We start from the raw sequence: 57,671 nt of genomic DNA, 5'->3' as shown, positions 1-57,671 counted from the left end.
TAAACCATTATTGGACGCAGGGCCACGACCGCTCGACCAAGTTTCTTCGGCAAGACCGAAAGCTGAATAACTTGCCGCAGTGCCCGTGCCCGCCCCATTGGAAGAACCCGAAGCAAAGGGTGCAGTAAGATAATCAGCATTGTATGGACTTTCGGCGCGGCCATAGTGACCACGCTGCATGCCGCCATTAGCCATAGGTGGCATATTGGTTTTGCCTAGGCAAATGGCACCCGCGGCGCGTAGGCGCTCGACGGCAAAGGCATCGTACTGGGCCACTAAATCTTTAAAGGCTGGGCTGCCAGACGCCGCCGTCAGTCCCTTCACCAAATAGCTATCCTTAGCGGTGTAAGGAATACCATCGAGCGGGCTTAAGGTTTCACCTCGAGCGCGGCGCGCATCTGAGGCTTCAGCTTCTTTCAGCGCATCGGGATTGTGCACCACTAACGCATTGAGCTTAGTTTTTGTCGCAGGGCCGTCATAGGCCTCAACCCGCGCGAGATACGATTTCACCAACTCCACTGCGGTAGTACGGCCAGATTCGAGCGCTGCACGCAGCTCGGCAATGGAAACTTCAGTCACTTCAAACATCTTACGCCCTCCAGCAGAAAACCAATTGTGGTGCAATAACAGTGACATCAAGCGTCATTCTGTTCTCCTTGGTGTACTTACTTTCCAGAAGGGATCTGCTGGGTAATACAGTGGATATTGCCGCCACCTAATAAAATCTCCCGCGCGGGCACACCCACAATCTTGTGCTCAGGGAAAATGTCCTGCAGTTTTTGCGCGGCGATATCATCGGTTGCTGGGTCAAGCAGCGGGAATACGATGCGATGATTGGTGATTAAAAAGTTCACGTAAGAACCCGCTAAACGCTCACCTGCCGTACGTGGCACACCAGTGCCTTCAGTAACACCTTTTGATTCTTCTTCGCTGCAATACAGCGGCCCTGGTTGTGGCAACAGATGGATTTTTAACTTACGACCTTGGGCATCCACGGTATTTTGCAGCACTTCGAGCGCGGCTTTTGAACGTGGATATTGTGGATCCGATTCATCATCAGTCCAGTGCAGAATAACCTCACCAGGACGGGCAAAACAGCACATATTGTCGATATGGCCATCGGTCTCATCCATATAAACGCCATCTTGTAACCAGATAAACTGCTTAACATTCAAATAGTCACGCAGTAAGGCTTCAATCTGTTCTTTTGTCAGTTCAGGGTTACGATTGGCGTTGAGTAAACATTCGGCACTCGTCATACAGGTGCCTTCACCATCGACATGGATGGAGCCACCTTCAAGGATCAGCGGCGCGCGATAACGGGCAAAGCCATGCTGTGCAAGCATTTGCTGCGCGACTTGCTCGTCCTTATCCCATGGAAAGTACAAACCACCGTTATGGCCGCCCCAAGCATTAAAGCCCCAGTCAACACCGCGGCATTCGCCCTCGGCATTAACGACCACAGTAGGTCCTGTATCGCGAGCCCAGCAATCGTTACTGTCCATTTCAACCAAGGTGACGTGGGATGGCATAACCGTTTTGGCTTGTGCTAAAAAGGCTTCAGGGACACCCATATACACTGGCGTTGCCGCGCCAATCGCATCGGCCACCTTAGCGAAAGTCGCCTGAGCATACGCACCCGCAGCGCGCCAGTTATCAGGACGATAGGGCCAAATCATCCACACAGCTTGCTGCGCCGCCCATTCGGCGGGCATATAAAAACCATCTTGTGATGGCTTAGTCGTTAACGGCGTGACATCCACATTCACGTTTGTCATGAGTTTTGTCTCCAGTAATGCTGAAATCGATAAGGGTGTACGCCCCTAAAATAGGACGACAGAATACAGTTATATCAGCCCCACAACGATGCGAGGGCCATTGGCAGCGGTTAATAAAATCTCTTACATACTTTGGCAGTACGTGTTTGGCGCTTCATAAAGATGAGCCTAGTCGGGTTTAAACACCCCAATGACAGCGCCCGTGGCTTTTTCGGTCACTTTGATATCGGTTTGCTGCTCACGATAATCACAGTCAGTACATTCTACGGTTTCGATACCGTTTTCTTTAAACAGCAAAATGCTGTCTTTCGCGCCGCACTTAGGGCATTTTGCGCCAGCAACAAAGCGTTTTTTTATTTTAGTGGTCATGATACAAACCTATAAATGGCTACGCGCCCAGCGATAAGCGAATCATCGGCGTTAAGGCGAAAATGTGGCGCTATTTTGCCATACTGCCCAGCTATTGCCAGTCCTTGAATAAACTTGTGCTGCCATACTCCCTGACCACGCGGTAGATCGCTATCGCACTAGGCCATAAAAAGTCGAAGAAATACGCAGCAACTCGGCCTAAGTTGTGGTTTGCCATGAGCTTGTACGTTATCATCACAACCCTTACTCATTCATGATATGACCAAGTTGTAGTTAATGATCAGCATCAACCAAGCACAATTAATCCGTGGTAGCAAAACCCTGCTCGACGAAGCCTCTCTGACCATTTATCCCGGCCATAAGGTCGGCCTAGTGGGCGCCAACGGCACGGGTAAATCCTCACTGCTCGCATTAATTATGGGTCACCTGAGCTTAGATAAAGGCGAGTTTAGTATGCCTTCGGGTTGGCAGATTGCCAGCGTCGCCCAGGAAACCCCTGCACTCGAAATGTCTGCACTTGAATATGTGCTTGATGGCGATAAAGAATATCGCCAGCTTGAGGCTGATCTGCACATTGCACAGGAACATAATGATGGCCATGCCATTGCGACCTTGCACGGTAAAATCGATGCCATTGGCGGTTATGCTATTCGCGCCCGCGCCGGAGCCCTGCTTGCAGGTTTAGGCTTTAGCGAAGCAGAGCAAAATAACCCAGTGAAAAGCTTTTCGGGCGGTTGGCGGATGCGCTTAAACCTTGCCCAAGCACTGCTATGCCGCTCGGACTTACTGCTGCTCGACGAACCGACCAACCACTTAGACTTAGATACCATGTATTGGCTCGAAGGTTGGATTAAGTCCTATCAAGGCACGCTGATTTTAATCAGCCACGATAGGGATTTTATCGATGAAATCGTTGATGAAATCGTTCATGTCGAAAATCAAAAACTCAACTTCTACAAAGGCAACTACAGTGCCTTTGAACGCATCCGTGCTGAACGTATGGCACAGCAACAGGTCGCCTTTGAACGCCAACAAAAAGAACGGGCGCATATGCAGTCTTTTGTTGACCGCTTCCGCTACAAGGCCAGTAAAGCCAAGCAAGCGCAGAGCCGCTTAAAGGCGCTAGAGCGGATGACTGAGCTGTTACCATCTCAAGCAGATAGCCCGTTTTATATGGAGTTTCGCCCACCAGAAGCCCTGCCCAATCCATTGATAAAAATGGAGCAAGTGGCGGTGGGTTATGGCGATAAGCAAATCCTCAGCAAAGTGCATTTAAACTTAGTGCCCGGTGCGCGCATTGGGTTGCTCGGCCGTAACGGTGCGGGTAAATCAACCCTAATCAAGCTGTTATCGGGCCAGTTATCACCGATGACCGGATTGTATGAGCCCAATCCCGGCCTGAATATCGGTTACTTTGCCCAGCATCAAATTGAATTTTTACGCTTAGACGATACGCCGCTGCAACATTTAGTGCGCCTTGCGCCTAATGCCCGCGAGCAGGAATTGCGTAACTTCCTCGGTGGTTTTGGCTTTAATGGCGATATGGCACTCTCGCCAGTGCGCCCCTTCTCTGGTGGCGAAAAAGCCCGTTTAGTGTTGGCATTATTGGTATGGCAACGGCCCAATCTGTTGCTGCTTGACGAACCAACCAACCATTTAGATTTAGAGATGCGCCATGCGCTCACTATGGCATTGCAAACCTTTGAAGGTGCTATGGTGATTGTATCGCACGACCGCCATTTATTGCGCTTAACCTGTAGCGACTACTATTTGGTTGACCAAGGTGAAGTACAAGCCTTTGATGGCGATCTTGACGATTACCACCAATGGTTGCTCGACGCCGCGAAAGCAGCCAATGCCAACCAAGCAGCCAACAGCGATGACACCAAACCCGCTGTCGATAAGAAGCAGCAAAAGCGCTTAGAGGCTGAGCTACGCCAAAAAGTGTCGCCCCTTAAACGGAAACAAGCCAAGTTAGAAATTGATCAACAAAAACTCAGTGAGCGCCTTGCCGAGTTAGAACACCTGCTCGCCGATGGCGAGTTATATGATCAAGACAATAAAGCCAAGCTCACCTCGGTACTGAATGAGCGCACCAGCTTGACACAGACGCTAGAAGAAAGTGAAATGCAATGGCTTGAGCTACAAGAAGAAATTGATGCAATGGAACTTGAGTTAATGGGCCAATAATCGGTCTGCTGTCGCCTAATAGACAAGGAAGCCGTATGTCGGATGTAACCCCGCTAGACTGCCAAATTTGGCATTGGTGTGATATGAGCTATGGGCAAAACAAAGTGCTTTGCCTTGAGCTTCAAGATAATTGTCAGGTAAATGTGAATCTATTACTGCTAGCGCAGTATTTAGATCTCACCAGTGATGTGGCGGGACCTCGGGAATATTCAACCGAGCAATGGCAACAACTCGTCAATGCAGTATGGGAATGGGATGAAAAGTTTCTCCCCCCCTATCGCCGTCTGCGTCGTCTCGCCAAAGCCAGCCTGAATGCAGCAGAATATCAGCAAATGCTCGATGTTGAGTTGATGATGGAACGCAAGGCGCAGCGCACCATTTTACATGCCATCAATGATTTATCGCCTAGCGGTCAACAAACTAATCTCGTGAGTTACCTCGCGCTATTTGGTTTATCCGCTGCGGATGTTACTGCGCTAGATCTTATCGCACCTTAACTGGCCTCACGCACAGCCTACTTAGTGCGAGCTTGAGGATAACGCTGGCAGTTATCCTCAATGTTAAGCCAGCTCAACTGCTGCTCAGTATAAATATGGTAATTAGGCTGCACTGAATTTGGATCATCTAAGCTGGCGATCGTTAGGGTGAGATAGTTGGGATACTTAGTGTGCCTAAAGGTCAGTGAGCAGCCACATTGGGCGCAAAATCCGCGTCTTACATATTCTGATGAGGCAAACTCAGTGATGTTGCCCTTAAGCCATGTCACCTGCGACACGTTAAAATCCATCCAAGCACCAAAGGCTGCCCCAATACTCTTTTGGCACATGCGGCAGTGACAATAATCCGCATCGAAGGGCTTGCCCTCAATCCGATAACGAATCGCTCCGCATAAACAACCGCCCTCTTGCAAGATCTTAGACATATCCATTAACCCTCATCAAACAGAGCAAAAACCTAATACATTAAGTTACCTTGATTATCTTGTATAACAGGCCAGTCAAGACAGCTCATTACGCATCAATTTCTTGCTGCAATTTTTCCAGCTCATCCAAAATATGCAGAAATTTTTGACCAAACTCCGTCACTTGATATTCGACCCGCGGCGGTAATTCGTTATAGATAATTTTATCTAAGATGCCAAATTCAATGTTCTTTTTTAAACATTGATTCAATACCTTAGTGGAGAGTCCCTCAACCGAACGCACCATTTCTCCAGGCCTTTGGATCCCATTGGCCAACAACTGATAAACCGTTAATGACCATTTACAGCCATAAATCGTCTCCACCATTCGGGCTGAACGCTCAGGCGGCGATTTACGTGAAATTATTTTTTCATTGTTATTCATAAAGATGTACCAAAAAGTACCTGCCTAACCAATTTGTACTTACTGTTCATATAGTTATTGAATCCCTAAGATTACCACCTTGATAATACTTAGGAGTAGCAAATGCAATTTAATACCTCAAATCTGGCCATTATTATTGGCGGTAGCAGCGGCATCGGTTTTGAAACCGCTAAACAACTGGTCAAGCAAGGTGTATCAGTGCTTATCGTGGGTAATCAACAAGAAAAACTCACCGCCGCCGTCGCTGCGCTCAAACAGGAAAATACAACCCCCGAGTTACAGGTCGAGGGGTTTCAAGCCAACCTTTACCAAGCAGCGGATCTTAATCGACTCACTACACACATCAACCAACTCGAGCATAAGGTCGGCTATCTCGTCAATGCGGCGGGGTATTTCAATCCCAAATCCTTTATTGACCACACTGAAGCCGATTACGAACTGTATATGGGGTTAAATAAAGCGCTGTTCAGGATTACCCAAGCCGTGACCCAGAAGATGATCGATGCTGGCGGTGGTAGTATAGTGAACATAGGGTCGATGTGGGCAAAACAAGCGGTTAAAGCCACGCCTTCGTCGGCGTATTCGATGGCCAAAGCCGGGTTACACGCATTAACCCAACACTTAGCGATGGAACTGGCGGACAAGCATATTCGCGTCAATGCGGTTTCACCAGCGGTGGTCAATACGCCAATCTATAACGCTTTTATTCCAAAGGAAGAGCGAGACCAAGTGCTTGCAAGCTTTGATGCTTTTCATCCAATTGGACGAGTCGGCACTCCTGCCGATGTGGCAAATAGCGTGTGCTTTTTGTTATCCAATGACACCAGCTGGGTAACAGGTGCAATTTGGGATATTGATGGCGGCGTGATGGCAGGACGCAACTAAATTCGCGAGTTAATGCACTGCGAGCGACACATAACTAATCATTAGAAAAGGTTAAATCAGGTCTAACACTATGCTTAATATGAACTTTAGTGAACGTATCGTTATTGATACTGAGCAGCAACCTTGGTTGCCAAGCCCTGCTCAAGGGGTGTGGCGTAAACCACTGGAGCGGGAGGCTAAGGAATCAGGGCACACCACCAGCATAGTGAAATATGACGCGGGCTCGCAGTTTACGACCCACCAGCATCCGCAGGGCGAAGAAATCCTTGTGCTCGAAGGGGTATTTTCCGATGAAAACGGTGATTATCCCGCGGGCAGTTATCTTCGCCATCCCCCCGGGAGCCAACATGCTCCTTTTAGCCAAACAGGTTGCGTGATTTTCGTAAAACTTAACCAATTCGATCCGCGAGATCTCGAACTGATCAGAATGAATACTCAGCAGACACCATGGTTACCGGGTATTGGTGGCTTACAAGTCATGCCGTTACACGAGTTCGAGCACCAACAGACCGCATTAGTGAAATGGCCTAAGGGAGAAAAATTTCAACCCCATCGGCATTTTGGTGGCGAAGAAATCTTAGTGTTATCGGGCAAGTTTCAAGATGAGCTAGGTGAATATCCGCGCCACACATGGATACGCAGCCCCCATATGAGCGGCCATTTTCCTTTTGTCGAAGAGGAAACCATTATCTTAGTAAAAACTGGCCATTTACCCATTAGCGCCATGTAACGCTAGCAGACGACTCATTAGGCTTAGACCGCATAAGTGTTAGCGACTGACTTATGCGGCCGAGGAAATATCAGCCTTTGCCATCGGTGAGCTTTTGCGTCAGCGCGGTGGCATTGCGCGCGGTAATACCATAAATCGACAACTGTGGGTTTGCACCTAAGCTAGTCGGGAAGATAGAACCGTCCATCACCGACAGATTATCCAAATAATGTGACTGCCCATAGCTATTGACCATAGAGAGCTTTTCATCTTCGCCGAATGGACAGCCACCCATCACATGGGCCGAGGCCACTACCGTCTTTAGCGGCGCTAAGTCCATTTGGGCTATGCTCTCTTTCGCCTCCTTCCATGACGACAAATAGGGCATACCATCGCTTATAGGCAGCACTTTTAATGCACCTGCCGAAAATTGCAATTCGGCCATGCTGGCGTAGGCTCGCCGCGCTGCCCGCCAAAAAGCGTCGGTTAATGGATAATCTAACGTAAAGCCTGTTGGGGTTAAATGCACTTGCCCGCCTTGACTGTCGGGATGATAACCGTCGCGAACCAAGGCGATAGTCACCTGCAACTGATTAAACTGCGCCATCAACTCAGCATGGCTTAATCCATAACCTATGGTCTTAGAGGCGATCAAAATCGGATGCACTGGCGGCACTTCGAGCTTGTAACCTAACTCGCCATCTGCGCCATTTTTCCAAACAAACTCATCGGAATAGATAGATTGAGGTGCGCCGCTGTGGGCATTAATCGCATCGGCAAATACGCCGCCAGAAAGCACAGTGGGATGTAAAAAGGTTCGTTTGCCCAATAACTGGTAGGGATCGGGCACCTCAGAGCGCATCATTAAGGTCGGCGTGTGGATAGCGCCAGCGCTCAAAATATAGTGTTTGGCTTTAAACAGCAGCTCAACCGCAGTCGGCCTTAAATTAACGTCGAGCGCCTGTGCCTTGAGGGCAAAGACTTGGCCATTATGATGTTCAATCTTAACGACTTTGGCACGGCTAATCAGCTGTGCGCCTTTCTCTAATGCACTCGGAATTGTCGTGACTAGCATCGACTGTTTGGCATTGACTGGGCAGCCCATCCCGCAATAGCCAGTATTCCAGCAGCCCGCCACATTGCGTTTAATGACGGTGTAATCCCAACCTAGATTGATACAGCCTTGCTTGAGTGCACCGTTATTACGGTTAGGCTCATAATTCCATTCGTGGATATTGAGCCGCTGCTCCATCTGCTCGAACCAAGGCGCGAGGGTTTCAGGATCGAGTCCGGCTACCGATTTATGCTGTGCCCAAAAGGCTAAGGCTTCCTTTGGTGTACGAATGGAGGTGGTCCAATTGATGGTCGTCGAGCCGCCCACGGCGCGACCTTGGAAAATACCAATCGCTTTATCGGCGGTTTTCATCGCCGCCGCCTGTTGATACAAATTCGGATACGCGACCCGCTCCTCCATATTAAAATCGCTGGAGGATTTAAGCGGCCCCGCTTCTATCATAATCACACTTAGCCCAGCTTGGGTGAGGATCTCCGCCGCAACGCCGCCACCTGCGCCCGTGCCCACAATCACCACATCGGCTTCAAATTGTTGGTTTTCTTGCAGCTGACTGGCATCGGTATGTAACCAACCGGAATTTAAGCCTGTCACTATGGGATCTATGATTGCCACTTGGAATACTCCATCTTCACATTATTGTTATTATTAGAAATTAGGCCTATTTGAACAACTCAGGCTTGGCGTAGTGGAGTCGGCTCCAATGCTCAGGACAAGCGTAATAACTGGCCATCACTAATTCTCGCAGGCCTAAATAAGCCGTTTGCAATAACGCAAAGTAGCTGTGACGCCAAGTCTCGAGCATTTGGGTCAACTCGGCGGGAGAGCGCATTAACAGTGGCGTCATGCTTGAGGTCAGTAGCAATAATCCAAGGCGATTCTCGAGCATATCGAGTAGTTCAAATAACTCGGACTGCTGTTCATCTGGCAACACAGCAATCGATTGTTTAATGGCATCTAAGGTGCGATTTTGCGCCGCCACCTTATGGGTTGCCACATCAGGCAAAGCCCCATCAAGCATCACAGGCAACAGCACACTGAATAATAAGCGGTAGTCTTTCCCCTCGCCTTCATCGGGTAGACTAAATTCGGGAGAATAAAGATTCACCCCTAGGGCTATCGCCGCTGTACCAGCAAACGCACCCAGTAAAAAGGTTCGTCTATTCATCAATGTCTCCCCAAGACGCTTAGTGTTAAATTACTGTGCTACAATGACCGCGAACCTAAATTAAACACACGTTTTAATTTTCAGCAATAGTTGATGCCAAGATAAGATCCCATGCCAAACGCTTTTACACCGCCTTGGTGGGCCAAAAGTCCCCATGTACAAACCATTTTGCCCGTATTCACTAAAGTGGCCAAACCTGTGCTTAAGCGACAGCGACTCGAACTTCCCGATGGCGATTTTATCGATTTAGATTGGCAAGCTAGGCCAGAAATCGGTAAACCCATTGTGATTATCATTCATGGATTAGAGGGCAGCGCCCAGTCCCATTATGCCAGACGCATTCTGCAAGCCTGTAAAGAACAAGAGTTAGCCGCCGTGGTTCACCATCATAGAAGCTGCTCAGGTGAAGCCAATCGTCTCGCCCGCAGTTACCACAGTGGCGATACCGACGATTTGCAGTTTAGCCTAAGCCAGCTGCAACAAACCTATCCGCAATCACCTTTATTGGCCGTAGGTTACAGCTTAGGCGGCAACGTGTTGACCAAATATCAAGGCGAATATCAAGAGCACAGCCTGTTGAGTCGCGCTGTAGTCGTGTCGGCGCCGCTGCAATTATCGGCCTGTGCAAAACGCTTAGAAAATGGCTTTTCAAAGGTGTATCAAAGCCATTTAATCAAACAGTTACAGCATAAAGTCAATCAAAAGCTTGCTGACCCCGATCTGGCGGGTGCGATGGCATTGAGCCCAATGCAAGTTGCTAATCTCAATACTTTTTATGACTTTGACGATAAAGTCACCGCCCCGCTCCATGGATTTTTAGGTGTAGAAGATTACTATACCCGCGCCAGCGGCTTACCCTTTGTTAGCCGAATCACTAAGCCTACGCTAATTATGCATGCCAAGGACGATCCCTTTATGACGGATGAGGTCATCCCGCATCCCAGCCAGCTTTCCGAACATGTGGAATATGAGTTACATGCCCATGGCGGCCATGTTGGTTTTATCGAAGGCGGCACGCCATGGAAGCCACGCTATTATTTAGAGCGGCGCATTTTAGACTTTTTACTCGCCAATGATGCGTCATCGGCACCTTAAGGAACCCGAATGCTTATCCCCTACAATGCCTTACTCCAACTCCCCAAAGAGACCTTAGTCAATTTGATCCGCGAATATTTGTTAGGGCAAGTGGAAGATGGAAGTTTTACTAGCCTAGATGAGCAAGAACTATCAAGCGCAATAGTGCAATGCCAACAAGCACTTAAACAAGGTAAACTTGTCTTAGAATACAGTGAAGAGGATGAGTCCTTTGCCATTCGTCACGCTGACCAAGTGGCCAAACGGCAAGATTGACCATTAGTATCCCTGTGCCGTATAAATAGCTTATACGGTTTATCGCTCCCACTGAGCGGCTCTTTATGGTGCCTAGGTAGAAAAAATGTCAGCAAAACATCCAATTATTGCAGTTACAGGCTCATCTGGGGCAGGAACCACCACAACCACCACCGCCTTTAGTCATATTTTTCGCCAACTTGGAATCAATGCCGCCTTTGTAGAAGGGGATAGTTTTCATCACTATACCCGCGCAGAGATGGAAGTGATGATCCGTAAATCCCAAGCCGAGAATCGTAACCTGAGCTATTTTGGCCCCGAGGCCAATAACTTTGCCCGCCTAGAACAATGCTTTCGCGATTATGGCGCCACGGGCCAAGGTGAAACCCGCAGCTACTTACACACCTTTGACGAAGCCGTACCCTTTAACCAAATGCCTGGCACCTTCACCCAATGGCGTCCACTGCCCGAAAACACCGATATGTTGTATTACGAAGGCTTACATGGTGGCGTAGTCACGGGCGATGCCAATGTGGCCCAGCATGTGGATTTGCTGATCGGCATGGTGCCTATCGTCAACTTAGAGTGGATCCAAAAGATCATTCGCGATACATCGGAGCGTGGCCATAGCCGCGAAAAAGTCATGGGCTCAATCGTCCGCAGCATGGACGATTATATTAAGCATATGACGCCGCAATTTTCGCGCACCCATATCAACTTCCAACGGGTGCCGACGGTAGATACCTCTAACCCCTTTAGCGCCAAAGATATTCCAAGCCTAGATGAAAGCTTTGTGGTGATCCGTTTTCGCGGCATCAACAACGTCGACTTCCCCTATTATTTGAGCATGATCCAAGGCTCCTTTATGTCACGGGTTAACACCTTGGTGGTGCCGGGTGGCAAAATGTCGCTCGCAATGGAGCTGATCCTTACACCGCTGATTAAAGATTTGATGGAAAAACGCCAACAGCTTAATAGTCCGCAGGCGAACTGAGATAGCGTTAACGTTTGACTAAAGGCTAATGAAATAAAGCCTTTTTGAGCAATAGATTAAGTTTGATTTAAGCCATTGAAGTTAATCTTATTGGCATCGGGATTTCAGGCGAAAGAACGATAGTTGGCATACTCTTGGGAGTTAATTCCCCCATCTTGATCTGTTGATTCCCTTGAGTATGTCAGCAACCCCATTCAGCGTTAAGTCTTAGCTGTTAATTCCACATCCATGCTTGATCTGTTGATTCCCTTGAGTATGTCAGCAACCCCATTCAGCGTTAAGTCTTAGCTGTTAATTCCACATCCATGCTTGATCTGTTGATTCCTTTGAGTATGTCAGCAACCCCTTCAAAGCTTTTAGTTGTAGCAGTTAATTCCACTTCAATGCTTGAACTGTTGATTCCCTTGAGTATGTCAGCACCGCTGAACCAAATAGGTTCTAGGTTCTAGGTTCTAGGTTCTAGGTTCTAGGTTCTAGGTTCTAGGTTCTAGGTTCTAGCAGCCAAGCGCTCTCGCAGTTGCGAAGCAACGCCCTAGATTCTAGCAGCAGCGTTTTTTTGCTGCACCCTAGCAAGCCAGATTTTTATACATCACCATACATTCCAAGGCGATACCGCGGGGTGAGCAATAGATAGACTCTTCCTCAAAACCTTCACCACCGAAACCGCAGTGGCGATAAAATTCGACCGCATTTAAAGTAGATTCTAATCGTAATTGAGCGATGCCTAAGTTAAAGGCTTTTGTTTCAATAAATTGCAGTAACGACTTGCCGACACCTAAGCCCATCGCCTCGGGAGCAACGAACAGCGCCTCGACCTGAGCATAGGGTTCATCCAGCATAATGGTACCAACCAAAGTGCCTTCTTGAGTCTCATCATCAAGGATTTCAGCCACATAAAAATGCGCGCCCACCATACGACGAAAAGATTCGGTCAATTCGCCCTGCATCCAAATCTGCAAGTCATCTTGAGCATAAAATCCGGCGCAGCCTTTATTAATCGCCGCATTGCGAATGTCCCAGCAAGCCTTAGCATCTAATTGCGTTGCTTTACGTATCCTTAGCATAGTCATCCCGATAAATAGCCCTAGCCCTAGCTGTGGCCATAACCATAGCCAACCGCTAATACGCTGAATCATAAAATAAACATATAAAGACTCATACTGCCCACGCTTTAATTTTATGCAATAAAAAACCGCCCGAAGGCGGTTTTAATACAATAAGAAGCTTTACTTGCAAGCTTAGCCGCAAAAGCAAACTCAGTCGCGAAAGCAAACTTAGCCTTTAATCAGCTCGCTGATGGTCAGCACGCCGTGGGTGGTCGCGCCAGCGCCCCATAGTGCAGAAGCAGAATCTTCGAAGGCGGCCGCTAAATCCACGTGTAACCACTTGGCTTCTGGCGAAACGAAACGCCACAGGAAGCCGGCCGCATTCGAGGCACCGCCAGCACCACCGCCCTTCACTGGGCGGCTGTTTGCCGTGTCAGCATAAGCCGATGGACACATGTCTTTATGCCAAGGATCCAATGGCAATGGCCATACACGCTCGGCTACTGTCGAGGCTTTTTGTTGCGCCAGTTGTAACACTTCAGTCTGTGGCGAGAAAATCGCGTTGTAGTTAGAGCCCACCGCCATTACCGCCGCACCAGTTAAGGTTGCCGCATCGATAATAAAAGGAGCACCCGTCGCAGAAGCCGCTTGCAGACCATCGGCCAGCACTAAACGCCCTTCGGCATCGGTGTTAACCACTTCAACTGTGACGCCATTTTTGTAGGTGAGGATATCACCCAGCTTATAGGCACGGCCGCTGATCAGGTTTTCAGCGCAGCAGAGGAATAACTTAACGCGTTTGTTCAGGCCCGATTTAATCGCCAAACCTAAAGCGGCAGTAACAGTGGCGGCGCCGCCCATATCACACTTCATGCCCAGCATGCCTTCAGAAGCTTTAATGCTGTAACCGCCGGAGTCGAAGGTAATCCCTTTACCGACCAAGGCAACAGATACTGGAGCATCGGCTGACAGCGGGTTAAAGTCTAGCTCTAACATCGCAGGTGGACGCTCACTGCCGCGACCTACAGCATGAATACCAATCCATTGCTCTGCTAATAATGCTTCACCTTCAATAATACGGTAACTGACCTTGGCACCACCGAGTTCGGCTAACCATTTGGCCGCTTGCTGCGCCAATTTCACTGGCGACAGATTTTCAGGAGTATCGTTGATCAGTTGACGGGCAAATGTCGCGACTTCTAAGCGACATTGTAACTCGGCTTGCACAACTTCATCGCCGCACCATTGGATCTTGTAACCGGGTTTGGCTGTGGCAAAACCTTGGGCGAAGACCCATTGGCTATTTAGATCCCAAAGAGAACCCACCAATGCGACGGTATTAATCCCTTGATTACGTAATTTACGCGCCGCCATTTGAATTTGGCGTAACTCATCGCCGCCACCTAAGTGGACTAATGCGCCTTCGCCATTGAAGGTCACATCGGCTTTGCCCCAATGGGCTGCTGGGGTATCTTTGGTTAACTCAACTCTCATCACTTCAGTCACTTTACGTTCACTCATGAGGGGTCCTTATTTTAATTTGTTCTTGCTCTTATACCCATGCAAGTTGAGGTGAGACGTCCTGCATCCTCAGGCTTTTGGGGTACACACAATACAACGGGGTTGGCGGCAGTTTACTGCTAGCAGGCAAGGACTGAAAGCCATCGGCCTAAGTTACCGAGGTAAAATCTGTAAACATTTGCGAAATTTGTTAGTCTTTGGCGCCAGAATCAACTAGCTACAGGGATCACATGCACTTTACTCCAGCACTGAAATCGGGAAAGCTACTTAAGCGCTACAAACGCTTTCTCGCCGATATTCAACTCGAAGACGGCAGTGAAATCACCCTGCATTGCCCCAATACTGGCTCAATGCGCAACTGCCTATTCCCCGGTGAAACAGTGTGGTTTTCTACCTCCAGCAACCCTAAGCGCAAATATGCCAACACATGGGAGTTAATGACTACACCAACAGGTGGCCTTATTGGTATTCATTCGGGCAATGCCAACGCCCTAGTCGAGGAGGCACTTAATAAAGGTATTATCACTGAACTTAAAGGTTACGACAGCTTAAGTCGCGAAGTGAAGTACGGAGATGAAAATAGCCGTATCGATATCTTGCTGGAAGCTGCTCAAAAACCCGCCTGCTATATAGAAGTCAAAAGTTGTACTTTGCTTGAGGATGGACAAGGTTATTTCCCCGATGCAGTGAGTCTTCGCGGCCAAAAACATCTGCGGGAATTAATGCACATGGCGAGCCTTGGGCATAGAGCCGTCTTGCTATTTGTGGTGCAACATACTGACATTATGAGTGTTGCACCAGCGGCACACATTGACCCTGAGTATTCTAACCTATTGAAAAAAGCTATTTTATCAGGTGTAGAAGTACTAGCGTATCGCTGCGAAATATCCCCCGATGAGATACATCTGGCCCAATCATGCCCAGTCCGAGTATGATGTTAAGATTGAGTAAAATACTTTTTCATTTCAATTAGCGAAGGCAGTCAAAAAATTCTGTCAAGGTGAAACGAAAAATTTGCCTCGTTGTAAAGATTCTGATATAGATAGCGGCCGTTCTTAAGGACGCCCTACAAACGCAAATGATGACAGGAGATGCGTTATGCCTGAAGGCACCAAAAAACTTGGCGTACTCGCTATCGCAGGTGTAAGTCCCTACCAGGAAAAACCCGGTGAGGAGTATATGAACGCTAAGCAACTGGGTCACTTCAAGATCATTCTTGAAGCTTGGCGCAATCAGTTGCGTGAGGAGGTCGACCGTACTCTGAGTCATATGCAGGATGAAGCAGCAAACTTTCCCGATCCTGTGGACCGTGCAGCGCAGGAAGAAGAGTTCAGTCTCGAATTACGTGCGCGTGACAGAGAACGTAAACTGATCAAGAAGATCGAAAAAACTCTCCAGAAAATCGAAGAAGACGATTTTGGCTTCTGCGATTCTTGCGGTATCGAAATCGGCATTCGCCGTCTCGAAGCGCGTCCAACAGCCGATCAGTGTATCGACTGTAAAACGCTTGCAGAGATCAAAGAGAAGCAAATGGCGGGTTAATCGGCCATCCTAGGCGGGGAGTTCCCCGCCTACTTGTTTGTGCATCTTGCATAAACATCCTCTCGTTTCACTTCGCTTTTTTTGTTAGTATCCCCCTAAAATACAGCCACTTTGACTGGTTATTCCTGCAAATTCCTATGATGGCGACTCACTCTTGCAACACTTCCGCTTTACATCCTTATGTTGGCCGTTTTGCGCCTTCGCCCTCAGGAGCATTGCATTTTGGCTCGCTAGTCGCCGCCCTTGGTAGTTATCTGCGGGCGCGCTCAGAGGGAGGAAAGTGGTTAATACGCGTTGAGGATATTGATCCACCTAGGGAAGTTGCTGGCGCCGCCGATGATATTTTACGCACCTTAGAGGCTTATGGTTTCGAATGGGACGATGCGGTGCTGTACCAGAGTGCGCGCACCGAGGCCTATCAGGCCAAACTCGATGAGTTACTCGCTGAGGATAACGCCTACTTCTGCCAATGCAGCCGCAAACAAATTCAAGCCATGGGTGGAATTTATGATGGCCGCTGCCATCGGTTAGCCACGCCACATCACAGTGGTGCGATTCGGCTAGTTAATCGCGCTCAAGTGGCCGAGTTTACCGATAACCTGATGGGAAAAGTGATTGTAGATCGAGCCTTTGCTGCTGAAGATTTTATTATCAAACGTAGTGATGGACTTTATGCCTATCAACTCGCCGTAGTGCTGGATGACGCCTACCAAGGCATTACCGAGGTGGTGCGGGGCTACGATTTAATCGAAGCCAGTTGTCGCCAATTAAGCCTATATCAAACCTTTGGTCTAACCGCGCCGCAGTGGTTGCACTTACCGCTCGCCAGTTTAAGTCCGGGTTTTAAGCTGTCAAAACAAAATCACGCGCAGGCTATCGATAAACAGCATCCGCAAGCGAGTCTCAATGCAGCCCTCGCCTTTTTGGGTCAAGCACCAGTAGAGCTCACAACTGCGCCGCAAATGCTGGCCCAGGCAGTGGCCCAGTTTGAACTGACGGCAATCCCTAAACAGCGGGAAATCCTGATCGCCCCTTAAAGCCTGACGGGCAAGTTCTCGACCTAAAAGCATCATGTTATCAGCGCTAAGTCGTGGCATAGCTCAAAAATCGCGATATACCCATCGGGACGCAATTGGTATATCATAGCCGCCAGATTTTTAATCACATAACAGATACATTCCGAGGTGTCCCATTTTTCGCCGTATTAGCCAATTCTGCAAGCAGCTATTTGAAGACGCGCCTAAAACGACCGCTCCAACTCCAGCTCAGATTGAACCCCAAACGCCCGAACTCACATCTGGCGGCTTAAGCTTGGCGATCGTGCCTCGGGATGCGCACACCATTTCCCGAAAGCAAATCAGTGAAAATGCGCTTAAGGTACTATATCGACTGAATAAAGCTGATTTCCAAGCCTATTTAGTCGGTGGGGGTGTACGGGATTTGCTCCTTGGGCTTGAACCGAAAGATTTTGACGTAGTTACCAATGCAACGCCGGAAGAAATCAAAAAACTGTTCCGCAATTGCCGTGTTGTTGGTCGTCGATTCCGCCTCGCCCATATTGTATTTGGCCGCGATGTCATTGAGGTGGCAACTTTCCGTGGCCACCACGGTGAAAGCAACGAAAAAATATCTAAAGCTAATGCCGAAGGACGTTTACTTAGGGATAACGTATATGGAGAAATCGATGAAGACGCCGAGCGCCGCGATTTTACCGTCAACGCCCTTTACTACGATATTAGCGACTACTCTATCCGCAGCTATGGCGGTGGCATGGAAGATCTTAAAGCCGGCACCTTAAGGCTGATTGGCGATCCCGAAACCCGTTACCGCGAAGATCCAGTGCGAATGCTCAGAGCCGTGCGTTTTGCCACTAAGCTCAGCATGACAATTGATGAAGTAACTGCTAAACCAATCAAACAGTTAGCACCACTGCTCAAAGATATTCCTGCCGCCCGCATGTATGAAGAAGTGCTCAAACTCTTCTTCGCCGGCAAAGCCATGGCAAACTTTGAGATGATGCAGGAATATAAACTGTTTGCGCCCTTATTTCCTCAGGTTGACGCCCTATTAAAAGAAGCGCCTAAAGGTCCGGCAATGAAGATGGTGCAAGCCATCATGAAGAGTACGGATGATCGTGTTAATGAAGATAAGCCCGTCACGCCATCGTTTTTCTATGCGGCGATTCTCTGGTATCCACTGCGCCAACGCGCCGAAGATATTGCTGTTGAAAGTGGCCTTACTTTATATGATGCCTTTTTCGCCGCCATGGGCGATGTGATGGAGCAGCAATGCCAAACCATTAGTATTCCTCGCCGTTTTAGCACACCAGCCAAGGATATCTGGCAACTACAACTTCGCTTTGAGCGCAGCCAAGGCACGCGCGCCTTTAAACTGTTAGAGCATCCGAAGTTTAGAGCGGCATACGACTTACTGTTACTGCGTGGCGAAGTCGAAGGGGGCAATCTGGCCAAGAGTGCAGCCTGGTGGCAACAGTTTGTTGAAGCGGATGAAACCGAGCGTTTGGCGATTGCCCGCAGCGGTAATAAAGCCTCGAGCAGCCGTAATCGCAATTCACCTCAGCGTCGCCGTCGCCGCCCAAGTGCAGCCAAAGCCGAAGAATAATGACTCAAGTGTTTGTCGCCCTTGGAGCGAATCTTGAAGATCCCCAAGCACAGCTGGACAATGCCGTAGCGGCCTTGTCCGTCTTGGCTGAACATCAGAGTCTCAAGGTATCGCCCTATTACGGCTCCACCCCCATGGGGGACGTAGTGCAACCCGACTATATCAATGCCGTTGCCAGCTTTGAGACCTCTCTGGCGCCCATCGCCCTGTTAGATGCACTGCAAGAGATTGAAAACACTCAGGGCCGCGTCCGTAAAGAACGTTGGGGCCCCAGAACCTTAGATCTCGACATACTCTTATATGGCGATGCCATTATCGATGAGCCCAGACTCAAAGTGCCGCACTACGGCATGAAGGAGCGTAGTTTTGTGCTAGTGCCCTTGGCGGCCATTGCACCGGATCTGGTGTTACCCTGTAAAACGCCGCTACGCAGCCTTATCAGTGAAAAATTCTTGGCCGAGTTACAACTACTGGGCAATGATCATTGAAGTCAGCCCCCAGTTAGCTTATAACACCACTTCCATTTGGTTTGAAGATCACCCATATGTCTAAAGTTACTAGCTCAACCCTGTTGAAATACAAACAGGAAGGTAGAAAATTCACCGCTCTGACAGCCTATGATGCCAGCTTTGCCAGCGCGTTCGACGGCGAAGGCATCGATGTGCTACTGGTCGGCGATTCTTTGGGAATGGTTCTGCAAGGCCACGATGATACGCTGCCCGTCACGACAGCCGAAATCGCCTATCACACTCGTTGTGTGCGTCGCGGTATCGAGCGATCACTGCTGATCGCAGACATGCCGTTTATGAGTTACGCCACGCCAGAACAAGCCATGGAAAACGCCACCGCACTAATGCAGGCGGGTGCCAATATGGTCAAGCTGGAAGGCGGTCACTGGTTACTCGAAACGGTTACTAAACTGACCGAGCGCGGTATTCCTGTCTGCGCCCACTTGGGCCTCACCCCGCAATCGGTACACGTTTTTGGCGGTTTTAAAGTGCAGGGCCGCGATGCTGAAAATGCCCAGCGCATTCTCGATGAAGCTAAGGCCTTAGAGGCGGCAGGCGCGCAGCTGTTAGTGGTTGAATGTATTCCAGCATCGCTTGCTACCGCCATTACTCAAGCATTAACTATCCCTGTAATTGGCATTGGCGCGGGCGCCAGCACCGATGGTCAGATTCTGGTGATGCACGACGTGCTTGGTATTTCGAGTGGTTATATTCCACGTTTTTCAAAGAACTACCTCAAGCAAACGGGCGAAATCCGCTCGGCGGTTCGCGCTTATATTGAAGAAGTGGCCAATGGCACCTTCCCGAGTGCAGATCACACGTTCAACTAAGAGTGCTAGCACTCATAAAGCTAAATTGTGCTAAGCACACAGACTACTCATTTTAGGTTTTAGCAAGGTAAGAGTTAATGATCACTAGCGCCCATATCGATGATATTCGTACTCAAGTGCGAGCATGGCGTGCCAAGGGCGAGACTGTCGCCTTTGTGCCGACCATGGGCAATCTCCATCAGGGACACATCACCTTAGTGAAAGAAGCGGCGAAGAAATGCGATCATGTAGTCGTCTCTATCTTCGTCAATCCCATGCAGTTTGGGCAAAATGAAGATCTCGATGCCTACCCGCGCACCTTAGAGGCCGATAGCCAAGCCTTAACCGCAGCGGGCGCCGAACTGTTGTTTACCCCAACACCGGCGATTATTTACCCCAAAGGGTTAGCGCAGCAAACCTATGTTGAAGTCCCAGGGATCTCCGATGTGCTCTGCGGTGCCAGTCGTCCCGGCCACTTCCGTGGCGTCGCGACCATCGTTTGTAAACTGTTCAACATAGTGCAGCCCGATGTCGCGTTTTTTGGCAACAAGGATTATCAACAACTGTTAGTGATCCGCACTATGGTTGAAGACTTGTCACTGCCGATTGAAATTATCGGTGTGGATACCATTCGTGAAGCCTCAGGTTTAGCCATGAGTTCACGCAATGGCTACCTGACGGCGGAAGAAAAAGTCGCGGCGCCGGCGCTGAAAAAAGCTATCGATGCCATGGCGCAAGGCATTAAGCAAGGCGTGAGCATCGAACAAGTCACCGAGGAAGCCAAAGCGAGCCTTATCGCCGCAGGCTTTACGCCGGATTATTTAGAAGTTCGCCATGCCACTACGCTGGCCAATGCGGAAACTACGGACCAAGCACTGGTGATTTTGGCAGCCGCTTACCTAGGTAAGGCGCGCCTGATCGATAACCTGCGCTTCGACCGCTAAACATTGATTTTCGCGAGAGAGAAAGGAGCTTAGGCTCCTTTTTTGTTTGAATATTCCAGCCCGAATTTACGCCATTCCATCACGCGTCAAAAAAATTCCATCGTCAAAAAACTGGTATTTTTCTTAAAGTTACGCCATAGTAGTCGCGGATGTTAAATTTGAGTAACAAGTATTCCTGCCCCTCAATCTGATAACTGCTAGAGTTAAATAAGACTTAAGTACCAGCCTTAGTCTGACTGTGCATCAATACTGAAGTGTTATTCTTTATCGCGTATACAAAGGATTTGTCACCGAATGGCAAGACTCATAGTGACTCTGATTTGCGTAGCTCTGCCAACAACGGCACTTGCAAATACCGTCTATAAATGTCGCAAGGACGATAAAGTCGTCTTTAGCCAAACCGCCTGCCCACAGGAATATAGCCAACATAAAATCGAATATCAGTTGGGTATCACCACGGAAATTGATTCGGATAAACGCGAAACCAAGGTCGACCCTCTGCAAGCCTTGCTAAATAGCCAAACCTTATCCAAGGAAAAACTACTGCAATTGCTGGATGGCGAACTTTATCGCTTAAAACAAGAAAATACTTACTTCGAAATACTGAGAGCGAGTGAGTTACAAAAACTCGAGCGCCAAAGGTATTGGCAAAGTAAAGAAAAGAGTGACCCCGATTATTTAAAGCAACTGACTAAGATTAATGATCATTTTGATGAACTCACCACAATCAATCGCCAACTTATACAACAATTATCGGATAGAAAAACCCAAATAAATGCCGATGTAGAACACGAAGCTCCCAAAAAGAATGACACGCATTAGTTAAGCAACAAACGTAAATGTTAACTATCGACTAAACAGATAGTTAGGGGCAGAAAGCAAAAAGGCGACCTTTCGGTCGCCTTCATTTTTAAGGACTAAATTAGAATGTTGCTACTACTGGTGCAGAACATAAGGTTCCAGTGGTTTCACATACTTGGTAAGTCACACTTGATGCAGACGTAGTGAAGCGATCACGATAGTTGCCATCGTTCTCAGTTGTCACCACTAACTGACCGTCACGGTATAGAGCAACACTTTCGCCTAATGCACTATCCCATTCAATATCTACCATAGCGCTACCACGGCGTGATACCAATGCGCGACTGACGGATGCGTTGATACTATGCTCATAAACTTGAACTTCCATGGTCACAGTATTGCTGTGTTCCATTGAGTCAGTCACAGTGAGGGCCACAGTGTAAGTACCTGCCGCAGCAAATACATGGCTAGGGTTCATTTCAGTTGAAGTTGAACCATCACCAAAATCCCAGCTGTAGCTCACGATATCATCGTTCGCATCGGTACTAGTGTTAGTAAAGGCGACACTTAAACCTTCAACTGCATACTCGAAGCCCGCCACTGGTGCCGCTGGAGATGCTTCGCCTAAGCCGCTGATCACTAAGCCCCAGTTATTAAGAGTACCAGTGTCAGCCGCTGCATTGTCATCTACTGATAATGACCAAGTACCCCGTGCGTTTTCACCATCAAACGCGCTTAAGTCCCAGCTCTTAACAATGTTGTCAGCGCTGCCGCCATCACGGTTATGTAGAACCACTTCAGTACCTGCTGGTGAAGTTAACACAACGCGTAAGTCACCAATCCAAGTGTGGCTGATATTGACATCGGCGGTCACGCCAAAAATCTGCACATCATCAGTAACTTCAATCGTGCTCACAATACCACTAGCATTGTTATCAGGGATAGCAACAGCATTCTCATTGCCATAGGTAAAGTCATTTAATCCTTGAGGGAACACATTCAGTGAAACGACTTTAGCCTTTTCAATGGTGCCATCGGTACCTGTTACTGTAATGCTGTAATCACCCCAAGCTGTTTGCGCCGTTGTCGCAACATCTAAGGTAAATGAACCACCAGCTGAAACAGTTGAGGCTGATAAGGACACACCTTCTAGCGCTGGAGAAACCGAGACAGAAAGAGCTACATCGCCTTCCCATCCTGCAACGCTACCAACACTAAAGTTATAGCTTGCAGTGCTACCCGCTTCGACAGATTGTGATACTGGCGATACGGTAAACTTGTAGCTAGGAGATGGGTTAGCCTGCTCGAGTGCGTTAGCCACATTGAGGCGAGTACCAGCCACGGTTTTACCTGTTAAATCTGCATTAGCATCACCTGATGCCATCAGTAAGGATTTCATTTCTACTGGTGAGAGATCTGGATTTAATGACCACACCAGAGCTGCGGCGCCGGTGACATGTGGAGTTGCCATAGAGGTACCAGAATACGTCGCGTAACCACCACCTGGAACAGTAGAGAGAATCGCGGAGCCTGGTGCTCCCATATCGACGCTAGTTAAACCCCATTGTGAGAAGTCTGACATACGGTCATTACGATCCGTACTTGCAATCGAGAGGACAACGTCAGAATCGTAGCTTGAGGGATAATGTGGGCTCGCATCGTTATCGACCGCGTCATTACCCGCTGCTGCAACGAATAAAATGCCTGCTTCACCACCCGCTTCAATCGCATCTTTTAAGGCTTGGCTAAAGCTACCGCCGCCCCAAGAGTTGTTGGTGGCTTTGATATCCACACCATGGTTAACCTTCAGATCCGTAAAGTAATCTAAACATGCAATAGCGCCAGCTGTAGAACCATAACCATCGGCATCAAGGAACTGACAGGCGGCAATTTTAACGTCCCAGTTCACCCCAACGACACCCACACCATTGTTGCCTTTAGCACCAATAGTGCCTGATACGTGAGTACCGTGACCATTACCATCCATTGGGTTACCGTTATCATTTACCGCACTGTAACCGTGAATATCATCGATCACGCCGTTACCATCGTCATCGATACCATTACCTGGAATTTCGCCAGCGTTAACCCACATGTTGGCTTGCAAATCTGGGTGATTGTAATCAACCCCAGTATCGATAACCCCAATCACCACATCCGAGCTACCCGTGGTGATTTCCCAAGCCTCTGGCGCGTCGATATCTGCATCGGCACTACCGCCATTTTGGCCAGTGTTGTTCATGCCCCACAGGCTAGCAAAGCTTGGGTCATCGGGTGTGCCTATCGCCTTAAGAATGTAGTTGGGTTCTGCATATTTTACCGCTGGATGACGACTAATCACCTTAATCGCATCTTCAATATTAGCGCCTTTACGCAGGGCTAAACGGGCAAGTTTACCATTGAGTAAATGCTGGAATTTATCGTCTACGCCATCAGCATTTGCATCGGTTAAGGTGCCGCGAATTAAACGCTGTGCTGCTGCACGTTCGGCTTTAGTCACATTATCTTTGTACACCACAAGGATGGCGTCTTTTTCATAGACTGGTGCATCTTTTGCCATTGCAGGCACCGCTGACAACGTCATCGCCCCTGCAATTGCTAACGCCAATGGTGAGAGTTTTATTGACATACTTAAGCTTCCTATAGTCCTTTACGTTGAAATTCTGGAACGGCAATTACGCAGCCACCATTCAAAGTGAGATGGATAAAAACGACGAATTTCCAGCATGTTTGCCTGCAAATTGTTGCCATAATGTTTCAATTTAAAAAAGACGCTGCACGCTAAATACAACTTAACTACTAGACCAACTCGGTGAGGTAAATACCGCCTAAACGCAGGGTTTTATCGACAAAAAACAAGATATTCATGGAATTAACAAAAGTTAATCTGGTTAGCATTTAAATTACACCTCAAAAATAAATACCCTTTTGGCCAATTGTCTCTAAGCACTATGGCTCGTACCTTGATGCCTGAGTTGGAAGGAGTCTGTGCTCTGACCAAAACACCAATACATGCAAGGAGTCACTTGTGCCAAATCCATTAACACGCTTTTTGGTACTGCTGCTCTTGTTATGTAGTTGCCTGACATCATCCCATGCGGCAGATGTCAGTGAATTGCCCGTCACACTGCAGGCGCTAATTGAGCGTTCAGGCCGCGATAATCTTATCGACCTAGTGCAGCAAGGCACGGCAAACCAAGGGATAGTGTTTCAATCAGGGAGCGATAACAGCGCCTATGTGACGCAAACGGGTAACGATAACGTATCCCTTGTGACACAGATTGGAACCAATAATGAAGTCCAACTACTACAAGTCGGCACTCAAAATATGGCTTCGATTACCCAGATTGGTAATAACAACCTGGTGCAATTGAACCAGCTAGGAAGCGGCAATTTTTCGATTCAACAGATTGCGGACGGTGCTGCAATCTCAATAACTCAATATTAAACAGGGAGAGTCACATGAAATCACAAGCAAAAATGTCATTGATTGCATTAGCCATTACAGCGGGATTAAGTGGTCATGCGCTAGCGGCAAGCACTGTCAACGAAATCAGCGTTGAGCAAACAGGCCAAGGTCAAGACACCTTAGTCGCTCAAACTGGTGTCATTAACGCAGCAGCAGTGACCCAAACGGGTAACGACCAAGTTGCCACCGTATTACAAGACGGTGTGTGGCATGAAGCACAAGTCAACTCAACTGGCGATGCTAACAAAGTGACTGTTAGCCAACAAACAGATTGGCACGTAGCCTCTGTTGATGTGGAAGGCAATAATAACGAAGTTGAAGTGACTCAAGACGGCTTCTTCAACCAAAGCAGCAACGATGTCGTGGGCAACGACAACCTTGTTTCAGTTAGCCAATTAGGTGAGCTGAACGAAAGCTATGTTGAAATCACTGGCACAGAAAACAGTGCATTTGTTGAGCAAGAAGGTGATGAAAACCTTGCAGTATTCCGTGTTCAAGGCGACAACAACGACGGTGATATCAAACAATACGGTAACAGCAACCAAGCGGGTCTAATTGCACTCGATCTGACTGCCAACGTGGGTAATAACAACGACGTATCAGTTGAACAAATTGGTAACAATAACTTTGGTGCAGCCAAAGGCATCGCTGGTAACGACAACAGTGTTGATATCTACCAAAAAGGTGATAACCACACTGGCTTTGTTTACGCCTTAGCCGGTAGCGAAAACGATATCAGCATGAAGCAAGAAGGCAGCAATAACATTGCTTACCTCTCTATGACTACGGGTGATGATAACACTATCGACATCGCTCAAGATGGTGATAGCAACACAGTTGGTGATTCTTTAGTTGCTGATATTCAAGGTGATGATAATGATATTGCCATCAAGCAAAAAGGCGACAGCAACGGTGCAGAGTTCCAAGTATGGGGCGATAGCAACGACGTTGACTTAAAACAACGTGGTGATGCTAACTTCGCAACCTTTGGTGCTTACGGTACTGACAACGACTTCGACTTATCCTCTAAAGGTGATAACAACGAGCTGGTTGCCTTCGCAACAGGTGATGACAACAGCATCGAAATCAGCCAAGAAGGTGATGCGAACTTCGCTTATGTGGATGCCGTGGGTAACGACAACGAAGTGGATGTTGAGCAAGATGGTGATCAAAACGAGACTATCATCAGTGTAACGGGTAACAACAACGCCGATGTGACTGCACTGCAACACCGTGGCGATCTGAACCTTATCGATTTAATCATCGAAGGTGATGAAAACTCAGCAGAAATCACTCAAGCGGGTAACGGTAACTGGGTAGGTGGCGATAGCGGCACTTCATTCGCATCTAGCTCATTTGGTGTGCGTGGTGATAACAACAGCCTAATGATCTCCCAAACAGGTAATGACAACTTAGTATTAGGCTCACAAGCGGGTAACAACAACAGCATCAGCGTAACCCAAAATGGTGATATGAACGTTGCGACTGTTGTGCAGTACTAATCTTTAAATATGAGTCGCCTTCAAGTTGAAGGCGGCTAAATAAAAACGGGAACATTGATAATGTTCCCGTTTTTATTTGCCTATCACACGCAAAAGTACATCGCTATTCGTCTTATCGTTTGGGTATCACACCACACGCCCGCTTGCTTTCAAACAGGATACCAATCAACAAAGGTTTAGCTACAAAACTCAAAATGGGTTTGATAGGTCTGAGCCCACCTTAATAACTCGACACGATTTCGTGACTGGGTTTTACGGAAAATCGATGAAATATGCGCCTTTACCGTGTGCTCACTGATGCAAAGACGATGGGCAATTTCCTTATTTCTCGCGCCGCTGGAAACGAATTGAATGATGGTTCTTTCTCTAGAGGTAAGAGCTTGCAGCATGGCCACAGTGTCGGCAGGCATATCATGTTGTCCATCCAACTTTTGCACCACGCGACGAAACATCTTACTGAGCAAAGTTCTATCGTACCAAAGCTCATCGGCAACCATTTTACGCAATCCGGTCAACATCAAATCCATACGCTGGTCAGTAAACAGTAGTCCGCGTATGCCAAGCAGCATAGCTGACTCTTGATCTAAGGAATTGCGCTCAACTTGATACAGAGCCACAGGAATATGGGGGACAAGACGAGATGCCAGCAAAGGGATCCCTTTATTGTCTAAGGCCGCACCTTTCTGGGCGATTAAACAAAAGCTGCGATGCCCTTTGTCTAAATCTAACTCTAACTCTGAGGCATGTTTAACGATCCGTGTTTTCAATCCGATAGATTCAGCAAGTATCGCTAGATGACAAGGCGCCGCCACTTGATGTAAAAATACTAACTCATTGATAGTACCCAATTTACTCTTCTCCCTGAAAAGTATTTCATTATCTTTTTATCCGGCTTAATGAAATCTGCCTAAATCTCAGCATACATCTCATTAACATAGCCCATTTTGACTAGTTACCGTATGAATGCCATCACCCAAATGTACTAATAACCTCTATTTATATGTAGTAAATTCGACTAAGTCCCTAAATAGTATTTAATTGCTAGCAATTAATACTAAATGAGATGGAGATCACATTCATCTTTATACCTTAGTCTATGAAAACATCAATCGAAAGTTTAAACAAAAAATTAACACCTGAAGATGACATTTTTGGGAATAAAAATCCCCTTTGAATCTAATTCAAAGGGGATTGGATGTTCTCAGACTACGATTAGGCTTGAGTCAGGAGTTTAGTGATTTGCTTATCCTGCACACGGGATAAACTGATTAGCGCTACAATGGCACCTATCAAGGCTAAAAACATATCCGATTGGGTATCCCACACATAACCTTGTGTGCCTAGGAATGCCTCAGCACCTTCGCCCGTTGCAGCGGCCACCCACCACTCAATAAGCTCATAAAAGGCACTAAACGCGAGCACAAAACAAGTGACCAAAAAAGCGCACCAAGCGCCGGGTTTGACGGCTTGATTGCGTAACATAATCTCACGGGCCAACATGGCAGGAATAAAGCCTTGAGCGAAATGCCCGACCTTGTCGTAATTGTTACGTTCACTGCCCATCCATTGGGCAATGGTGTCAAATAATGGCACTTCAGCATAAGTATAGTGCGCGCCGACAAACAGCACACAACAATGTACAAGTACTAAAAAATACACTATTGGGGTTAGCTCAAAACGTTTGCGGGTAAAAAATAATAGCGGAACCGCCACTAATGCAGGTAAAGCTTCAAGCCACCAAGTGAAAGCATCAGCAGGTTTTATCGCCGACCAGACTAATACTGAGAGGTAAATACCGCACCAAGCGATTTTGTTATTCAATGTTTCTTCCTCTTATGCGATATTGTTCTAATTTTAGAATATTAACTTTAGCCATCTAGCCCTCCACAGTGAGCAAAAAAAGTGCTACTTTGATGAGCCAAGGTTGTCAGCATAACATACAAGAACCACTTCAATTAATTAGAGGGTACCCATATCATGGCGAAACATTCGCTTGACAAGGATAAGATCAAAATCCTGTTGTTGGAAGGCGTCCACCAATCTGCGGTAGATGTGTTTGAACGCGCGGGATACACCAATATTGAGTATCACAAAGCCTCGTTAGGTGATGAAGCCCTGCACGAATCCATCAAAGATGCTCATTTTGTTGGTATTCGTTCCCGTACCCAACTCACCGCCGATGTATTAAAACGTGCCGAAAAATTAATTGCGATTGGTTGTTTCTGTATCGGCACTAACCAAGTGGATCTGGCGACTGCCGAATTACTCGGTATCCCCGTTTTTAACGCACCATTCTCTAATACCCGCAGCGTAGCTGAACTGGTATTAGGCGAAATCATCATGCTGATGCGCGGCATTCCTGAACGTAACGCTATCGCCCATCGTGGTGGTTGGATGAAAACTGCCGCAGGCAGTTACGAAGTCCGTGGCAAAACTTTAGGCGTGATAGGCTATGGCCATATTGGAACTCAGCTGGGGATCCTGGCAGAAACCTTAGGCATGCGTGTGGTGTTCTTCGATATTGAAGACAAATTGCCATTGGGTAATGCCCAGCAAATCCATTCAATGGAGCAATTGCTGGCACAGTCCGATGTAGTGAGCTTGCACGTGCCTGAAACGCCGCAAACCAAAGACATGATAAGTACTGCCGAATTCGCCGCTATGCGTAAAGGCAGCATCTTTATCAACGCTTCCCGCGGTACTGTGGTCGATATCGATGCGCTTACGGTGGCACTAAAAGAGCGTCACCTTGCGGGCGCGGCGATTGACGTTTTCCCCATTGAGCCACAATCGAATGATGATGAATTTATCAGCCCATTACGCGGTTTAGATAATGTGCTACTCACGCCACATGTGGGTGGTAGCACCGCCGAAGCACAGGAAAATATCGGTATCGAAGTGGCAGGCAAATTAGCCAAATACTCAGATAACGGTTCAACCGTATCGGCCGTTAACTTCCCTGAAGTGTCTCTGCCAATGCATAAAGGTACCTCACGCCTACTGCATATCCACCAAAATCGTCCAGGCGTGCTGATCAAAATCAACAAAGCCTTCTCTGAAAAAGGCATTAACATTGCCGCTCAGTATCTGCAAACCACGGCAGAAATCGGTTATGTGGTAATGGAAGTCGACACTCACCAAGCAGAAGAAGCCTTGGTTGAGCTTAAAGCCATTGAAGGCACACTGCGTACTCGCGTGTTGTTCTAACGCCTAAACCGCTTAGGTTTGCCCCCATCTAAGGCGCACATTTCATTTAAGATATGTGCGCCTTATGCTTTTGAGGCCAGAGGAATTCCGCTACAATCAAGCCTCTTGCATCGCCTTCATTTTCAGGATCTCGCTATGACTATTGCAGTTTCGACACCCAATTGGGATCTGGACGCCTCCACGCCTCCACTTATGCTCGCCAACTTATCCCACCTAGGCCTTATCAAAGTGGTTGGCGAACAGGGCCGCAGTTTTATCCATGGCCAAGTGACCACAGATATCAGCTCACTCGAAGCCAACCAATGGCGCTGGGGCGCACATTGTGATCCTAAGGGAAAGATGCTGGCTAGCTTCCGCACCTTTGCCATCCAAGATGCGCTGTTGATGTTGATGCCAAAGGACACTATTGCAGTGGATCTGCCACAACTGCAAAAATATGCGGTATTTAGTAAGGCGACCCTGACCAATGCCTCTGATGAGTGGACATTACTCGGTGTGGCGGGTGAACAGGCTAAACAATTTGTCAGCCAACACTACGGTGAAGTCACTCAGGAACTCACTCTCATCGAGCAAGGCGCCATTTTAAAAGATGCGGAGCGATTTATATTGGTTCTACAACCACAAGCCGCAAGTGCCCTCATTGCCGAGCATACCGTATTTGATGCCAGCGCTTGGCAAGCATTAGAAATTGCTGCGGGTTACCCCAATCTAGCGCCAAGCCATGCTAATCAGTACGTACCGCAGATGTGTAACCTACAGGCTATTAACGGCATTAGCTTTAACAAAGGCTGCTACATGGGTCAAGAAACTGTGGCTCGGATGAAATACCGTGGTGGTAACAAGCGTGCGCTCTATATTCTTCAAGGCACCACTTCCTTAAATATCAATTTGGAAACTAGTATCGAGATAGAATTGGAAGACGGTTATCGCAAGGGTGGACAAATCATTGAATTTGTTCAATGTGGTAATCAAGTGCTGCTCACCGCCGTGCTCGCCAACGATACCGAGAGTGATGCCAAACTGCGTTTCGCTGATGACGAGCAATCTAGCTTACGTATTCAAGCATTGCCCTACTCGCTCGAAGACTAGTTTCTCGCTGATAAGCGGATCGTATTGAAAAAGGCGCCCTAGGCGCCTTTCTGCTTTAATGTTCGAAATAAGTATCTCGAATCGCCACCACCTCGGGCAAGATTTGCTTAAATTCGGCCACCAGCTTAGGGTCAAAATGTTGCCCTGCTTGGCTTTCGAGTAACTCGAGCGTGGCCTCTATTGTCCAAGGCTCCTTGTAAGGACGGCGCGAAGTCAGCGCGTCAAAGACGTCCGCTATCGCCACAATCCGACCTTCGATCGGAATATTTTCCCCAGACAAGCCATTAGGATAACCCGAACCATCCCATTTCTCATGGTGGGTTAAGGCGATACGCCGCGCCATTTGCAGCAGTGGGTCGCCATGCTCACCAATGATCTCAGCACCAATGGCGGCATGTTGCTGCATGATTTTCCACTCTTCGGCATCGAGCTTACCCGGCTTTTTCAGTACCGCATCGGGCGTGCCGATTTTGCCAATGTCATGCATAGGCGCCGCGTTATACAACAACTCACAGAAGGTACTCGGTAAACCTAGTTTGATAGCGAGCAGCCGCGCATAATGGCTCATACGCACAACGTGCAGACCCGTTTCGTTGTCTTTGTATTCGGCGGCGCGACCTAAACGGCGAATGATTTCAAAGCGGGTTTCTTCTAACTCTTGGGTACGTTCTTTAACTTGTTGCTCTAGCAAGCGTTTTTGATCGTACAGCGCGAGATGAGTTTTGACTCGCGCCTTCACCACGGGAGCGCTGACTGGTTTGGTAATGTAGTCAACCGCACCTAAGGCAAAGCCCTGTGCTTCATCGGCAACCTCAGATAATGCCGTCACAAAAATCACAGGAATGTGGCAAGTTAAGGGCTCCTGTTTAAGCTGCTTACAGACTTCATAACCATTCATGCCGGGCATCATGACATCGAGTAAAATTAAATCAGGCAGTGTTTTGGCTACAAGGGCTAGCGCCCTTGGTCCATCAATCGCGACTTTGACCTTATAGTCATCACCGAGTATGCCCACCAAAATATCGATATTTTCTGGAGTATCATCGACGACTAATATTGTTGCCTTATCCATCAACACATTCACCTTTCCAGTGGCTTTATCAATGATCAATACTGCGCATAATTGACCGTTTTACTTTAAGTCTACAAGTACTTCATCAATCAACTCGACGGCCTCATCGAATTGATATTGATTAATCATCGTTAGCGCTGGACTCAACTGCTGCCATAACTGAGCACTCACTTGCGGTTTAAGTGCATCCATTTGGGCAACTGCATCGGAATCCGCTTCTTCTAAACTTTGGCGTAATCGCGTTAAGGCCTCAATGAGGGCTTCTGGTGGTAAATGCTCCGCCGTCGGCCCACTAGATTCTTCAAACTCAGGTTTAACTTTTTCAATTGCTTGGCAAATCGATGCCACTAACGTTTGGATTTGGTCCAACTCCGCTTGGAACTCAGTATTTTCACTTAAGTGAAGTTCCAATTGCCGAGCCAATTCCGCAAGCGTTGTGGAACTTAAATTGCCCGCAAGTCCCTTAAGCGTATGGGCCATTCGCACCGCATCCTCACGTTTATTGCTGGCAACGGCCTTGTTGATTTGCTCCACAACATTACGTTGACTAGTCACAAAACGATCAAAGATCCTTTGGTAAAGGCGCGTGGAGTTTTGTACTAGCTGCAAGCCTCTATCAATATCAAGCTCAGGGTGTTCAGGCCATTTCACGACAGAGTCAACATCAATATTCACAGGCTTGGGTGAATCATTAATAAGCTCTTGAGGCGGTAACGGTGCACCTAAATATTTTAGGAGGGTTTGATACAGTAAGTTAACCTCTATCGGCTTGGCGATATGATCATTCATTCCCGCTCTTAAACACATTTCCTTGTCGCCAGCCATGGCATTGGCGGTCATTGCTATCACAGGTAATTGTGCTAACTCAGGCCTTTGTCTCAGTGCTTTTGTTGCCTGATAACCATCCATCACTGGCATTTGACAATCCATCAATACCAAATCAAAACTCTGTTGAGCTAACTTATCCAACGCAATTTGGCCGTTGGTGGCAATGGATAAAATAATCCCCACTTGCTCTAAAAATTCGGTCGCCACCTCAAGGTTCATTTCGTTATCTTCGACTAACAGAATACGCTTACCTTTAAGGGGCAATAATAACTCAGGCGCAATACTGTCTTGATGGCGCCTGACGGGTAGGAACCCTGCGCGACCAAGTGCGTTCATAATGCCATCAAGCAATCTTGATGCGCTGATAGGTTTGCTGATGTAGCCCGCTAACCCAAGTTGCTCGATTTGGGTCAAGAAATCTTGATTCGCATGGGCTGATACCATCAAGATCCGCGGCGCTTTTCTTGCCCGTTGCAGGATTTGTTTTGCGGTTTCGAGCCCATCAAGATGTGGCATTTTCCAATCAATCAATGCCACAGCATAATCCTGCTGACTGCACCGCATCACCGCCTCGTCGCCAGAACGCACGGTATCCACTTGAAAGCCCATGCTCTCTAGAGTGGTTCGCATAATGTCCCTTGCGGTGGCATTGTCGTCGGCAACTAATACTGGCATACCTTCAAGCTCTTGACCTACGATGAGCTTTTGTCCACTGGAGATGCGCAATTTAACGGTAAAAAGAAAGTACTGCCATGGCCTTGCTGGCTTTCGACCCCGATACTTCCCCCCATTAATTCAACCAGCTGTTTACAAATCGCCAGCCCTAATCCTGTACCACCATATTTACGGGTAGTAGACGTGTCTGCTTGCGTAAACGACTTAAACAGTTTGGCTTGTTGTTCATGGGTTAACCCAATGCCACTGTCACGCACACTACAACGTAATATGACATCATCGTTTTGCTGCTCGACCAAGCTGAGGGACAGTAATACCTCTCCTCTTTCGGTAAATTTGATCGCATTATTCATTAGGTTGATCAGCACTTGCCCCAACCGCAACGGATCGCCAAGCAGATAACGTGGAACATTGGGTGCGACAGCAAACAGCAATTCAATCTGCTTTTGAGCCGCCCTTTCGGAAAAGATATCGCTCAAATCTTCAAGCATGGTATCGAGTTGAAAAGGCACATTTTCGATATCAAGCTTGCCAGCTTCAATCTTAGAAAAATCAAGGATATCGTTAATGATTGATAATAAAGATTGCGACGCGCGCTCAATTTTTTCGAGATAATTTTTCTGTTTTTTGTCTAGATCAGTCTGTCAGCAAAGTTGCGACATCCCGATAATGGCATTCATTGGCGTGCGGATTTCATGGGACATATTCGCGAGGAAGTCGCCTTTTGCCTTACTGGCGGCATCAGCCTCTTCCTTGGCAACAAGTAATTGTTCTGAAAGCAGTTTTAACTCAGTCATATCGACCATGCTTACCACAGCTGACTCAAATTGGTTCTGGCTGTCCAATAAGCTTGAAACGTTGACTGTCATCCATAAATGCTCACCGGAGGGACGAATAAAGCTTCTTTCCCCTCGGTAGTGATCAACTTTACCTTCTACAAGTTCCTTAAACTGCGCTTTTGCAACTTCTTTATCCTGTGCACTCAAGACATCAAAAATAGGCGTACTACGTAATTCATTACGGCTCAGCCCCATATCCTCACAGAATTGATCATTACAATCGAGGATAAGTCCTTTGATATCGACATTCACGATACCAATGGTTGCGCCATCAAATAAGGCCTTAAAGTGCGCCTCACTGACCGCAAGTTCTTCTTCAATAGACTTGCGTTCAGTCACATCCATCACATAGCCATTCCAGATAATGGCGCCATCATCGGCATAATGACCACTGGCTCCGGCTTCCATCCAGCGAATGCCACCATTAGGATGACGATAGCGGAACTCGCGGATCCAGCTTAATTTATCGTCACTCATTCCCTCAAGCGCGCGTATAACTTCTGGTCGTTCCTCATCAAAAATCCGCTCAGCAATAATATTAAAGTTACTGAGTAAATCTTCGCGGTGTAAGCCCAACATGTGAAATGCTGCGCCAGAAAGGAAGGTAAAACGGCGATCGCTAGGAGAAACCCAGCGCAATTGATACACAGTACAAGGAATAGACTCAGTGATATTGGTTAATTGCAGCCTTGAGGCTTCAAGCTCGACGATGGCTAACTTACTCTTGGTAATATCGTCAATACTGCCGTCAAACCATAGGGGAAAACCCTCTTCGGTATAACTCGCCTTGCCCTTTTCATGCACCCAACGGATGCTGCCGTCACGGTGGCGAATACGATATTCCACCTCAAAGGTTTCCTGCTGCGCGAGGGCTCTATCAATATGCTGATGACACAGCTCGCGATCTTCCTCCAAAATCAATGAAGCAAAGCTACGTTGACGATTCTCAATAAACTGGCTCGCGGCATAACCGGTGATATCGGCAATATTGTCACTGACATATTCCATCACCCACTCCTCGCCGATGCGAGTGCGGTAGACAGCCCCAGGAATATTAGTCACCAAACCACGGAAGCGAACTTCACTATCACGGATTTTTTGTTCAACCGCTATTTTTTGGGTCATATCACGGATCGATGCGGCCACTTGGCGACGACCATCGAAATCACTCGGTAAAATACTTAAGGCGATTTCGGCAACAAACTCATCCCCATCAGACTTAAGCGCCCGCACATGGCGTGCATTTGCCATAGGCCTATCACGTCCCTCACGTAGAAACTGTAATCTTTCTTTGGCATGGGGACTCCTTAAATCTTCGGGTAGCAAAGCTTCAATTTGTAATCCCAACATAGCTTTTGCGTCATAACCAAACAGCTGCTGACAGCGACTATTGCTAAATACTATTTGGCCACTTTGATCGACAATCAGCATGGCCTCAGGTGCGGCCTCAAGTACCGCGCTAGACCAAGCTGCGGCGGAAAATTGCTCTGTCACATCGGTAAATAGCATCTCCACCGACATTAACTCGCCAGTATCTGACACTAAAGGCTGCATAAAAACATCGAGCCGCCTTGACTGGCCTTTTGAATCGATGAGTTCAACTTGATGTGAAGGGACGTTCTGCCCTTTGAGTGCCAGATCGGTGTATTCCCAGTTTTTCTCATTAAGGGGGTTGGCCGAAAACAATCTTTGATATTTGCGCTTAAGTAATTCGGGCGGTATGCCCAATACTTTGGTCACCCCTTCACTGACCTGTGCAAGTTGTCCGTCAGGATCAAGTGAGCAATAAAAGGATTTATCGCTCATACCGTCGATCAAGCGAGCGAAGCGGTTACCGCGGGAATCTAAAATAGCTTGCTCACGCTGAGCAAGCAGATCTGCCATTTTGTTAAAGGTTTCACTTAAGGTCACTATCTCGCTAATCGCCCCTTTAGGGATAACCAACTGCTGTGTTTTACCTTGACCGAAAGCCAAAATGCCGGATTCAAGGGTTTCCAGTGGACGAGTTAACCGTTTAGCGGCGATATAGCAGGTCAATAACAGCAGTAAGGTTAATAAACTTAAGTTGAGGACAACTGAGGAAATATCGTCCAGTAGCGAGGTAAATAACTCCTGCTGTGGTACCATAACAACCACGTGCCATTTTAACTTTGCCACTTCTGCAATGCTGGCAAGATAAACTGTACCAGTATCATCAACAAAACTGGCTTGCCCAGTCAGCCCATCTTCCAGCAAAGCGCCAAAGGCATTATTTTTGTGATTTCCTTTATCCAGCCATTCCGAGACTGATGTGGCTAAAACCTTTTCTTTATCCCCATGAAAGATAAGCCGACCTTGCTCATCTAATATCATCAGCCGATTAGGGGCTATCCCTAGTTGCTCAGGTAATCTATCTAAGGCCAAATCAACGGTTGTAACCCCAAAATAGTTCGGCTGCACTCCAAAAGGAACCGCATAAGTAATCATTAAAGTATTACCAGCACCCTCGTCGAAATAGGCTTTTGACCAATAACCTTCGACTTTATTGATGGCTTGCGTCCACCAATCCCAAGTCCCATCGGTATAATCGTACCCCTCGGCGCCAATATCTAAATAATGGAAACTATTACCACTGCGGTATACATAGGGAGAAAAAAGTTTTTTATTGAGAAAAGTGCCCGGTTTAAAAGCAACGGCAGAACCATAAAATCGGGGTTACGTTCGAGGCGATTAGTTAAGACTTTTTGCAGCTTATCAGAATCGTTAATATCATTCTTGTCAGCCAAAAAACCAATAAAATCAGCAAGCCCTTGAGTATTTGTTTGAGCGTGTTCGAGTAATAATTGCAATCGAGAGGCTGAATGTGCCGACTGTTGAGCTAAATGATCGTAAAGCCGCTTTTCAAGGGAAAGATAATTAAACCATGAAGTAATCCCATAAACGGCCGCCATGATAAGAATCAAAGGCAGCGCAATATGGGATAAAATTTTGCTGCGGAAAGTACGAAGTTTACTTTTATCCATGGCGTCGCCTCAAAGCCCCCGTTTTAAGTCCCCCCTTTTTGGGGTAGCTCTTATAAAGTAAACGAAGAACGCTGTGGCGACAATCTCAAAGTTAAAATAATGTGAACTAATATATTGTTTTCACAACATTAATAAACAGGGTTTAGCGTACGGTTAGCGAATGTTCGAACAAAATAGCTTTGAGTTTCAGCAATGATAATGTGCCGCAATCCAATAATCGCAATCAAATTAGGTATGGCCATTAAGCCGTTTACCGTATCAGCCAGTAACCAAATCACATCCAACTTGATAAAAGCCCCACCAGCAATCAGGCCTAAAAACAAGATTTGATAGGCACGCAGCCCGCGCTCGCCCACTAAGTAGTACCAGCAACGTTCACCATAGTAATGCCAGCCTAAAATGGTCGTAAACGCAAAGCAGACCAAGGCGATAGTGACTAAATACTGGCCGATGGCAGCCGATCCGCCTAAGCTAAACGCCGCACTGGTCATGGCCGCGCCCGCAGTGTCACCGCTCCATACCCCAGTGATGATGAGCACTAATCCCGTCATAGTGCAGATGATAATAGTATCGAAAAAGGTGCCCGTCATACTCACTAAACCCTGCTCGACGGGTTCATTGGTTTTTGCCGCAGCCGCAGCAATGGGCGCACTACCTAAGCCTGACTCATTAGAAAATACCCCGCGGGCAATCCCCATTTGAATCGCTTGCGCCACGGTCGCCCCTAAAAATCCCCCCGCAGCCGATACTGGGGTAAAGGCCGACGCCACCACTAATTGCAACGCGGGTAGAATAGCATCGGCAAAAACCACTAAAATCCACACACAGGCCAACACATAACCAATTGACATCGCCGGTACTAACTTTTGCGCCACGTTGGAGATACGTTTGACACCACCTAAGGTGACAGCCGCCACCAGCAGGGTTAGCACCAGCGCGGTCGCCCATGTTGGTACATCAAAGGCGATAGTTAAGGCATCACTTATCGCATTCACTTGAGCAAAAGTCCCAATGCCGAAAAATGCAACCCCCACGCCAAACAGTGCAAATAACTTCGCCATCCAACGCAAACCGAGGCCACGCTCGATGTAATACATCGGGCCACCGGCAATCTGTCCACGCGCATCCGTAGTGCGGTATTTTACCGCCAACATACACTCGGCATACTTAGTCGCCATGCCAAAAAAGGCGGCAAGCCACATCCAAAATAACGCACCAGGACCGCCCATCTTAATCGCCGTTGCGACCCCAACAATATTGCCCGTACCTATGGTTGCAGACAATGCAGTACAAAGCGCGGCGAAGGACGATAGATCACCATGCCCCTTAGCGGGTTTGAACAATAGGCTAAGCGCCATTGGCAGACGAAACACTTGGATAAGCTTTAGTCGCGCAGTGAGATAAATCCCTGTGCCAACTAACAAACAAAGTGTGATAGGACCCCAGACAATACCATTTAGGCTGCTGAGTAAGGCTTCAAAACTCATGATATTCCTCAATTATTAAACAACTAAATTAATAAAGGAGGAGGAAAAGAAATGGCTGTGACACATCGCTGCCAGCCTAAAGAAATACCATCTTCCCAGCCAATAACGGCAGGAAAATAGTCCACAAAGACAAACGACAGGGACTGTGCAGTCATCCTCTCCTCTGTCCTTTTGCCTGAGCGTTTCGCGTCGCTTAAAACACTGCGACACTTTCGCCTTCGGCGCCACCTATTATTGCAAGTTAATGCAATCGGTAGTCTCTCCAGAGGCTCGTCCAGTAACAGTCCACGCCTTACGGCACCTGAAAGAGTGCTTTGTTTATGGAATGCTTCCAACAACAAAGTTGCCTCGTCGGTGTGGGGTTAATTCCCCACTCTCCTGCTACCTTCATCCGAACGGATTGTTAAAACGATAGCCAGCTATCGTTTTAACAGGGCGCACAGCATGCAACAAACACCACAATAGCTCAAGCCCATTTGCTCACAGAAATGAGAGCCAAGCCGTTAATCGCAGAAAATTCAAACAGACTCAATCCTAAGTCTTAATCGATGTGAATTGATCTAACTTGCCTAAATATCGGTATCTATAGGATTGTAAAATGCTTTATCTTTAGCCTAATGCCTAGGTTGGTAAAATCCCAATTGGAAGAGATAGATGAAAGAAGTCGCCAAGCTTATCCAAGTAAGTAAAAGTTTTCGCGACGGCGAGCAGCGCCACACTGTACTGCAAGCGGTCGATTTAACTTTGCATCAAGGGGAGACTATCGCACTCACCGGCCCAAGTGGCAGCGGCAAAAGCACTTTACTGAATCTGATTGCGGGATTTGAAACGGCAGACAGTGGCCAGATTGTGTTGAATCATCAATCCACCACCAAGTGGCAAGATAAGCAATGGAGTGAGTTTAGGCGTACCCATTTAGGCGTGGTATTCCAGCAATTTAATTTACTCACTCCGCTGAATGTTAAAAATAATATCGGCTTTTCCCTGCACCTTAACGGTGATAGCTGGAATCCTTGGTGCGATTATTTGGTGGAAAAACTCGGGTTAGCGGCATTGTTAAACCGGCAGGTTGAAGCGCTTTCCGGCGGACAACAACAGCGGGTCGCGATAGCCAGGGCATTAGCCCACAATCCGAGTTTACTGCTGGCCGACGAACCCACGGGTAACTTAGATGACGAATCTGGTAAACAGGTGATGTCACTGCTATGCGAACTCGCCAAAGAGAGCCAAACCAGCATTTTGATGGTCACCCACAGCGAAGAGTGCGCCGCCTTTATGAACAAACGCTGGCATCTGTCCCACGCCGCAGTGTCGATCTCCGGCTAATATGATGAATAACACACAGCTAGAACATAAAGCCAATCCATACAATAACTTAAGCAAGATTGGGCAATGGCTGCGTATCACTTGGGTACTCAAGATATTTTTAGCCCATTATCGCCACGCGCCATTGCAGGCTGGGGCGATTTTACTCGGAATCGCCCTCGCCGTGACGCTACTCATCGGGGTAAAAGCCACCAACGATAATGCGATTCGTAGCTATAGCGAAGCCACAGAGCTATTAAGTCAGCGGGCCGATGTACTGCTGACCTCACCCGTTGGCCAAGATAATCTCGATGAATCGGTGTATTTCAGTTTAAGGCAAGCTGGGATTAGCCAAAGTCTTGCGGTAGTCAGTGGCAGAGTTGCTGGCCCAAACGGCCAGTATTGGCAAATTGAAGGCAGCGATATTGTCGCGGCATTGACTGCCACATTAACCTCAAAAAATGCTTCACCGTCCTCAAATAATAAGGCAACGGCTAATTCTACTGTCTCAATGGGAGATCTGCCCCTTGCCGACCTAATGGGCGGGGAGCCTATGGTGGTGATGAGTGATAGTCTAGCCAGTAAAATCGCGCCCAATGGTCAGCTCAGCCTAGCTCAATCCATAACACCATCGACCCTAAAAGTGATCCGTGTCGATGATAGTTGGGGACTTGGCAGCGCCATCTTGACCGATATTTCCCTCGCCCAAAACTTACTTGGCATGCCGGGCAAACTCAGTTATATCGCCCTATTTAACGATAGGGATAAACTAGCCGCGTTAAAACAACGGCTCGACACCTTAGGTATCACCCCAGATCTCGCCAGCTACAGTCAGCAGGATCAAGGGCAAGCCTTAATGGCGCTTACCCGCAGTTTTCATTTAAATCTCAATGCGATGAGTATGTTAGCCTTTGTGGTTGGGCTGTTTATTGCCTATAACGGCGTGCGTTACAGCCTAATGAAACGCCAACGTTTGCTGATCCAACTGCTGCAACAGGGGCTAGAACGACTCGACGTGATGCTTGCCCTGCTCGCCGAATTACTATTTTTGGTTATCTTAGGCTCGGTAATCGGGTTTATTTTAGGCTTACAACTCAGCCATTGGTTACAACCTATGGTTGCCATGACGTTAGAACAGCTCTATGGTGCCCACTTACTGCCGGGCACTTGGCAATGGCATTGGTTAGCACAGGCGATCGCGCTCACCTTAGTGGCAGCGCTTGCTGCTTGCATGCCCTTGTATTTTGATCTTACGCGCCAATCCCTTGCCCAAGGCGCTAACCGTTATCAGCAAACTAAGGCCCACAACCAAACCCACCAGCGGCAATTTATCTTAGCCTGTGGGTTACTCGTACTCGCGGCGATACTGTTTCCCTTCAGCCAAAGTTACAACACCAGTTTGATATTACTAGGCATAGTGACGGTCGCGATTCCTCTGCTGTTGCCCCAAGTATTGCATTGGGGAGTAAGCTTACTGCTCCCCTTCACTCGCCCTGGGCTTAAGCACTATTTGCTCGCCGAAACCCGCGAGCTTATCGCGCCACTTTCCCTTGCGATGATGGCCATTTTGCTGGCATTAAGCGCAAATGTGGCGATGAATACCCTAGTGGGCAGCTTTGAGCAGACCCTAAGAAGTTGGTTAGAAACCCGCTTACATGCCGATTTATACCTGCGCCCCAGTGCTAACCGTATGGCTGATGTACGGGATAAATTAAGCCAAGATCCTCGTGTCAGCGGCTTATATCAACAATGGCAAGTCGATGCAGAGATATCGATCCAAGGCCCAACGCCTCAAACGATCCCCGTGAATCTTATCAGCCGTGATGATGAGTCAATCAAATACTCCAGTTCACTCAAAGACAGTTTACCCGACCTATGGCAACACTATTTTGGCGGACAATTTGTCTTGATGAGTGAGCCAATGGCGATTAAGTATCAGTTGATGCTGGGCGATAAAGTCACTTTAAACGTGCTCGATAAAACCACCAATAACCAAGTGGTTATCGCAGGAATTTATTACGACCATGGTAATACCCGCAATGAACTCATTATTAGCCATCAACTGTGGCAACAGGCACAACTGCCACAGTTACCCATCAGCCTTGCGGCCAGTTTTCATCCTCTGGAACAAGCTGATAAATCATCCTCATCAGTGCTAACGCAACCAATACCCACGAACGGCAAGCGCAGTGAGGCCGAACTGGATGAACTGCAAATGCAGCTCGCTACAGAGCTAGAGTTGGCTCAGGCGCAAATTTATAGCCAAGCCAACATAAAGGCCCAAGCCATTGCCATGTTTAAACGCACTTTTTCAATCACGTTAGTGCTCAATAGTTTAACCTTGCTGGTGGCCGCCATTGGGCTATTTAGCGCCTGCTTAATGTTAACCCAAGCACGGCAAGCGCCACTGGCACGGCTTTATTCTCTAGGGGTGAGTCGCAGCAAACTGCGTACTATGGTATTTAGCCAAATGCTACTGGTTGTGGTAATCACTTGCCTGATTGCGATGCCTACTGGTGCTCTGCTCGGGTATTTATTAATCGATAAAATCACCCTGCAAGCCTTTGGTTGGACCATCCAAATGATCTGGGACTGGTCTGCTTATGCCAAAGCCATCCTCATCGCACTAGTGACTTGTACCTTAGCCGTGCTCTTACCGCTTTACTGGCAAACCCGCAGGCCGCTAATCGCCAGTTTGCAGCAGGAAACCCTATGAACAGTCGTCCATATACCATTACCCAATTGAAAGTGAATGGTTTACTCAGAATGAACTGGCTTAAGTGCCGTACAAACGCACGCTTAATCAGTCAACTCATCATCGGTGGATTACTCTTTTTCACGATAAGCGGCTGCGATAATGCGCCCGCGAGCGTTTCAGAATCCAAATCCATGGGAGCTTTGCTAGGGCAAACAAAAGAAGGCGAAACAACCTCAACGCAACAAGCCTTTGCAAAGGTGACACCTGAGCATCAGTTTCACTTTCCTCAAGATCATCTTGCCCACAACGGCTTTCGGCAAGAATGGTGGTATCTCACCGCTAACTTAACCACCGAAAAAGGTGAGCAACTTGGCGCGCAATGGACCCAATTTAGGGTGGCACTAAAACCTCAATATACAGAATCGCAAAATGCGCAACCGACTACCCTTAACTCCGCTTGGGCCACTGAACAACTCTATTTTGCCCATAGCGCACTGACCTCTAGCGCGGCACATCTGGCCCATGAGAAATGGTCTCGCGGTCATCCAAAGCTTGCCGGCGTCAATGCCAATCCCTATCAAATTCATCTCGATAACTGGCAATGGCAGAGTGAATCGAGCGCGTTATTTCCGGCAATCTTAAGGGTTGAGACCGCAGACTTTAGTTACGCGCTAACGCTGACCAGCCAAGCACCGCTGCAATATCAAGGCGATAATGGCTATAGCATTAAAAACCGCGAGGGGAATGTCGCTTCCTACTACTACAGTCAACCTTTTATCAGCATTACTGGCCAGATCACCCGCCATATCAACATCAATGGCCAAGCCGAAAGTCGGGTCGAGAAAGTCACTGGCCAAGGCTGGCTAGACAGAGAATGGAGCTCACAATTTTTAACTAAAAGCCAGCAGGGTTGGGATTGGTTTGCCCTGCGCCTCAATGATGGTTCGGCGCTAATGCTCTTTCAGTTAAGGGAGCAATCCACCGATAAATCTCAAACTCCATCAGCCTTTTACAGCGCCAGGCTAATGTTTGCCGATGGCACAGGCCGTAATATCAACTCCCGAGATACGCCAGATGGAATAAAAATGACGCCGCTGGAATGGCAAACCACCCGCTCCGGCAAATACCCTGTAAGCTGGCAAGTCCAAATCCCGAGTGAGCAAATCGATATCCGTATCTCACCGTTAAATCCCAATAGCGCCATGGCGTTATCCACCTCCTATTGGGAAGGCCCAATCAAACTTAGCGGTAGCCACTCTGGCATGGGTTATATGGAGCTGACGGGATATTAATCCACTCATAGTGATGTTTGACTGCCGGATCTTTCGCTAATCTAACCAATCTCGCCATTCCCTCTCCAAAGAGATAGCGATTGTTTAAATTTCAAACTGAGAGTTAGATCACGCGCAAAACTTTGATCCCGATCGACTATCCCCTGCAATACCTCTTGTGAGGTATACCCACATTTTTTATCAGGTCTAGACTCGCAGTTATCCACATTCAGTTGTACAGATGTTTATGCAAAGCAGCTGAGTGCATCTCAAGATAAAGGTCACCGCTATGAGTCAGGAATACCATGTCACCAGCCTCGTGGTACATGCAGCCCCTAATGCCTTGCAACAGGTTGAAGCCGATATTGCCGCGTTAAAAGGCTGCGATATCCACGCCATTTCACCCGAAGGTAAGTTGGTTATTACCCTCGAAGGGAATACCCAAAAAGCCATTCTCGACAATGTTGAAGCCATCAATGGCCTGTCCGGTGTGTTATCCGCCAGTTTGATTTACCACCAAGTAGAACCCCTAGAACAAGAACTGTTAGAAAAAGAGAGTGAGGAAACACTATGAGCATTAGCCGCCGCGAGTTTCTCAAGGCTAACGCAGCGGTTGCCGCTGCGACGGCCGTTGGCGTCACGCTTCCCGTGAAAATGGTTGAAGCCGCCGAGTCAGATAATATCAAGTGGGACAAAGCCCCCTGCCGTTTTTGCGGTGTGGGTTGTAGCGTATTAGTCGGTACCAAAGCGGGTAAAGTGGTTGCCACCAAAGGCGATCCAGAAAGCCCAGTTAACCGTGGTTTGAACTGTATTAAAGGTTACTTCCTGTCGAAAATCATGTACGGCAAGGACAGATTAACCACGCCATTACTACGCATGAAAGACGGCAAATACCACAAAGAAGGCGAGTTTACCCCAGTAAGTTGGGATGTTGCCTTCGATACTATGGCCGCTAAGTGGAAACACAGCATCGCCACTAAAGGCCCGACCTCAGTCGGTATGTTCGGTTCTGGTCAGTGGACGATTTGGGAAGGTTATGCTGCATCTAAACTGCATAAAGCTGGATTCTTAACCAACAACATCGACCCTAACGCCCGCCACTGTATGGCCTCAGCGGTCGTTGGGTTTATGCGTACCTTCGGTATTGATGAACCGATGGGCTGTTACGACGACTTAGAAGCCGCCGATCACTTTGTGCTCTGGGGCGCCAACATGGCCGAGATGCATCCGATCCTGTGGGCACGTTTATCTGATCGCCGTTTAAGCAGTAAAGACTGTCGCGTGCATGTGCTATCCACCTTCGAGAACCGTAGCTTCGATCTTGCGGATAACCCGATGGTTTTCCGTCCACAATCAGATCTGGTGATCCTCAACTATATCGCCAACTACATCATTCAAAACAAAGCGGTAAATACCGACTTTGTGACTAAACACACTAAGTTTGCCCTCGGTGTAGATGATATCGGTTATGGCCTGCGTCCAGATCATCCGTTAGAGAAGAAAGCCAAAAATCCTGGCAATGGTAAATCTAGCCCTATTAGCTTCGAAGAATACGCTAAGTTCGTCAGCACTTATACGCTGGAATACGCAGCAAAAATGAGTGGTGTAGAGCCTGAAAAATTAGAAACCTTAGCCAAAGCCTATGCCGATCCTAAGGTGAAGGTTATGAGCCTGTGGACCATGGGGATTAACCAACACGTTCGTGGTGTGTGGGCAAACAACATGCTCTATAACATTCACTTACTGACGGGCAAAATCGCCACACCTGGCAACAGCCCATTCTCACTGACAGGCCAACCTTCAGCCTGTGGTACCGCCCGTGAAGTCGGCACCTTTGCCCATCGTCTCCCCGCCGATATGGTGGTGGATAACGATAAGCATCGCGCGATCACCGAAAAAATGTGGCAAGTGCCTGAAGGCACGATTCCACCTAAACCTGGCTACCATGCCGTGCTGCAAAGTCGGATGCTCAAAGACGGTAAGCTAAACTGTTATTGGACTATGTGTACCAATAACATGCAAGCCGGCCCGAATATCAACGATGAAATTTACCCGGGATTCCGTAATCCAGAGAACTTTATCGTGGTATCCGATCCTTACCCAACCGTCACCGCCATGGCAGCAGACCTTATTCTACCGACCGCCATGTGGGTCGAGAAAGAAGGCGCTTACGGTAACGCCGAGCGCCGCACCCATATGTGGCATCAACAGGTTAAAGCGCCTGAGGGAGCTAAATCGGATCTGTGGCAATTAGTCGAGTTTTCAAAACGCTTTAAAGTGTCTGAAGTGTGGCCCGCAGAGCTTATCGCTAAAAAGCCTGAATACGCTGACAAGACCCTTTATGAAGTACTGTTTGCCAATGGTGTCATCAACAAGTTCCCTACTACCGATTGTAAGGGCGACCTAAACGACGAAAGTGAACACTTTGGCTTCTATCTACAAAAAGGCATCTTCGAAGAATACGCCGCCTTCGGTCGCGGCCATGGCCATGATTTAGCCGACTTTGACCGTTACCACGAAACCCGCGGTCTACGCTGGCCAGTGGTTGAGGGTAAAGAAACCCTGCGCCGCTTCGTTGAAGGCAGCGATCCTTATGTTAAGGCAGGTGAAGGTTTTAAGTTCTACGGTAAACCCGATGGTAAAGCGGTAATTTTCGCCCTGCCTTACGAACCAGCAGCGGAAGAGCCTAACTCAGAATACGATCTGTGGATGTCTACCGGCCGCGTGCTCGAACACTGGCATACAGGTTCGATGACCGCCCGTGTACCTGAGCTCTATCGCGCCTATCCTGATGCACAAATCTTTATGCATCCTGAAGACGCTAAGGCCCGAGGTCTGCAACGTGGTGATGAAGTGATCGTGGCATCTCCCCGTGGTGAGGTCAAAACCCGTGTCGAAACCAAAGGCCGAAACAAACCGCCACGCGGCGTGGTGTTTATGCCCTTCTTCGATGCGCGTCAGTTAGTCAACAAGTTGATTCTGGATGCTACCGATCCACTGTCAAAAGAAACTGACTTTAAGAAGTGCCCAGTAAAAGTGATGAAGGCCTAAGCCCTCATTTGATAGCGATAAGCGTATTTGAAAGCGATTAAGGAGTCTAAGGTGAGTCAGCAAGTGAAGAGTCCATTCACAGTTAAACAAGTCAACCGTCGCCAGTTTTTGGCCACGACGGCTAAGGCTGGCTGTGTGATGGGGCTTGTGGGATTAGGCTTGACGGCCACGGCAAAAAGCCAAGGTCAACTCGCCTCCCAAGCTTGCAGACCGCCGGGAGCCCTTGAAGAAAGCGATTTTCTCTCGGCCTGCGTGCGCTGCGGTTTGTGTGTTGAGGCTTGCCCTTACGACACGCTAACACTGGCACGTTGGTTCGATGGAGCCGCCACTGGCACGCCATTCTTTACCGCAAGACGCATTCCCTGCGAAATGTGTGAGGATATTCCCTGCATCAAAGCCTGCCCATCGGGTGCGCTTGATCCTCAACTTGAGCACATTAGCGATGCCAAAATGGGTATTGCGGTACTGATCGATGAGAAAAATTGCCTGAACTTTAAGGGATTACGCTGCGATGTTTGTTATCGGGTTTGTCCGTTAATCGACAACGCCATCACCTTAGAACGCCAACGCAATCAACATAGCGATCACCACGCCATGTTCTTACCCACAGTCAACAGTGATACCTGCACGGGTTGTGGCAAATGCGAGCACGCCTGCGTACTCGATACCGCCGCCATAAAAGTCTTACCGACGGCATTAGCACTCGGTAAGGCAGCGGAGCATGACACTTATCTCAACACCGAGGAAACCACCTTAGAGATGTTGAATAAGGGGCTGACGTTATGAGCAATGAGTCTATGAGTAACAAGTCTATAAGTCATAAGACAATGAACTCAAAAGCCCGCATGCAAGGCGAGCATGCCGCCGCCATTGCAGAACTCGGTTGGTTTGGCGCACACAAATATTTGCTACTACGCCGCGCAGTGCAATGCGGCTTGTTAGGGCTATTTGCACTGGGGCCGCTACTAGGGATTTGGTTATTTAAGGGTAATTTATCGGCCAGTTTACTGCTCGATACCATTCCCTTTGCCGATCCGCTAGTGAGCTTACAAATGCTCATTAGCGGGCATATTCCCGAGCTTAGCCTATTGATAGGTGCAACCTTGGTCATACTGTTTTATGCCCTCGCCGGTGGCCGGGTGTTTTGCAGTTGGGTGTGTCCCGTCAATCTGGTCACCGATACCGCAAGCTGGCTCAGACGTAAACTAAACCTCCCTCGCACCAGCGAGTTACCGCGTAATTTACGTTATTACCTGCTGGCACTCGTGCTGTTATTGCCACTGCTCACGGGCAACTTGATTTGGGAATGGATTAATCCCGTCCCCTTAGTCTATCGCGCCGTGCTATTTGGCAGTCTCAGTGGTTTATGGATCTTAGCGGCGATATTTCTGCTGGATCTGTTTATCGCCGAGCGCGCTTGGTGTGGCCACCTGTGTCCAACAGGCGCCCTATTTGGCTTAATCGGCAAATGGAGCCCCATCAAAATTGTTGCCAGCAAAGCCAGTGCCTGTGATAACTGCATGGACTGCTTTGCTGTTTGCCCTGAACGCCAGGTATTAAAGCCAGCGTTAAAAGGGCAAAACCCGGTGATCACTAGCCCAGACTGCACCCAATGCGGCCGCTGTATCGATGTCTGCGCACAACGCGTATTTCGCTATCAAACACGTTTTACGGCCACTCAGGCTCAACTTAGTTCAGGCGATTCGACCGATTGTCACTCGCCATCAACCACTTCACCAATTCGTCAACACATTGCCCCCAAGGCGGAGAATGACCAATGAAAAAAATACTCACCTTAGCCGCGATTGTATTAGCCATCGGCGGCTGCTCAGGCCAACAAGCAGACTCTCAAGCAACACCAGTCAATATCAAATCCCTCGCCGGCGATAGCGCGGTGACCGATATTCGCCCCGCTGATGCTATGCCCGTTTACCCAGCTCGCGGTAAGGCGTTGGAACGCAGTTTTACTGACCAACCGCCACTCATCCCCCATAAGGATGATTACAAAATAACCTTAGATAAAAATGGCTGTTTAACTTGCCATAGCTGGGATAAAGCCCCACGGATGAAAGCCACACCAGTGGCGAAATCCCACGTTATCGACGATAAGGGCACGCTCAATGGCCATAATTATTTCTGCACCCAGTGCCATGTTGCACAAGCAGAAAACAAAGCGCCTTTAGTTGATAATAAGTTCTCAACTCAGTAAAACAATCCTCCCCTGCCCGCACCAAAGCCACTGATCATCCAGTGGCTTTTTATTATCCATAACAAAATTAGAGATAAACTTAAAAACTCAGTGGGGGAGATGTTGGACGAACTGAAAAATAAGCAGACGGGACAATAGATAAAATACGGAAAAGTAAAAACCCAGCCTAGGCTGGGTTAACTTGTTGTTTTGCTTTATGCAAATCACCCGCCGGAGCCGTTACTCTTGTTTGCGCTGCCTTTGCTGTTTGCACATTCTTTGTTTCAGGCATCGCCGCCTGCCACAAAGCACCTACCCATAAACTTGACGTTGACTTCATGACCAAATCTCCTGTTCTGTTAACAAGTTCAAAGTAATACTTAGACCATCATCAGTAAAATGAATTAACGCCATACAATGGATTCCATTTGAGCATGAACATTCCAATCAAGACCTTACAATGTTTTCTGATCTTAGTTGAAACGGAAAACTTCACCCGTGCAGCACAAAAATGCTTTATCACTCAACCAACGCTCAGCAAAATCATCCAAAGGCTTGAAGAAAGCGTAGGAGAAACCCTGCTGATCCGTAACAATCAAAAGGTGGAGCTAACCCAAGCAGGGCAGCTGTTTGAACGCAGTGCGCGGGAGATCCTCGGGCAATGGCATAGATTGCAGGAGGATATGAGTAACTTAAGCGGCCTAAAATCGGGGCGGCTTAGACTCGGTGTCTGCCCCATGATGAGTAGCTTAATTATTGGATTACTGACGAGCTATCGTAAGCGTTATCCTGGGGTTGAACTACAAATGTATGAATACGGGGGATTTGGCTGCGAGCAGGCACTGCTAAATAACAGTTTAGATATTGCCTTTACTGCGTTACCCACAACCCATGAGACTGAGCTAGTCAACCAGCCGCTGACAAAATATCCTCTGTTAGCTTGCCTGCCTGATGGACACCCGCTTGCGGCTAAGTCATATCTCAACTGGCAAGATTTTGAAGCTTATCCGTTTATTCTCTATAATGAGGACTTCTCACTTGCCAAATTGATAACTCGCCTCAGCCGTAAGGCTGGCGTGCAATTAAATATCGCCTTTCGCAGTGGTCAATGGGACTTTCTTGCAACCATGGTTGAAGCCGACATGGGACTGGCCATATTACCCGAACCTATTTGCCAAAAACTCAGTCACAGCAAACTAGTCTTTAGACCGATGCAACCGGCATTAACTTGGGATTTAGCCCTGATTTGGCGGCAGAACTTACCGTTAACTCCCGCGGCAAATGCTCTACTGGAATTAAGTAAACAAAAAGCGTGAATGCTGACTCGTCAACCTATCGTCAACCAGTGCATCGCCCATAAAAAAACCGCTGCTAGCCTAGGCTTAGCAGCGGTTTCTATTTAGAGGAAGTTAAGAATTACTTCTTAGCTTCAGCAGCTTTACGCTCTTTAACTTGCTCAACAACTTTGTCCGCAACACTGTTTGGACATGGGCTGTAGTGTGAGAACTCCATAGAGAACTGACCACGGCCTGAAGTCATTGTACGCAGAGTACCGATGTAACCGAACATTTCTGATAACGGTACGTCAGCCTTAACGCGAACACCAGTTACACCAGCAACTTGGTCTTTGATCATACCGCGACGACGGTTTAAGTCACCGATTACGTCACCCACGTTGTCATCAGGGCTGAACACGTCAACTTTCATGATAGGCTCAAGCAGTTGTGGTTTAGCTTTAGCCATAGATTGACGGAATGCCGCTTTAGCAGCGATTTCGAACGCGATAGCTGAAGAGTCAACTGCGTGGTAAGCACCGTCAGTCAGTTCAAACTCAACGTCTAACACTGGGAAGCCAGCGATAGTACCGGTGTTCATCATGCTCGCGAAGCCTTTTTCAACTGCTGGCCAGTATTCCTTAGGAACGTTACCACCGACAACTGAAGACTTGAACACGAAGCCAGAGTTTGGCTCACCTGGGCGGATGATGTATTCGATCTTACCGAATTGACCTGAACCACCAGATTGTTTCTTGTGGGTGTATTGGTCTTCAACCATTTGAGTAATGGTTTCACGGTATGCTACTTGTGGTTCACCCACGATCAGCTCAACACCGTAAGTACGCTTCAGGATGTCCACTTTAATGTCTAAGTGCAGTTCACCCATACCTTTAAGAATGGTTTCACCTGAATCTTCGTCAGTTTCTACGCGGAAAGATGGATCTTCTGCGATCATCTTACCGATAGCGATAGCCATCTTCTCGCTGCCGCCTTTATCTTTTGGTGCTACTGCGATAGAGATAACTGGCTCTGGGAACACCATGGCTTCAAGAGTACATGGGTGCTTAACATCACACAGAGTGTGACCAGTTTGTACGTTCTTCATACCCACGATAGCGATAATGTCACCAGCTTCTGCTGATTCAATTTCGATACGATCGTTTGCAAGCATTTCGCACATACGGCCGATACGCTCAGTCTTACCAGTTGCACTGTTAAGAATGGTGTCACCTTTCTTCAGACGACCAGAGTAAATACGTACGAAGGTCAGGGCGCCGAAACGGTCGTCCATGATCTTGAACGCTAATGCTTTTAAAGACTCGTCAGCAGAAACGATTGCGTATTCGCCAGTTTCGTTGCCTTCTTCGTCAGTTAAAGGTTGTGGATCAACTTCGTTTGGTGCTGGCAGGTAGTCAACAACCGCGTCTAAAACCAGTTGCATACCTTTGTTCTTAAACGCTGAACCACAGAATGTTGGGAAGAATGCCATAGTACGAGTACCCTTACGGATACAACGCTTCAGGTCTTCAATAGATGGCTCTTCGCCTTCCATGTAAGCTTCCAGCAGATCGTCATCTTGCTCAACAGCCGTTTCGATCAGCTGTTCACGGTATTCTTCAACTAAGTCAACCATGTCAGCAGGGATCTCTTGGATAGAGTAGTTTTCTGGTAAACCAGTTTCATCCCACACGTAAGCTTGGCGAGTTAACAGGTCAACAACACCACAGAACTCATCTTCAATACCGATTGGCAGAACCATAACCAATGGTGTAGCAGCTAAGACGTCTTTAGTCTGCTTAACAACGCGTAAAAAGTCAGCACCCATACGGTCTAACTTGTTTACGAAGATGATACGAGCAACTTCAGATTCGTTAGCATAGCGCCAGTTAGTTTCTGATTGCGGCTCAACACCACCAGAACCACAGAATACAGCGATACCGCCGTCAAGAACCTTCAGAGAACGGTAAACTTCAACTGTGAAGTCAACGTGCCCAGGGGTATCAATAACGTTGAAACGGTGATCTTTCCAGAAACAGCTTACTGCTGCTGATTGAATAGTAATACCGCGCTCAGCTTCCTGAACCATGAAGTCTGTTGTAGATTCACCGTCGTGGGTTTCACCAGCTTTGTGAATTCTACCAGTTAGCTTAAGAATACGCTCGGTGGTCGTGGTTTTACCCGCGTCAACGTGAGCGAAGATACCAATGTTTCTGTATTTGGATAATTCGGTCATGATTCAACTTTAATGATTAGTTTAAGAAGTAGACGGAGTATGCGACAAACCACCGACACACCGCACATCAGATTATTTTAGGCGCATATTGTAAATTGGAACCCCGCTCTTCGCAAATGGCTCTTGCAATTTTTCACGATAAAGTCGCGGAAAAAATTAAAAAAAAATAAGAAAAATGCATTAAAACAATTAAATAAAAAAATTTAGCTCAGTTTTCAAACAATTAGTAAAAAGCCTAAAAATAAGCGTTTTTTTACCGATATTGCAGATTTCTCATACTTTAAGGACTCACAAATGGCAAAAGACCAGCCCAATGCAACCTCAATACAAACTTCAACTCAGGTTAAAACTCGGTTTAACCTAAAAGTTGATTAGCATAAATGTGAAATTGATCGAGTAAAGTGTCAATGGGCTTAGCAATGCATCTAATTTCGCAAACTAAGCATTGGATTCATCAATACAAATCTGATTTCTGCCCAAGGCTTTCGCTTGATACAATGCTTTATCTGCTCGTTCAAAGCAGGACTGCATTGGTTCATTACTCGCTAATTTGGCAATCCCAAAACTACAGGTGAGCCGCACATCACCACTAAAGCGATAATCCTTAATCGCCGCAGCAATCCGCTGGCACAATGAGTTAACTAAAGTAATTGAAGTCTGATGGCAAAGGATAACGAACTCTTCACCTCCCCAACGGGCAACAACATCTGATTCACGCACACAATGCTGCAGCACTGTAGACAGCTCCATCAAAATATTATCTCCGACGGTATGACCTAAGGTGTCATTAATCTCTTTAAAGAAATCGATATCTAACATGACAAGGCAGATGCTACTTTCTGTTGCGGTCTCAGAACGATGCTCATGCACAAACTGGCGGTTAAAGTAATGGCGATTATAGAGTTTGGTGAGCGGATCATGGGTAGATAAAAACTCGAGTTCAGTATTGGTTTGTTCTAATTGCCGACGTAGGGCTTCAAGCTGTGTATTTTTATCGGTTAAGCGTCGATTATAGCGACTGATAAAATAAGTCCGAGTCGCAAGTAAAAATATCACCAGCAGAGTGCCTGCAATCACTTGATAGATAAGCCAATAGTTAGTCTCATCGATAACAGTAATATTGTTCCATTTCTGGTAAATCCTAATTCGCTCAAGCTCATCAACATCATCAAGTACTTGATTAAGTATCGGCAGCAGTGCTTCATGGCCTAAACTCACTCCCATGCGTAGTTCATCTTCTGGCCCGCCCCACCCCGCAATTTTAAGATGGTTAAAACCTGTCTGCTGAATATAAGCATTCACCGAAAACATTGACCCAACAAATAAATCAGCGCGCTTATCGAGCACAGCCTCGAGTCCCGCTGGTTCACTGGCCACTTCGATGATTTTGACTCTAGGGTAATATTGCTGAATATACTCAGCGAGACGATAACCTTTAGGCACGGCTAATGTTCGTGAGCCTATGTTTTCAAATCCTTGTAAAAATGGCTGTTCTTTTAGCGAAACCAACACATTTGGCGAGTGAAAATACACATGGCTAAAATGTAAAAATTGCTCTCGGGTAGCGGTTTTGTTCAACATTGGAGTTAAATCACAGCGCCCAGTTTGTAAAAAATTAAGGGTTTCAGACCAAGATGTTGTGGGAACAAGAATGAATTTAAGGGGAGAATGGGACTCAATGTAACGAATATAGTCCGATGAGACCCCTACATGTTTTCCCTCGCGTATCGCTTCATAGGGCAACCAGTCGGGATCAACACAGTAACGGACTAACTGCCTACTGCTAGCATCGTCATCAGCGGTTTTGAGATAGCGCGAAGCCAAACGCTCTGCACTCACAGTTAAGGGTGAGCATAAACAGAAGAGTACAAACCAAAATCGACAACCCATGTAGCTTCTCAAATACATTCAGTAATTCGCTGACGTAGATAAAAAGTGTATACATAATATTAAGATAATACCAATTCGCTCATCCTAAGCAGGAAAATTCACCGAACCTGCAAAACTTAATCTTGTTACCGATAAAAAAATACCCGCCAAATTGACGGGTATTTCGTTTACTTAATCTATTTTTACAAGATTAATCTTCAACTGGTGACACAACAAAGAGTAGGTCACCTTGCGATACTTGCTGACCATTGCTGTTCAGAATACGCTCGATGCGGTACTTCTTATCCTCAGGATAGAGCACGGCACCTTGGCGGTTAAAGCCAGCCAAGTTAACCTGCGAGAACATCTTCATTGCTTCAGTCAAGGCAAGGGTTTGCTCAACGGTTACAATATCACCTTCTTTAACGAAATCAGGTTCGCCTGGCGCGGGAGACGTATAGAAGATACCAGCGCCTTGCGCTAATACTTTCAGTTCGTTACTTTCGCCAACACGGAGCGACTCAGTATCAACACCAACGGTTTCGGCAGCGGCTTCCATTTCAGCGATCAGCGCTGGAATGTCTAGCTCAGCCATAAAGCGTGGCAGGTAGTTAGTATCGTATACGCCTTCTTTGAAGGTGCCATCGCTTAAGATCAGCTTGAGCAATGGAATGTTAGTCGCGATACCTTTGAGCACTACACTATCGAGATAAGCATGTAGCTTCGCAATAACGTCTTCACGGTTTTCACCGCGCATAATCACCTGAGCAATTAAGCTGTCGTAGTATGGCGAAACTTCTTTACCCGGTGCAGCAATCGAGATGATTTCCACATCTGGATGATCAGGGAATACACATTCGGTGATCTTGCCAGGATTTGGAACCAGTTGCAGGATGCCGTGGCTATCGAGTGCGGCTTTCTCAGCCGTTACACGCACTTCCATCGCATAACCGATTTCTTTCGGCTCTAAATGCTCGATTGAACGACCTGCGGCGATATCAAACTGTGCGCTCACGATATCAATACCAGAAGTCGCTTCAGTTACTGGATGCTCAACCTGCAGACGAGTGTTCATCTCCATGAAGTACACTTCATTTGCGTCTAAGTTGTAGATGAACTCTACAGTACCTGCGCCCATGTAATCGGTCGCATCACCTAAGGCACGGGTGTAATCCAGCACTTGTTTTTTCAGTTCATCTGGCAACATGGTTGAGCCAGACTCTTCAACCACTTTCTGGTTGTTACGTTGTACTGAACAGTCACGTAAACCCAATACTTTAGCGTGACCAAATTGGTCGCGCAGTAATTGCACTTCGATATGACGTAGTGACGTAACATATTTCTCTAAGTACAGGTCGCCGTTACCGAAGGCAGCTGCCGCTTCAGTAGCGGTTTTTTGGAATAAACCAATCATATCCTCAGGACGTTTAACGACCTGAATACCTTTACCACCGCCGCCTTGTACCGCTTTGAGCAGCACTGGGTAACCAATTTCATTGGCCACGTTTACCGCTTGCTCAGCGTTCGTCAGAATACCGTGTGAACCTGGTACCACTGGTACGTTTTGGCTTTGTGAAGTCTTAATCGCGTTCGACTTGTTACCCATAGTCGTCATTGAATGCACGCTAGGGCCCACAAAGTTAACCCCATTATTCACACACAATGCCGCAAATTGTGGACTTTCAGACAGGAAGCCGATACCTGGGTGCAGTGCATCAACTTGCTCGTATTCGGCAACTTTCAACACTGAGTAAGCATTCAGGTAACTTTCGTCAGAGGTGTTACCCCCTAAACAGACTAACTTGTCAGAATCTTTCAGCATATCCGCAGGTACGGCAGTCATGTCAGGATCTGACGCCACTAATACCACGTTGATATCGTTATCGTGGGCCTTACGGATCAACTTAACAGCGGTACAACCACGGGCATGAACCAATACTTTGTTAATTGGTTTCATTAACTTACGAGGATCGTTTTGAACAATCACTTCTTCTTCAACAGGCGCTTCAACAACCAGAGTCGACAGAGCATTGATGATTACGTCATTAATCTTCGCCGTTGGCATTGGCATCAGAGGATCGATGCTCGCCAATTGGTTATCTAAGGTTTCGCTGAATGGGTTGTGGACTAAGCCCGCCATTGCACCTGGTACTTTCGACAAGTAGTTCGACAGAGTCGACGTTGAAGGTAAGTAAGCAGGAACCACCATTTGACCCGCGAATGGCATGTTAGTACCAGACAGGTAATAGGTTTGCACTAATGGGTGAGTCACGAAACTCGCTTGCGCACCACCGGTACAGTCACCAAAACCAAACATCAGTACTGGCAACTCGTTATCACGGATAAAGCGTGTGATACGGTCGTTCACAACAGCCATTGAGAACAGAGCCGCAGCACCTTCTTTAGTCTGCATACCGCCAGAGCTGATAAAACAAACTACTGGCAATTTACGCTTAGCACATTCGATCAGCAGCGCAGAGAATTTCTCGGCACTCGCCATATCGAAGGCACCCGCTTGGAATGCAGTGTTAGATACCGCCAGACCCACACGGACTTTTTGTCCCTTTTCTTTAAAGTCAGCAATACCGGTGATCAGACCGCAAGGACGAATACCTTTATCTAACGCATCTTCAATGGATAAACGGAAACCAGGGAAGTTGAGCAAGTTAGCCGACATTTTGTCGCCATTGATTTCGTCGAAATTAGTGAAAAATTGCTTAATCACATTTTCCCACGTCATCTTGCCAGTACGTTTTTCGTCACGTAATACTTTTTGGATCAGTAAGTCCTGATAACCCATGGTCAAGCGGTTCCAGAAGTCCTTACGACGACCGATACGCACAGGGTTAATCGCGCCAGTGTACTTGCTGTGGTCGCTTTCACTGTCGAAGTATTCAGGCAATAAACGTTCGAAGAAGTAAGTCAGGATAACGAATAAACTGTCGTTAAGTTGTGGGAAGCCCACACTCTTCCAC

General features: G+C 47.5%; 45 protein-coding genes, 2 pseudogenes and 1 riboswitch (1 of these 48 running past the window's edge). Of the genes and pseudogenes, 28 read left to right on the top strand and 19 right to left on the bottom strand.

What is annotated here, in order from left to right:
* From M0413_RS17415 to M0413_RS17405, 3 genes are all read right to left on the bottom strand, one after another.
* On the bottom strand, positions 1–588 hold the beginning of the coding sequence (locus M0413_RS17415; RefSeq protein ID WP_249555044.1) for an amidase. It extends 1,119 nt beyond the left edge of the window; only the first 588 of its 1,707 coding nucleotides appear in the window; its start codon is at positions 586–588; the stop codon falls past the left edge of the window.
* Positions 589–665: 77 nt separating this feature from the next.
* A complete protein-coding gene (aguA, locus tag M0413_RS17410; protein ID WP_203432180.1) occupies positions 666–1,778 on the bottom strand; it encodes an agmatine deiminase in 1,113 nt (370 codons plus the stop codon).
* Positions 1,779–1,946: 168 nt separating this feature from the next.
* A complete protein-coding gene (locus M0413_RS17405) occupies positions 1,947–2,147 on the bottom strand; it encodes a YheV family putative zinc ribbon protein (protein WP_011071175.1) in 201 nt (66 codons plus the stop codon).
* A gap of 276 nt (positions 2,148–2,423) precedes the next feature.
* On the opposite strand from M0413_RS17405, the gene M0413_RS17400 reads away from it, so the two are divergent.
* Positions 2,424–4,337, top strand: a complete 1,914-nt coding sequence (locus tag M0413_RS17400) for an ABC transporter ATP-binding protein (RefSeq protein WP_203432181.1) — start codon at positions 2,424–2,426, stop codon at positions 4,335–4,337.
* A 35-nt stretch (positions 4,338–4,372) separates the two neighbouring features.
* Positions 4,373–4,834, top strand: a complete 462-nt coding sequence (locus M0413_RS17395) for a DUF2390 domain-containing protein (protein WP_249555036.1) — start codon at positions 4,373–4,375, stop codon at positions 4,832–4,834.
* A gap of 17 nt (positions 4,835–4,851) precedes the next feature.
* Here the strand turns inward: M0413_RS17395 and M0413_RS17390 are convergent, their stop codons facing one another.
* The gene (locus M0413_RS17390) at positions 4,852–5,259 is read right to left on the bottom strand and encodes a GFA family protein (RefSeq protein WP_218677830.1); all 408 of its coding nucleotides are present in this window, start codon (positions 5,257–5,259) and stop codon (positions 4,852–4,854) included.
* 88 nt (positions 5,260–5,347) lie between these two features.
* Entirely contained in the window at positions 5,348–5,683 is a 336-nt protein-coding gene (locus M0413_RS17385) for a winged helix-turn-helix transcriptional regulator (protein ID WP_088586088.1), read from the bottom strand.
* A gap of 102 nt (positions 5,684–5,785) precedes the next feature.
* On the opposite strand from M0413_RS17385, the gene M0413_RS17380 reads away from it, so the two are divergent.
* Both M0413_RS17380 and M0413_RS17375 read left to right on the top strand, forming a co-directional pair.
* On the top strand, positions 5,786–6,568 hold the full coding sequence (locus M0413_RS17380; protein WP_218677831.1) for an SDR family NAD(P)-dependent oxidoreductase: 783 nt from the start codon (positions 5,786–5,788) through the stop codon (positions 6,566–6,568).
* A 70-nt stretch (positions 6,569–6,638) separates the two neighbouring features.
* Positions 6,639–7,298 carry a cupin domain-containing protein gene (locus tag M0413_RS17375; protein WP_218677832.1) on the top strand — a complete coding sequence of 220 codons (660 nt, stop codon included), beginning with the start codon at positions 6,639–6,641 and terminating at the stop codon, positions 7,296–7,298.
* A 70-nt stretch (positions 7,299–7,368) separates the two neighbouring features.
* On the opposite strand, the gene M0413_RS17370 is transcribed toward M0413_RS17375, so the two are convergent.
* Together M0413_RS17370 and M0413_RS17365 are read right to left on the bottom strand one after the other, a co-directional pair.
* Positions 7,369–8,964: a GMC family oxidoreductase gene (locus M0413_RS17370; RefSeq protein WP_218677833.1), complete on the bottom strand. Its 1,596-nt coding sequence runs from the start codon at positions 8,962–8,964 to the stop codon at positions 7,369–7,371.
* 46 nt (positions 8,965–9,010) lie between these two features.
* The gene (locus M0413_RS17365) at positions 9,011–9,517 is read right to left on the bottom strand and encodes a hypothetical protein (protein WP_047539290.1); all 507 of its coding nucleotides are present in this window, start codon (positions 9,515–9,517) and stop codon (positions 9,011–9,013) included.
* 111 nt (positions 9,518–9,628) lie between these two features.
* On the opposite strand from M0413_RS17365, the gene M0413_RS17360 reads away from it, so the two are divergent.
* The 3 genes from M0413_RS17360 (at position 9,629) to M0413_RS17350 (ending at position 11,840) form a co-directional block, all read left to right on the top strand.
* Entirely contained in the window at positions 9,629–10,612 is a 984-nt protein-coding gene (locus M0413_RS17360) for a hydrolase (RefSeq protein WP_218677834.1), read from the top strand.
* Positions 10,613–10,621: 9 nt separating this feature from the next.
* Positions 10,622–10,867 carry a YheU family protein gene (locus tag M0413_RS17355; RefSeq protein WP_047539295.1) on the top strand — a complete coding sequence of 82 codons (246 nt, stop codon included), beginning with the start codon at positions 10,622–10,624 and terminating at the stop codon, positions 10,865–10,867.
* 85 nt (positions 10,868–10,952) lie between these two features.
* Positions 10,953–11,840 carry a phosphoribulokinase gene (locus M0413_RS17350; RefSeq protein WP_011071167.1) on the top strand — a complete coding sequence of 296 codons (888 nt, stop codon included), beginning with the start codon at positions 10,953–10,955 and terminating at the stop codon, positions 11,838–11,840.
* Positions 11,841–12,406: 566 nt separating this feature from the next.
* Here M0413_RS17350 and M0413_RS17345 read toward each other — a convergent pair.
* Complete coding sequence (locus tag M0413_RS17345) at positions 12,407–12,904, bottom strand: GNAT family N-acetyltransferase (protein WP_037414641.1); 498 nt, start codon at positions 12,902–12,904, stop codon at positions 12,407–12,409.
* A gap of 210 nt (positions 12,905–13,114) precedes the next feature.
* Positions 13,115–14,407, bottom strand: a complete 1,293-nt coding sequence (gene pepB / locus M0413_RS17340; RefSeq protein ID WP_037429045.1) for an aminopeptidase PepB — start codon at positions 14,405–14,407, stop codon at positions 13,115–13,117.
* A gap of 230 nt (positions 14,408–14,637) precedes the next feature.
* Here pepB and sfsA point away from each other — a divergent pair, with 230 nt between their 5' ends.
* From sfsA to M0413_RS17300, 8 genes are all read left to right on the top strand, one after another.
* Positions 14,638–15,342, top strand: coding sequence for a DNA/RNA nuclease SfsA (gene sfsA / locus M0413_RS17335; RefSeq protein WP_088586094.1), 705 nt, complete (start codon positions 14,638–14,640; stop codon positions 15,340–15,342).
* Positions 15,343–15,505: 163 nt separating this feature from the next.
* The gene (gene dksA / locus M0413_RS17330; protein WP_037414555.1) at positions 15,506–15,949 is read left to right on the top strand and encodes an RNA polymerase-binding protein DksA; all 444 of its coding nucleotides are present in this window, start codon (positions 15,506–15,508) and stop codon (positions 15,947–15,949) included.
* A gap of 140 nt (positions 15,950–16,089) precedes the next feature.
* Positions 16,090–16,986: a tRNA glutamyl-Q(34) synthetase GluQRS gene (gene gluQRS, locus M0413_RS17325; RefSeq protein WP_203433850.1), complete on the top strand. Its 897-nt coding sequence runs from the start codon at positions 16,090–16,092 to the stop codon at positions 16,984–16,986.
* A gap of 283 nt (positions 16,987–17,269) precedes the next feature.
* The gene (locus M0413_RS17320) at positions 17,270–18,571 is read left to right on the top strand and encodes a polynucleotide adenylyltransferase PcnB (protein WP_249555042.1); all 1,302 of its coding nucleotides are present in this window, start codon (positions 17,270–17,272) and stop codon (positions 18,569–18,571) included.
* On the top strand, positions 18,571–19,059 hold the full coding sequence (folK, locus tag M0413_RS17315; RefSeq protein ID WP_218677835.1) for a 2-amino-4-hydroxy-6-hydroxymethyldihydropteridine diphosphokinase: 489 nt from the start codon (positions 18,571–18,573) through the stop codon (positions 19,057–19,059). The genes M0413_RS17320 and folK overlap by 1 nt, the downstream gene beginning before the upstream one ends.
* Positions 19,060–19,115: 56 nt before the next feature.
* Positions 19,116–19,910, top strand: coding sequence for a 3-methyl-2-oxobutanoate hydroxymethyltransferase (panB, locus tag M0413_RS17310; protein WP_037429053.1), 795 nt, complete (start codon positions 19,116–19,118; stop codon positions 19,908–19,910).
* Between the two features lie 77 nt (positions 19,911–19,987).
* On the top strand, positions 19,988–20,833 hold the full coding sequence (panC, locus tag M0413_RS17305) for a pantoate--beta-alanine ligase (RefSeq protein ID WP_218677836.1): 846 nt from the start codon (positions 19,988–19,990) through the stop codon (positions 20,831–20,833).
* 294 nt (positions 20,834–21,127) lie between these two features.
* Complete coding sequence (locus M0413_RS17300) at positions 21,128–21,655, top strand: hypothetical protein (RefSeq protein WP_023266818.1); 528 nt, start codon at positions 21,128–21,130, stop codon at positions 21,653–21,655.
* A gap of 100 nt (positions 21,656–21,755) precedes the next feature.
* On the opposite strand, the gene M0413_RS17295 is transcribed toward M0413_RS17300, so the two are convergent.
* Entirely contained in the window at positions 21,756–24,263 is a 2,508-nt protein-coding gene (locus M0413_RS17295; protein ID WP_218677837.1) for a S8 family serine peptidase, read from the bottom strand.
* 399 nt (positions 24,264–24,662) lie between these two features.
* On the opposite strand from M0413_RS17295, the gene M0413_RS17290 reads away from it, so the two are divergent.
* Positions 24,663–25,082 (top strand): curlin, encoded by a 420-nt coding sequence (locus M0413_RS17290; protein WP_218677838.1) that lies wholly within the window; start codon positions 24,663–24,665, stop codon positions 25,080–25,082.
* Positions 25,083–25,096: 14 nt separating this feature from the next.
* A complete protein-coding gene (locus M0413_RS17285; RefSeq protein ID WP_172588954.1) occupies positions 25,097–26,605 on the top strand; it encodes a curlin in 1,509 nt (502 codons plus the stop codon).
* 176 nt (positions 26,606–26,781) lie between these two features.
* On the opposite strand, the gene M0413_RS17280 is transcribed toward M0413_RS17285, so the two are convergent.
* Both M0413_RS17280 and M0413_RS17275 read right to left on the bottom strand, forming a co-directional pair.
* On the bottom strand, positions 26,782–27,453 hold the full coding sequence (locus M0413_RS17280; protein ID WP_037414538.1) for a helix-turn-helix transcriptional regulator: 672 nt from the start codon (positions 27,451–27,453) through the stop codon (positions 26,782–26,784).
* 364 nt (positions 27,454–27,817) lie between these two features.
* Positions 27,818–28,426 carry a DUF2238 domain-containing protein gene (locus tag M0413_RS17275; protein ID WP_218677839.1) on the bottom strand — a complete coding sequence of 203 codons (609 nt, stop codon included), beginning with the start codon at positions 28,424–28,426 and terminating at the stop codon, positions 27,818–27,820.
* 156 nt (positions 28,427–28,582) lie between these two features.
* Between M0413_RS17275 and serA the strand changes: the two genes are divergently transcribed.
* Both serA and ygfZ read left to right on the top strand, forming a co-directional pair.
* The gene (serA, locus tag M0413_RS17270) at positions 28,583–29,812 is read left to right on the top strand and encodes a phosphoglycerate dehydrogenase (protein WP_047539679.1); all 1,230 of its coding nucleotides are present in this window, start codon (positions 28,583–28,585) and stop codon (positions 29,810–29,812) included.
* A gap of 135 nt (positions 29,813–29,947) precedes the next feature.
* A complete protein-coding gene (gene ygfZ, locus M0413_RS17265) occupies positions 29,948–30,901 on the top strand; it encodes a tRNA-modifying protein YgfZ (RefSeq protein ID WP_218677840.1) in 954 nt (317 codons plus the stop codon).
* Between the two features lie 55 nt (positions 30,902–30,956).
* On the opposite strand, the gene M0413_RS17260 is transcribed toward ygfZ, so the two are convergent.
* From M0413_RS17260 to M0413_RS17250, 3 genes and pseudogenes are all read right to left on the bottom strand, one after another.
* Positions 30,957–31,973, bottom strand: coding sequence for a response regulator (locus M0413_RS17260; RefSeq protein ID WP_037414530.1), 1,017 nt, complete (start codon positions 31,971–31,973; stop codon positions 30,957–30,959).
* A 60-nt stretch (positions 31,974–32,033) separates the two neighbouring features.
* Positions 32,034–37,317: pseudogene (locus M0413_RS17255) on the bottom strand (PAS domain S-box protein).
* A gap of 128 nt (positions 37,318–37,445) precedes the next feature.
* Positions 37,446–38,804, bottom strand: a complete 1,359-nt coding sequence (locus tag M0413_RS17250) for an alanine/glycine:cation symporter family protein (protein WP_069453509.1) — start codon at positions 38,802–38,804, stop codon at positions 37,446–37,448.
* A 153-nt stretch (positions 38,805–38,957) separates the two neighbouring features.
* A riboswitch (glycine riboswitch) is annotated at positions 38,958–39,080 on the bottom strand.
* A gap of 378 nt (positions 39,081–39,458) precedes the next feature.
* Between M0413_RS17250 and M0413_RS17245 the strand changes: the two are divergent.
* The 8 genes and pseudogenes from M0413_RS17245 to napB all read left to right on the top strand — a co-directional run.
* Positions 39,459–39,980: pseudogene (locus M0413_RS17245) on the top strand (ABC transporter ATP-binding protein); the annotation flags it as partial.
* A gap of 154 nt (positions 39,981–40,134) precedes the next feature.
* Positions 40,135–42,825 (top strand): ABC transporter permease, encoded by a 2,691-nt coding sequence (locus M0413_RS17240; protein ID WP_413740192.1) that lies wholly within the window; start codon positions 40,135–40,137, stop codon positions 42,823–42,825.
* Positions 42,826–42,875: 50 nt separating this feature from the next.
* Complete coding sequence (locus tag M0413_RS17235; RefSeq protein ID WP_249555040.1) at positions 42,876–44,099, top strand: lipocalin-like domain-containing protein; 1,224 nt, start codon at positions 42,876–42,878, stop codon at positions 44,097–44,099.
* A gap of 268 nt (positions 44,100–44,367) precedes the next feature.
* Positions 44,368–44,652 carry a chaperone NapD gene (locus tag M0413_RS17230; RefSeq protein WP_037414522.1) on the top strand — a complete coding sequence of 95 codons (285 nt, stop codon included), beginning with the start codon at positions 44,368–44,370 and terminating at the stop codon, positions 44,650–44,652.
* Positions 44,649–47,129, top strand: a complete 2,481-nt coding sequence (gene napA / locus M0413_RS17225) for a nitrate reductase catalytic subunit NapA (protein WP_249555032.1) — start codon at positions 44,649–44,651, stop codon at positions 47,127–47,129. Before M0413_RS17230 ends, napA begins: the two co-directional genes overlap by 4 nt.
* 51 nt (positions 47,130–47,180) lie before the next feature.
* Positions 47,181–47,915: a ferredoxin-type protein NapG gene (napG, locus tag M0413_RS17220; RefSeq protein ID WP_047535020.1), complete on the top strand. Its 735-nt coding sequence runs from the start codon at positions 47,181–47,183 to the stop codon at positions 47,913–47,915.
* Between the two features lie 41 nt (positions 47,916–47,956).
* Positions 47,957–48,910 carry a quinol dehydrogenase ferredoxin subunit NapH gene (gene napH, locus M0413_RS17215; RefSeq protein WP_239000462.1) on the top strand — a complete coding sequence of 318 codons (954 nt, stop codon included), beginning with the start codon at positions 47,957–47,959 and terminating at the stop codon, positions 48,908–48,910.
* Positions 48,907–49,338 (top strand): nitrate reductase cytochrome c-type subunit NapB, encoded by a 432-nt coding sequence (gene napB, locus M0413_RS17210; RefSeq protein ID WP_037429719.1) that lies wholly within the window; start codon positions 48,907–48,909, stop codon positions 49,336–49,338. The genes napH and napB overlap by 4 nt, the downstream gene beginning before the upstream one ends.
* A gap of 166 nt (positions 49,339–49,504) precedes the next feature.
* On the opposite strand, the gene M0413_RS17205 is transcribed toward napB, so the two are convergent.
* A complete protein-coding gene (locus M0413_RS17205; protein WP_037414512.1) occupies positions 49,505–49,657 on the bottom strand; it encodes a hypothetical protein in 153 nt (50 codons plus the stop codon).
* A gap of 94 nt (positions 49,658–49,751) precedes the next feature.
* On the opposite strand from M0413_RS17205, the gene M0413_RS17200 reads away from it, so the two are divergent.
* Complete coding sequence (locus M0413_RS17200; protein WP_047535017.1) at positions 49,752–50,633, top strand: LysR family transcriptional regulator; 882 nt, start codon at positions 49,752–49,754, stop codon at positions 50,631–50,633.
* 100 nt (positions 50,634–50,733) lie between these two features.
* Here M0413_RS17200 and fusA read toward each other — a convergent pair whose 3' ends face one another.
* The 3 genes from fusA to M0413_RS17185 form a co-directional block, all read right to left on the bottom strand.
* On the bottom strand, positions 50,734–52,827 hold the full coding sequence (gene fusA / locus M0413_RS17195) for an elongation factor G (protein ID WP_249555030.1): 2,094 nt from the start codon (positions 52,825–52,827) through the stop codon (positions 50,734–50,736).
* 438 nt (positions 52,828–53,265) lie between these two features.
* Positions 53,266–54,717, bottom strand: coding sequence for a diguanylate cyclase (locus M0413_RS17190; RefSeq protein ID WP_249555027.1), 1,452 nt, complete (start codon positions 54,715–54,717; stop codon positions 53,266–53,268).
* Positions 54,718–54,907: 190 nt separating this feature from the next.
* On the bottom strand, positions 54,908–57,671 hold a 2,764-nt coding region (locus tag M0413_RS17185; RefSeq protein ID WP_249555025.1), incomplete at its 5' end, for an ATP-binding protein.

Origin of the sequence: Shewanella sp. 8A (genome assembly GCF_023475945.1) — a bacterium.
Taxonomy (GTDB): Bacteria; Pseudomonadota; Gammaproteobacteria; order Enterobacterales; family Shewanellaceae; genus Shewanella; species Shewanella xiamenensis.
The sequence above is the reverse complement of the archived record's forward strand: the minus strand, read 5'-3'. Positions and strand labels throughout refer to the sequence as shown.

Coding starts and splice junctions, on each gene's coding strand:
- aguA (WP_203432180.1), bottom strand. CDS start 1,778: ATGACAAACGTGAATGTGGATGTCACGCCGTTAACGACTAAGCCATCA.
- M0413_RS17405 (WP_011071175.1), bottom strand. CDS start 2,147: ATGACCACTAAAATAAAAAAACGCTTTGTTGCTGGCGCAAAATGCCCT.
- M0413_RS17400 (WP_203432181.1), top strand. CDS start 2,424: ATGATCAGCATCAACCAAGCACAATTAATCCGTGGTAGCAAAACCCTG.
- M0413_RS17395 (WP_249555036.1), top strand. CDS start 4,373: ATGTCGGATGTAACCCCGCTAGACTGCCAAATTTGGCATTGGTGTGAT.
- M0413_RS17390 (WP_218677830.1), bottom strand. CDS start 5,259: ATGTCTAAGATCTTGCAAGAGGGCGGTTGTTTATGCGGAGCGATTCGT.
- M0413_RS17385 (WP_088586088.1), bottom strand. CDS start 5,683: ATGAATAACAATGAAAAAATAATTTCACGTAAATCGCCGCCTGAGCGT.
- M0413_RS17380 (WP_218677831.1), top strand. CDS start 5,786: ATGCAATTTAATACCTCAAATCTGGCCATTATTATTGGCGGTAGCAGC.
- M0413_RS17375 (WP_218677832.1), top strand. CDS start 6,639: ATGCTTAATATGAACTTTAGTGAACGTATCGTTATTGATACTGAGCAG.
- M0413_RS17365 (WP_047539290.1), bottom strand. CDS start 9,517: ATGAATAGACGAACCTTTTTACTGGGTGCGTTTGCTGGTACAGCGGCG.
- M0413_RS17360 (WP_218677834.1), top strand. CDS start 9,629: ATGCCAAACGCTTTTACACCGCCTTGGTGGGCCAAAAGTCCCCATGTA.
- M0413_RS17355 (WP_047539295.1), top strand. CDS start 10,622: ATGCTTATCCCCTACAATGCCTTACTCCAACTCCCCAAAGAGACCTTA.
- M0413_RS17350 (WP_011071167.1), top strand. CDS start 10,953: ATGTCAGCAAAACATCCAATTATTGCAGTTACAGGCTCATCTGGGGCA.
- M0413_RS17345 (WP_037414641.1), bottom strand. CDS start 12,904: ATGCTAAGGATACGTAAAGCAACGCAATTAGATGCTAAGGCTTGCTGG.
- pepB (WP_037429045.1), bottom strand. CDS start 14,407: ATGAGTGAACGTAAAGTGACTGAAGTGATGAGAGTTGAGTTAACCAAA.
- sfsA (WP_088586094.1), top strand. CDS start 14,638: ATGCACTTTACTCCAGCACTGAAATCGGGAAAGCTACTTAAGCGCTAC.
- dksA (WP_037414555.1), top strand. CDS start 15,506: ATGCCTGAAGGCACCAAAAAACTTGGCGTACTCGCTATCGCAGGTGTA.
- gluQRS (WP_203433850.1), top strand. CDS start 16,090: ATGGCGACTCACTCTTGCAACACTTCCGCTTTACATCCTTATGTTGGC.
- folK (WP_218677835.1), top strand. CDS start 18,571: ATGACTCAAGTGTTTGTCGCCCTTGGAGCGAATCTTGAAGATCCCCAA.
- panB (WP_037429053.1), top strand. CDS start 19,116: ATGTCTAAAGTTACTAGCTCAACCCTGTTGAAATACAAACAGGAAGGT.
- panC (WP_218677836.1), top strand. CDS start 19,988: ATGATCACTAGCGCCCATATCGATGATATTCGTACTCAAGTGCGAGCA.
- M0413_RS17300 (WP_023266818.1), top strand. CDS start 21,128: ATGGCAAGACTCATAGTGACTCTGATTTGCGTAGCTCTGCCAACAACG.
- M0413_RS17295 (WP_218677837.1), bottom strand. CDS start 24,263: ATGTCAATAAAACTCTCACCATTGGCGTTAGCAATTGCAGGGGCGATG.
- M0413_RS17285 (WP_172588954.1), top strand. CDS start 25,097: ATGAAATCACAAGCAAAAATGTCATTGATTGCATTAGCCATTACAGCG.
- serA (WP_047539679.1), top strand. CDS start 28,583: ATGGCGAAACATTCGCTTGACAAGGATAAGATCAAAATCCTGTTGTTG.
- ygfZ (WP_218677840.1), top strand. CDS start 29,948: ATGACTATTGCAGTTTCGACACCCAATTGGGATCTGGACGCCTCCACG.
- M0413_RS17260 (WP_037414530.1), bottom strand. CDS start 31,973: ATGGATAAGGCAACAATATTAGTCGTCGATGATACTCCAGAAAATATC.
- M0413_RS17250 (WP_069453509.1), bottom strand. CDS start 38,804: ATGAGTTTTGAAGCCTTACTCAGCAGCCTAAATGGTATTGTCTGGGGT.
- M0413_RS17240 (WP_413740192.1), top strand. CDS start 40,135: ATGAATAACACACAGCTAGAACATAAAGCCAATCCATACAATAACTTA.
- M0413_RS17235 (WP_249555040.1), top strand. CDS start 42,876: ATGAACTGGCTTAAGTGCCGTACAAACGCACGCTTAATCAGTCAACTC.
- M0413_RS17230 (WP_037414522.1), top strand. CDS start 44,368: ATGAGTCAGGAATACCATGTCACCAGCCTCGTGGTACATGCAGCCCCT.
- napA (WP_249555032.1), top strand. CDS start 44,649: ATGAGCATTAGCCGCCGCGAGTTTCTCAAGGCTAACGCAGCGGTTGCC.
- napH (WP_239000462.1), top strand. CDS start 47,957: ATGAACTCAAAAGCCCGCATGCAAGGCGAGCATGCCGCCGCCATTGCA.
- napB (WP_037429719.1), top strand. CDS start 48,907: ATGAAAAAAATACTCACCTTAGCCGCGATTGTATTAGCCATCGGCGGC.
- M0413_RS17205 (WP_037414512.1), bottom strand. CDS start 49,657: ATGAAGTCAACGTCAAGTTTATGGGTAGGTGCTTTGTGGCAGGCGGCG.
- M0413_RS17200 (WP_047535017.1), top strand. CDS start 49,752: ATGAACATTCCAATCAAGACCTTACAATGTTTTCTGATCTTAGTTGAA.
- fusA (WP_249555030.1), bottom strand. CDS start 52,827: ATGACCGAATTATCCAAATACAGAAACATTGGTATCTTCGCTCACGTT.
- M0413_RS17190 (WP_249555027.1), bottom strand. CDS start 54,717: ATGGGTTGTCGATTTTGGTTTGTACTCTTCTGTTTATGCTCACCCTTA.